This window comes from Colwellia sp. BRX10-1, from assembly GCF_014077545.1.
Taxonomy (GTDB): domain Bacteria; phylum Pseudomonadota; class Gammaproteobacteria; order Enterobacterales; family Alteromonadaceae; genus Colwellia_A.
On record NZ_JACGWC010000022.1, the window covers coordinates 1 to 57,671 of the forward strand.

Below are 57,671 nucleotides of genomic sequence, written 5' to 3' on the forward strand. Positions count from 1 at the left end.
CTTTTATTCTTATTGATTTTAAAAAACAAATAAATACTACCTATAAAAGGGCAAAGCAAAGCAATAATAAAAAACTTAATAGTTTCGAATGTATCGTATTCTTGTCTTTTAGATATCAAATAACCTAGCGGATAAATACTAACTAGTATTGTAATCACCCAAAAGAAAACACCAAAATATCTGGAGTTATCATTTGCATTTACTCCGCCAGTCACAGCAATAGAATACAAAATAATGGCTCCTAAAACTAACATCCAAGTAACTATCAAATTTTTCCATATTATCAAAATAATTCCCCTTTAATTAAGCTTACTAGTATCAACCTCTACTTCGATCTTTATTAAGCCAATATGCCCACCAACTTTCACCTTCCCGCTATTACCAACAGAAGTATTACCAGCATTTAGTGAATCTGTGGCTTTCGCACCTTCTATTTTGGTGGTCATTGTACCATTTTGAGGTTGAACCAGTGCCTCAGCCTTTCCAAGTTGTACTTTCACAGTCATTGAACCTGTAGAGTCACTAGCATTTAAACCTGCATCAGCACTAAACTCAATACCTTGAGCTGCTTTATCAGTAGTCATAACGCTTGATACAGCAACAGAGCCACCTGCGTCAAATGAACCAACTCCAGGAACATTTTGAGCTTTCACTTGTAAGCCCGCCCCCATACCTACTTTAACCGTTGTTGCATCTACTATCCCACTTTTAGGTATGCTTACACGTAGACCTTTAACATCTTGAACCATGCCTTGAGGGTTGTAAGAGCTACGACCGTCTGGATCTATATATTTATAAGGATTGTTATTAGCATATGCATAGCGGTTAAAACTATGTACATCACGGAACCCAACAGGATCATTCGAATAAAACCGACCGATAACTGGATCATAGTATCGTGCCTGCATATAACTTAGGCCAATATCAGTATCGAACTTATGTCCGGTATAACCTACATCATCACTTTGTGTTCCAATCGTTTCACCAAAAGGTTGATAGTGTAGAGTTTTTATAATCACTCCCGCTAAGTTACTAAATGCCGAGGGACTGCCTAAATAATCAGTATGAATGAATTCTACACTGGAATTTTTTGTAGCGACTAATTTACCACCTAAACGGTAGTAATCTTTGTTAACACCACCAACTTTTCTAAACATTAGCTGACCAGATAAGCTGTACATCGAATAACTTAAGCCTGAACCATCGTTTGTTTTCACTCTTCGGTTATGGCCATCATAAACATAAGTATTGCCACTTGCTTCGTCCATTTGACCGGCAACATTATACGAAAAGCTATCATGACCATTTGAAGTGACATTCCCTCTACTGTCGTAAAGAAAGTTATATGATTTACTTCCTGTGGTGTAATTTAAACGGTTTAAGCTGTCATAAGCATACCCAATCGATTTAGAACCTATTTTATAGTAGGTAATATTACCTTTGGTGTCGTAATTAACATCTCCTGTACCCGAGTAACTATCGGTGATCAGGTTTAACCTATCAAGCCCGTCATAGGTTGCTTTTAAGTCATAGGCATTATTTTTTTGGTCATCCCAGAACGTCAAATTATTATTTGAGTCGTAGGTCATGGCTTGTTTTATCGCATAAGTGCCACTTCTTGCATCATAGGTTGAAGCAAGTAAGCCAGCACTGTTTAGCGTAGCAGAATACATAAACCCATTGCCATAATTATGAGACTTAATAGCACCTAATGCATGATACTTAGCATTTGTTGCGTAATTACCCACTCGCAATTGTTGACTTAACGCATTATGCTTGACATTCATCACTTGCCCGCTGGGATAAGTGATTGAACTTTTATTACCTAAATTATCCGTTTGATAAGTTAAGGTGAAGGTATTCCCGTCTATAGATAAGCTTTCAGAGGCCAATCCCCCTAGACTATTGTATGAATAATGACTAGCAACACTGCCCGTATTAAGGGTAATTAACTGACCATTTCTATCATAATAAAAGCTTTTGTTTGCTCTATCATCCTCATATGTCTCAGAAATAGTATTTCCTCTGTACCCATAGAAGTAATTCGTTTTATTTGAACTACTTACTAAACTATCGCACGAGGTGGTGCTAGTGCTAATTGACGTTCCATAAGCTTTCCAGCTTAGCTGTCCGACACTATCAAATGAATAAGCTCTCGGGCCAACATCCTCTCTAACAACTTTACAAAGCTTTTGATAATCATCATAAACGCGGTATTCATGCTCTCCGCCTTGGCTAACGCTGCTAACATTACCGTAGATATTGTAGGCCATACTTGTACTAACACCAGCGGGTGAGCTAATTAAAATAGGCATTGATTGACTAGGTGATGCATAAGACAAATAAGTGGTTGTGGTAACATTGCCTTTATTATCATTAACTTCTACTTTGTCATTAACCAAATATCGATAAGATATTTGACCTGAAATGGCATTGTTATTAACCGTCTTTGGACGCCCTAATCCATCATAGCTGTAATTAACACCATAATAAGTAGACGCAGAACTTGTCTGCTGACTTTGAAAAGTTGGTTTATTTAAGTAGTTAAAGTTTGTTCTTACATACCTTGTTGTATTACTACTATCGCCGTTATCCCACTCTTTTACGGCCAATGGCCTCAATAGTCCATCATAAAAAGTCTGTTTACGGTAGTCACCTTGACTAACCGTTTGAACCGTCATACCTGAAACTGTTCCTGGAACGCCAATACCACCTGATGACTGTGAATATGAAATATTGGTATTTGACCATTCTTCGTCACAAGGGTCTATTAAGGTTAACCGCCCTAAAGTGTTATAGCTGTAGTTTTCACAGTTACCTTCAAAATCCGTTACTCGAGTAACCTGAGCATTGGCATTGACTATTCGATAACCATATTGAGAAACTGTACTGCGGCTCTTAGGCGTCTGAATAGTTCTAGGAATTCCACGATAATAATTTGAATATTTTACCCACTGATTATTGGCATTTCTTGTTATTTTATTAGGTAATCCATTTGATAAATAGGTGTAATTGGTATGCCAACGACCAAAAGAGTATTGGTTAGCGGGTTGTGATTTGTAGATCCCCGCAGCAGAGTGATAAGTCGTTTTTGCTACTTCTTCATAAATAGTACCGTTAAAGACATTTTTTTGATATGGCCGACCAATTAGCCAGTATGTTGGATCATTATTATAGGTGGTTTGAATATATTTATGTTTGTTGCCATTAGCATCATTGTATTGGTGTGCCTGCGTTGGGTTACCATAAATATCATATGAGGTGGTTAGGTGAGTAAAAACATCTTTACCACCTACTCTATAGTATTCTTTTACTTCAGAAGCAATTAACGCTCGGTTTGAATGAGCAACACCACTGCTTAACTCAAATCCCACATTACCAATATTTTGACGAGTAAATGTTTTCTTTGTTTGGAGCAGCATCGCGCCGTTTGTATCAAATTCTTCTACAGCGGCTAAGCTACCGTCTAAGTAACTGGAGTAATCACGGTTATGATAATATTTTGTTCGACTGTTATCTGGAGCTATTACTTGTGTCCATTTATAATCTTTATTATTGATATTGCTCGGTAATGTACCCTTTAATAACATACTACTTTGGATATTTTCATTAGCGGCAAAACCTGTGTTTTCAGAGTAATCATAATTCCATGTCATCTTGGACATTCCCGGTCCATCTAACACTTTTTCAATAATAGACATGGTTGCGTAGCATTGAGGCTGTATATAGGGGCCGTTATTACTGGTAGTGGTTACAAGCGTGTTACTTCTTCCTTGAACTTTTCCTTCAAATTGAAATGTGCCAGTTACACCATCAGGGTGTGTGATACTTGCAGTACTGTTTTTTGGTGTATAATTTATGGTGTATGCACAATCATCCATTTCGTCACCGTTCCTGGTACCAACAGTTGGTTTAGCATTTCTATATGGGCTTAAATCAAAAACCCAGCTTTTACCATCAGGTCGGGTAACAGAATCTAGCCCTTCAGTACTCCCATATGAATATGTCCAATGACGTCCGTTATAAGAAACTTTAGTAATATGATTTAGATGGGATCCCGTTCCATAAGTCATAAAAACTGTTCTGCCATCACTGGACGTTATTGAAGTTAGCTTGTTACCAGAATAATTATACTGAATCCAATTACCGAAACGATCTTCTACTTTTGAAGCCAACATAAAGGCTTGATACCGAGAAGTAACTTTATAATCTCTATAAATACCCTTAGAGGATATTAGTCTCATTTTGTCGAAAGTGTACTTAAGCCCATCGGGTGAGTGACCGATAAAACCTTCGCCATTGCCGCCTGAACGAGTAAAACAATCGAACTTCCAATTAGATTTTGTTTTTCTACCGTTTTTTTCAACTAACTTCTCTTGCCGACCGGGTAAAATAAGAGAGTCACCGTTCCAGTATTCATGAGATTCAAACACGTTACCATGATCAGAAATCCCGCCAGGGTTTAAGGAACCAGAGCATTCTTTGCCTATTCCCCATGAACCTGAATACCGAGAACCATTAAAAAGTAGTGTGGTATGAATCGCGGGAATTTCAAGTAACCAATCATCAAAAAAAGCTGAATTATAAGCAGTTAAACCAGCAGCTTCAGGATAGAACTTTCGAGCTATGACAATGTCGGGGCCAATCCCTTTAGCCACCAAATCAGTATGGCTAAATCCAATCGTGCCAGAGTTAAGGTCAATATGCTCGCCGAGTAAGTCGGTTGTATAAGGCGTAACAGAATCTTTTACAGACATACGCGCTAAGATATCTTCATTGGCAATACCATAAGCATCCCCACCACCAGGTTCGTCTCCGGGATCACCACCGCTAGGAGGAGCTAAAGCAGACATTTTTGTTGATGACTTGTGCGTTGTTGGTAAGTTTTGGCTAACAATTGCTGAAGTAATTTCCGCAGTCATTGCTTCATTGAATGGAATTTGTTTAGCAAATGCCATTATAGGTAAAATTAATGCTATCGTTAAATATCTCATAGAAATCCCTTATCTATTAATAATTACAACAATATTCAGTTACTTATTTTAATAACTTATAAATAAAAGTTAAAAGACAGCCAATAAATTAACCAGGTACACCCAAACTAATCTACTTTTTCGAACGCTGGTTAAAAGATTATTTCATTTTATTTAAAGCTGTAAATGCTTAAGTCTTCCAATTTCAAATAATGAAATATTCGCATAACTTTTTGTTTACTTGTTTGTATGGATATTAAGAGCTGTATATTATCCATACAAAAGTAAATTAAAAGTTAATATAACGTAAACATAAAATAAATATAGTTGCTAAATATCGCTAAAGCAATTTATGCGTAGACATTAATGAGAGAAAAGAAATAAAGTTATGCATGTGTATAAAGTTTTATAAAAGGCGTATTTATAAAATAATTTTATGTGTTTGATATCATGAGTTAATTAACAAAATGATGATGCTATTAAATAAATAATAGCGTGTAATAATAGGCATTTATTATGTTTTATATAAAAAAATCGCTAATTAACCCTAATAGATAGGCTTTAAGGGAGTTGTACCACTCATTAGCTGTTCACTTTGATTTAATAGCGTAGTGAATTAATAGCATCTGCTACTGTTAAGAAATATATTTTAGTGAGACAAAGCTCCGCCTTACTAAACTCATGAGCACGGATCAAATCTAAAACTTCCGCTATAATGACTGTTCGCCCTGTTTTAACTAGCACTCGTTGTTGTGATACACATTCTATTAAATAGCAAACACCCATAGAATCTATAACATAATCCTCATCGCTAAGAATTAAATCCTGACATTCTGAAATAAAATCTAGCGCAGAGGCTAAATATGTAAGCTCATCTTCGCCTTCTAACTTTAAAACACATGGCCAACAGATCATAAAAACTCTCTATAAATATAACGGAAAAAACAAGCCTGCTCAGTCAAGGTTTACTTACAAGCCATCTCTTTGAAGGCAACGGCCCCTGGGTTCATCACCTTCATGAAGCACAGTGTCGGTATGTAGAAACTTTGCCGCTTCTGCAGAATCTTTCACTTTAGAGGCACTGCGCGCTAGCATTTCTTCTTCAAACTCATTGAGTACACTTTCCCTTATGCCAGCATCTCGCCATTGAGATAATGGCCGACATCCTATCGATATGCCTCGTGCAAGCGACAACGCATCGAGAAGCGCTTGATTTGCTCCCTGTCCTTTGAATGGGCTCATCGGGTGAGCCGCATCACCAATGAGCGTCGATTGTTGCCCTTGCTGCAATAACTCAGCTTCGAGTAATGGCCGGTCATACACGGGATAACCAGAAACTTGAGCCACCAAGGTAGCAGCTAAAACTTGCGGTATAGGGTCATGCCACTGAGTTCTTCGACACGCTTCGTCTTTTAATGCCTGAGGACCTTTAGCGCTTAATGCCTTAGCTTCCGCTTCAGGCATCGGAAAACTCAGCTGCCACATCACAGAGTCAGACGCATAAGGCATCATATAAATACGTTCATTACCATTCGCCGTTTGAAAAACAGTCGCTGAGTCCAGCAGTGAACTTTTAAGTCCTTCGAGTGCCGCCAAAGGACAAATACCCAAAATAACAATACAGTCTAAGTAACGTAGAGGTGTTTTATCATCAGTTACCAGTAATTTTCGCACTGAACTGCGAATACCATCAGCGCCAACAACAAGATCGGCCTTGACGCTTTTCAATTCACCTTCGACCTGAAAACTCAAATCAACACCTCCCCCCAGCGACTCCTTATAACCTACTAATTGGTGACACCATTTTACTTGGTTGTCACCGACGAGTTGCTTAAGTAAAGCTAAACGCAAAGATTGGCGAGCGATATGAACATTGGTGCGTTTAACCGACGATTTCACCGCAGAGGGGTGCCACTTTCTGATCCCCCATTCACCAATAACTTTACCCGTGGTGGTATGAACAACATGCCTAGTTGAAATAACGCCTTGGGTTAACACAGAAATGCCAAGCCCTGCTATCGCTCTACTGGCTTGTTGTAATGTCAGTCCGTAACCCTGAGAGCGAGTATCAAAGCCACTGTCTCTTTCATAAAGTGTAAAAGGAATACCGCGGTGTAAACAAGCAACTGCTAGCGCAACACCGCCGATACCGCCGCCGATAATAGCAATATGTGGGTAGTTTTCTTTATCTGCGGTGGTAATATCTTTCGCCTGAACAAGGCCAGTTCCATTGCAATTTAAACAATCAAATAAATGTCCCTTAGGACGAATTGGAGGTGTACCTTCGCTTTGTTTTTGTTCAAATTCATCCAACTGACGCTGATACTGAAGTCGCATTTTTTTGCGTGGTCTTTTATTTTTTTGACCAAGCCCTTGGCACTGCTGACAAATGGTCCAATTAATTTCTTCGTTGTTCAACTTTATAAGTTCCTGTTTATTTGACCTGATTTTAACTTCACTTTTGCGGAAAAATTCGTGTTAACAACTCATGTTAGGGTTAAATGCAAAACGGTACATTTCACTAAGGCTATAACAATTTAATGGCTTACTATATCGTTGCAATTAATAATAGCAGTAATTATTTAGCCATAATTTTGCAAGAAAAACTGATGGGCTAGGATTTTAGACTGCTTTTTATCAAGAAGACATTCATTTGATGAAAACATTAACGCTATAGCGAAAAAACAGTGAATATATGGATTCGATATTCGATAAATACGCCACTTAACGTAGCGACTTGTAATCGAATAATATGTTACTTTTATTTTAGCGTTCAGCTGAGCATGTATAGTACCAACGCCAATGGTAGAGTAATTAATAGCCGATTAAATTAGCAGTCGATAGTGTTTATTCTTGCACAGTTTTACATGTTTTTTGAATGAGCATTGAAACCGACAACGCAATTAATAAGCCCATAAAAAAATAGATGGCGATTAAGTACTTCCCTAAATCAGATGCTTGTATTTCACCATTAACTAATACACATTCACCTTTGCTGTAATTGAAGCTACCACCATTATCTAAGCATTGATCAACCAAAAAGAAATCATTAACTAACCAAATAGCAACAAAACTAATGATGACACCGATAAACTGTGGGATAGAATTTTTTTTCATAAGTTCCTAAAGACATAACAGAAGGTCAAGTAACACGTCATTGTTGATAATAGTGTAATACAAAATGAGGCTCGATCGATAATTATCCCTGCTTCTTTATAGACTTATTTAATTTATCTTGCTTTAGGTATTGAATAAGTTCCAACAACATGTGCAACAGGATTTACATCACCTTCGGAGTATAAGGATACCTCTCCAACAATGAGTGACTTCCCTATCTTTAGTAAGGTACATTTACCAATAATATCTTTGCTTGAAGAGGGTTTTCTCAGAAAGTTAATGGTTAGGCTGGTGGTCACAGCAAGAGAAACGATGCCTATCTCCCCAAGAATAGCCACATATAGAGCACAATCGGCAACGGTCATTAACACGGGGCCAGATACAGTTCCACCTGGCCTTAATTCATCAAAACCTACGGTATGCCTTATTGTTGCTGATTGTTCTCCAACAGCTTCAACAATGCACTTGGCCTGTGGAAACTCTGTTCTCATAAAGTCTGTTACTTCTTGCTTAGTCGCCAAGATAGTTCTCCAAAAAACACTAAATTAAAGGCAAATAATACTGACTGTAAGATGTCTAAAAGCCACTACTTCAGACATGCTTCAAGCTGTTTCGCCCTTACTTTTGTAAGTTATTATGGTAGTAAAAATTAACAATTATCTTTAAACGATTCGATGAAGCGCACAAATTTTGTTATCTGAGGGATCACGTAAATAAGCGAGATAAATCTTACCTATCGTTCCATCTCTTACACCTGGAAGGTCTTCACACGCACGACCACCATTAGCAACACCCGCTGCGTGCCATGCATCAGCAATAGCGGTACTCTCAGCTGCGAAACCAATAGTAGAGCCATTACCATGACTAGCGGGCTTACCATCTATCGGCTTACTTAGTGCAAAAACTCCGTTTTTGGTAAAATAAAAACAACGACCTTTGGCGTCAATTACACCAGGCTCGTGGCCCATGGCACCAAGAATGGCATCATAAAAAACTTTTGATTGTGCGACATCATTTGCGCCGATCATTATATGACTGAACATTTTTTCTCCCTATTAATATTAATCAGGCCATTAAAGGCCAATGAACTTGTCGGCTATAATATTTATTTTTTAGCTAGCCAATTTAATAAGACAATTAAGTACTACCTTATCTTTTACTGACTTATAAAAAAAGCCTTTAGTGACGTATTATCGACACAAAAGGCTTTGTTATTATTACCTATGACCATCTTTCTTATTGGCCATATTAGCTATTCAAAAAACTAATAATATTTTATGTACTTACTAACGCCGCTGACTTAATAGGTAAATCTCGTACTCTAACTCCTGTTATCTGAAAAATAGCATTGGCGATAGCGGGCGCTATTGACACAACACCAGGCTCACCTAAGCCAACAGGAAACTCTTCGCTTTCAACAAATTCAATATCAAGCTCAGGCACATCATTCATTCTTAATGGAGTGTAAGTGTTTAAGTTAAGATTACTTACTTGACCATTTTCTATCGGACTTTGTTCGTGTAATGCTAAGCTTGTTCCCCATAGCATTGACCCTTGTACTTGAGCTAAAGCGCCATCAGGATGAATAATAACGCCGGCATCAGCAATCATAGTCAATTTCTTAACCGTGATTTTGCCAGAGCTAGGTTCGACATGTACTTGAGCGGCACAAGCCATCCAAGCCGGCATGGTACGTTCTTGTCCCGCACTTATCGCAACACCAATCGCTTCGTTTTTTCCTAACTTAACATTGGCGGTCTTTTCTTTTAGCCTAGTTAATACGTGAGCTAACCGCTTAGCACCACCAACACTTTCTGGTGCTTTACCCGCTTGCTTTCCTAAACCATCAAGCATGGATAAACGAAAGTCAATAGGATCCATTTTACTTTGATGCGCTATTTCATCAATAAATGATTCTAATCCCCAAACAATCCAACCCTGCCCTACGGATCTTAACCAACCAGGCAACATAGTTTGTTGTGCTAGGCTATTGTTAGCCACGCGCACACGATGGTTTTCCATGCTGTACCAATGATCTGCACCACTGGTGGAAAACATATCGACACGAATTTTTTTATCTAGACTTTCAGGCATAAACCCTGGCGCCATTGATAAGGTTGGCCAACCCGCAGCAAGTGCGTGTTGCATGCCGGTAAATTTATTTTTTTGATCAAATAACGCTTGAAACGAAACAACCGAAGGCGATCTTGGTTGGTCAAATCTAGAGTCATCTTCTCGGGTAAAGACCATTTTTACCGGTTTGCCAATAGCTTTAGCCGTTAATACAGCTGGAATCGCATAATCGCCAAATAAACGACGACCAAAGCCACCGCCTAAGTATTGCTGATGCATAACAACATTTTCATCTGAAACTTGTAGCGCTTTAGCGATCGCTGGCAAAGTTAACGACTGCCATTGATTACCGGTATAAACGTGCCACATACCATTTTTTTCTTCTACCGTTGCGTTAACTGGCTCTAAAGCAAAATGTAACGCGGTATGCGTGCGGTAAACAGCATTAATAGATTTATCTGCTTTAGCACTCGCCGCTGAAAAGTCGCCGTCATTAATAAACAACCCACCTTCGTTTTCATCAGCAACTAAACGCTCACCTTCTTTAATAATATCTTGCTCGCTAACTTTGGCTGTTTTACCCGCTTGATAGCTTACTTTTAACGCATCGCCGGCTTTAATCGCACCGTAATAAGTATCGGCCTCGACACTCACCCAGCCCTGAATGTTTTCACTTGGGTCTTGCAAAATATGATAGCCAAGATAACCTTTAACCTTTTTAGCCGCACTATCATCAACATTGGTGACCTTAGTGCCATAACGTGTTGGTGGAACAATAGGTCGAGCATAAACCATCCCTTCCAACTCAACATCAATACCATAAACCGCCGAGCCATTGGTTTTATCGGGAATATCGAGGGCTAAACTAGGCTTGCCGACTAATGTTCTTTTACTGGCTGGTTTTAAGGGTAAGGCATCAATTTCTTTTGGTGTAAAGACACGATTAAAGGTGCCCTGAGTGACAATTTCACCAAAACTTAACGATTGTTCTTGATAAATTACTGCACCATTTTCAACACGACATTGCTCTGCTGGGCAATTCAATATTTTTGCCGCGGCTTCTATTAGCGCAATACGACCGGCTGCCCCAGCCTGAGAAAGTGGCTTAAACGTTTGAAATACTGACCAAGAACCGCCCGTGACCATATAACCCCATTTAGGGTCAGTGTCTACATGAGTAATAGAGACTTTAGACCAATCTGCGCCTAACTCATCCGCCACAACACGTGCGAGTGCCGTACCAATATGTTGCCCCATTTCTGCCTTAGCAATATTAATGTTCACATCGCCCTGTGGGTTAATTTCAAACCATACAGTTGGCGAAAACAATTTATTTTTCAGGGTTTCTTGTGGGCTTTGCCCGATATTGGCGGCGCTAGCTAGGGGGGCGAAAGCCATTAATAATGTACTACTGACCGTACCAACTAAAAAACGACGGCGAGATAAGCTGACATTGTTTTTTGCATCTTTAATATTTTGCATTGTCATACGCCTTTATGATTGTTGGGTTGAAGAGCGTGGATCAAAAGTTTGTACATCGGCTGACATAACATCTGCAGCACTTTTAATGGCGCTTTGAATACGGATATACGCCATACAACGACATAAATTGCCGCTCATATGATCAACAATTTCTTGGTCACTTGGCGAAGTATTACTGGCTAGCAAAGTTGCGGCCTGCATAATTTGTCCAGATTGACAGTAGCCGCACTGAGGTACTTGTTCATCGATCCAGGTTTGCTGTAATGGATGATTGTTGTCTAAACCTTCAATCGTGGTGATATTTTTATTTGCGGCGGCTATTAATGGAAAAGAGCAGGTTCTGATCGCCGCACCATCGATATGTACAGTACAAGCACCACACATTCCAATACCACAGCCAAATTTTGTGCCTTTAAAGCCAAATTCATCACGGATAACCCATAATAAAGGCGTGTCTTCCTCTGCAGTAGAGGAAACATTTTTCCCATTTAACTTGAATGCAATCATAACTTTCTCTCCAAAACTGAGCTAAAAAATTATCAACTCATCTATTTATTAAGTACACCACTTATTAAAGTAGCTGATTTTTATTTCTGATTATCTCTGTATTAACAGATTGAATTATTTTCAACAGCGCAAACTTCTACCTTAAGATAAACTTTGAACAACTTATTGATAATTATATAATGATGCGTTTATTTATAGTTAACTTATGCCTAAAAAATCAAAAGTTTGAGCAATAATATTTATTACTACCTTCATAGGTTAGCACCTTAGGTTTATTTTTCCTCATTAAGGGAAAATATTAAACTAAGCTAAGCGTTCGCCATCAGAATTAGCGCTGTTTTCGACGGGACCGCTATCACCAAAAAGGTACAATAGTACAAAATTACTATTATTGTAGTCACTTAGTTTAAGAATGTCGCATACGATCGAACCCTATAACTGTACTATTGGGCTATTTCGGTACTATTGAGCTTTCGTGCGATGCTGCACAGTGATGTGGATCAATCCCACTTAACCCTTGGGATTATCGGTTGTATGAATGAGGCGGTTAAACGATTATCAATGGCGATGTGCATTAATGTTAAGCTAAGACGCTAACTTTTCAATAATGGTCAGCTGAGTGCTGATTAAAAACATGCATTAAGTGATGGGTGGCTTCTTTGCTGCTAACTGAACAAAATAGTATCGACCTAAGATCACCGTTAAAATACCACCAAGCACTAAAGCGGATGACTCAACCAAACGTAATGTAATCAGTTCATTGGCAAACACTATTCCGCCTGCAGCAGCAATAACAGGTACAAACAACTGCACAACAGCGGCTTGTGTAACAGAGAGTCCCCGCAGCGCTATATACCAAACAAAATAGCCTATGCCAGAAGCTATACCACCAGACAATACCGCAAGTAATATCCCCATTGGTGTTATATGAGCATCATTAAGTCCAAAAATTATCAGTATTAAAATAAAAGGAGATGTTCTCATAAAATTATAGGCGGTATCACTAAGTGGATTTTTAGATGTTCTGCCAGCAAGGGTATAAAGTCCCCAAGCAATACCTGAAACAGCCATAAGTATAAAGCCTTTAAATGATGGTGTTACTAGGCTAGGCACGATTAAATAAACAAAACCAGAAAATGCAATAATGAGTCCTACCCATTCAGTAAAATGAAGTTTATTACCTGAAATTACACTCGCCATAATCATCGTTATTTGTACTGCGCCAAATAAAATCAGTGCGCCTGTTCCTGTATCTAATGAGATATAGCCAAATGAAAAAGCGATAGCATAAATAAAGAGCATACCTGCCGCCAACCAACTGCCTTTAGATTTAGGTTTTGTTTCATTTGATTTACGTGTTAGTTGCAGCACAAGAATTAATATAATAATGCCCGAAAGAAGCCGTATAATAGTAAAACTGCTTGCGTCAATGGCATTATCACCTAATGCTAACCTACATAGCACAGAGTTTGCCGCAAACGCTAAAAGGGCAAAAATAGTACTCGCAATAATTTTTATAAAATTGATGTTCAAAAAAAATCCCACTTAAAAAACACTAGATTACTGACTTAGGTAATATCTTGGCTGCAATTAGCCAGTAAATCTCCCTTATACCATTGCGCACAAGGGAGCAGCCATTATAAAGTAACCGGATTATGTTTGTTTAGAAATTGAAGCACTTTTTCATGATATATAATTCGGTTGTCAGACTTATAAAAATTATGCCCTTCATTTTCAATTTCAAACCATTCGTACGACTTGTTATGCTTCTTTAATTGCTTAAGTAATACTTCTGCTTGCTCTAAAGGTGTTCTGTCATCCTTGGTGCCATGTACTAATAAAACGGGTGCTTTTAATAAATTAATCTTATGAATCGGTGAATGGGCTTTTTGGATGTTTTCTAGACCGACTCTTTTAATTAATACTTTCGCTACCTCAGGCTCTTCGTGATCAACCAATAATGGCAAGTCATAAACCCCTGATCGAGCAATAGTACACTTAAACAGATCAGGTTCAATAATGCTGCTTTGAATAGCACTATAACCGCCAAAACTTGCGCCCATGATGCAGAGACGGCTTTTATCTATATATTTTTTGTCGACCAAATAATTGATGCCATCTAAAATGTCATACTGAATTTTATCTCCCCATTGGCCAAAACCAGCGGCTTCAAATTTCCAACCTAAACCTGTTGAACCACGATAGTTAACCTGAACCACTGCATAGCCTCTCGAAGCTAATAATTGAACTTCTGGATTAAATCCCCAATAATCTCGAGCATGTGGGCCACCGTGAACTAAAACAACAGCAGGTACTGCGGCAGTAGTCGTTTTTGTTGGTAAGGTTATATATCCTTGAATGGGGGTGTTATCTCTTGCGTTAAATTTAAACGAGTATTGCGGATGTAATTTCTTAGTATCAATACCCTTCTTGCTATGTGCAACGTAACTCAACTTATTGGTTTCACGGTCAAATAAATACCATAAGGTCGGTTGAATGTCGCTCGAAAGAGAGATTAAGGCTTTGGTCTCAAATGTCTTATCCCAGCTAACGTTAATGTGATAACCGGCAAATTGTCCTAAGAAGTCCGAAAGTTTTTCAGCCATAGGATGCTTTTTATCTAAAATTTTATATTGCGGGTACTCGTCAAAGTAAGAGACGGCAAAAGGTCTACCTTGATTATCTAAGTAAAGCCAGTTGGTATCATAACCATCCACGGTATATAACGTCGATAATTGCTCAGTTTTTGGATTAAATAAACAAATAGAAATAGTATCGTTACCACAATAATCACTTACCACTAGTTGCTTTTGATCTTTATAAGTACTGATAATAGATAAGCTAGCGCTTGCATTTTTAGGTTTATAGTACAACCAAGACTCATCATCAAAATCATAACGCGCGATAGTAATATCATCATCTTCCGTGTTGCTGCTAAGCCATAACTCTTGGCTTTCATCGAAGTAATCTAGCTGAGTCGTTTGATGGTTTGCCTTGCTATCTTCAATTTTTGCTAACGTTTCTATTTGACCCTCATATATATTTAACTTAAAAACCCACATACCTTTATCATTATATTGTGACGTTGAAATAATGATATGTTCGGGGTCATCCTTTAACATGCTGATTATTTCAGGATGCGCCAAATGTTTTTCGTAATCGTGGTCTTTAGTGCCTTTTTTTATTTTTCCTCGACGAACAAGTGAACGGACACCAAAAATAAAGTCACCTTCATCTTCATCTATATTAATGCTATAAATTTCACCATAGTAGCCCTTCCTCTCTTGATTTCTTTTTTTACTGGCAAGAAAAACCAGTAATCTTTCATTATTTGCCCATCGGTATTGACCGACACTGTCTTTATTGGCAAAGGAAATTTGATTAATCGCTTTCATCGTATCAACAGCAACGATGATAAGAACAGGCGTCCCTTTTTGATCTTGGATCAAAGCAAGGTGTTTACCATCAGGAGATAAACTAACATCACGGTAATCGTCTTCCTCAAAGAGTGTATTAATATCGAGGTTTTTTACCGCTAGTTTGTTTTCTATATTTTTATTTTCCAACGCGATAGCCATGGAACAGTAACTGAAAAACATGAAAACTAAGGTCAGTATTTTTTTTGTTTGGGGATACACAGAACATCCTTTTATTATTATATTTCTGTTTATTATATCCTTGCGTTTTAATAAAGGGCAATATTTATTCGACAGTTTTACCATAGCCTTTATAGCTAACTTATTATAATAAAATGAGTTTTTATTAAGCATCCCTAACGCTTGCTTGGATAAAACGGTGAGGTAATAAATAGCAGAAAATCTTCTGGCTTTACCGACAAGCCAAGTAACAGTAACTCAAACGGTTAAAGCACAAAGTTATTGCATGAGCATGCCTCAATAAATGGCTTTTATTTAATTTTTCACCTACACTTTTGATGAACCAACTCAAATAATAATACGATTACTTTGTATTATTATTACTCTTCCATATTCCATTTAGTTGTTGGCGGTTGTCATGGATGAACAATCATATAAAGGAAGCCAACATGACTAAAAATCTAAAAGTAATATTATTTTATTTTGTACTATTAACCTTGTTCTTAATGTTAGGTTGGGTGTCAGTACCGGTAAGTGCAGAAGAAAAATCAGTAAAAAACATTGCTAATGTGTGGTTATTTGTACCAAAACCAGGACAAACAGCTAATTTTGAACAAGCGTTTATAGACCACATTGCCTATCGAAAATTAATGAAAGACCCACGAAGCTGGTCTGTTTATCAAGCTGATATGGGGGCAAATATGGATGCTTACATCGTTCGGTCTTGTTGCAATACTTGGTCAGAGCTTGATGATTACCGTCAGTGGAACATTCAAGCGAAAGCCTCTGAAAACTGGCGTAAAAATGTCAGCAAATATATTTCTCATTATGAACACCACCGCGCTGAAAATGATCTAAACAACAGTCATTGGCCAGCAGATGTTACTTATAAATATATCGGTGTTAATACCTATCAGCTGAAGTTAGGACACAGCGAAGCTTTAGAAAAAGATAAGAAAATCATCAGTGATGCGGCTAAAAAAGAAAATTGGCCATATAATTGGTTATGGTATGACAGAGTCAATGGCACACTTGAAATGAGTCTGGCTATTCCTTACATGACTTATGGAGCTATGGCGCCACCAGATATTAAGTTTAGTAAATTACTAGCTAAACATTTAGATAGTCCAAAGAAAGCTAAAAAAGTACTGCAAAGATGGTCATCACACTTTGATGAAATTTCTTATAACATTTACATATTACGTGAAGATTTATCGATGTAAGGTACCTGGTGACTAGGCGCCGAATGAAAGTGCGTATAGAGCGAATAAAAAAGCGTCTTTGGTAACAACTAAAGACGCTTTTTATTTTATAAAGACTATTTATTTCACTATATTAAAGCTTACTGTATTAGCGCTTACTGTATTAGAGCTTAATAACGGCCATCTTATCCTGAGACATATCATGCATAGTGTAAGCGATGCCTCCAGTATTATATCCTGAACTTTTGCGTCCAGCGAAAGGCATCCAATCAACCCTAAAGGCAGTATGGTCGTTGACCATTACAGCTGTAGCGTCTAATTCCTGTATCGCCTTCATCGCAACATCAAGATTTTTGGTAAACACCGATGCCTGAAAAGCATAGTCTAACGAATTAGCCTGAGCAATAGCCTGGTCAATGTCATCATAGCCATAAACACAAATGACTGGACCAAAAACTTCCATGTTTGAAACTTTTGCATCGACTGGCGGTTCAAGCAGTACTGTTGGCGCATAAGTAGTATCACCCAAGCGTTTACCGCCGGTAACAAGTGTTGCGCCACCAGCCACGGCTTCATTAACCCACTCTTCAACACGATCGACTTCTTTGGGACGAATTAATGGCCCACATTCGGTTGTTTCATCAATAGCGTTACCGACAACGAGCTTTTCAGCGCCATCAGCTAGCATTTTTGCAATGGCTTGAGCTTTATTTCGAGGCGCAAAAATACGTTGTACAGAAACACATACTTGCCCCGAATGATAAAAACCACCTTTAAGCAAACTCGGGATCATTGCTGCAATATCGGCACTTTCTTCGATAATAACCGGGGCAACGCCACCATGCTCTAATGCACAGCGTGTTCCTGGCGCTAATTTAGAACGTAACATCCAACCAATTTTGGCTGATCCAATAAAACTAAAAAAGGCGACGCGAGGGTCAGTGATCATTCTTTCAGACGTGGATGTCTCGCACGTAATAAAGCGACACCACTGAGGTGGTAATCCCGCTTCATGCATAATATCAACGAACACCTGACAAGATAATGGTGTATCTCGAGCCGGTTTAACTAACACCGGACAACCTGCAGCTATCGCAGGAGCTACTTGATGAACAATTAAATTTAATGGGTGATTAAAGGCTGAAACAGCAACCACAACTCCAATAGGCTCTTTACTGGTAAAAGCAATTCGCCCCGCTCCAGCTTCAGTTAAATCCATCGGTATTTGCTTACCTGTTAATGCCGATATTTCTTTTGCGCAAAGCTCTACACCATCGATAGCTCGAGTAACTTCTACACGAGCATCGACCAGCGGCTTTCCGCCTTCACTTGCGATGAGTAACGCTAATTCATCAGCTCGTTGTGAGATTAACACCGCCGCTTTTTTAAGAATACTTATCCGCTTAAAGGCAGGTAGCCATTGCTTACGATCTTTGAAGAGTTGCTGGGCAGTCTCTAAATATTCATCAATTTTATCCCACGTTACCGTTGGAACTGAACCTACATAAGTTTGGTCATAAGGGTTAACCACATCGAGTGTTTCAGCGGTACTATTTTTGTCTAAGTCGGCCATAATCTGCTCTTTATTAAGTTAAAAAATGCTTGCTGACAAGCGATATTAAGACAAAAGGTTTATATTAAACAAACCTTTGCTGCCAATTCATCAATCAATACCCTTTGATTCTCAGAGTAATCAACGGGTAGTTCAACAAGATGAACACCTCCCGCTGAGAATGCTTTTTCATAGGTAGCAATGATATCTTCAGCAGAGGTAACTCTGTGCCCTGTTGCGCCGTAACTTTCTGCGTATTTAACAAAATCAGGGTTATTAAATTCCAAGCCCCAATCTGCAAAGCCAGAGCTGGCTTGCTTCCAACGGATCATTCCATAAGAGTTATCATTTAACACGGTGATCACTAGGTTCAAGCCTAAACGAATTGCTGTTTCTAATTCTTGTGAATTCATCATAAAACCGCCATCCCCACATATTGCCATCACACGTCGGTCAGGGTTTAACATTGCTGCCATCATACCTGATGGCAAACCAGCGCCCATTGTAGCGAGGGCATTATCGAGTAATACCGTATTAGGTTGATAAGCTTTATAATTACGGGCAAACCAAAGTTTGTACATACCGTTATCTAAGGCGATGATATCTTTTTCACCCATGACTTTTCGAATGTCTGCAACAAAGCGCTGAGGAATAATAGGAAAGCGATTATCGTCAGCTCCTTCTTCAAGATGCTCATCTATGGCGAGTTTTACCTTATCAAAATAACTTCTATCAAACTTTACTTCTCCTGCTAACTTATCTTTTAAAGCAGTCACAGACGCCGCGAGATCACCAATAATTTCTGATTGAGGAAAATATACTTGATCAACTATCGCAGATTTATAGTTAACATGAATAACTTTTTTACCCCCTTGCTCCATAAAAAACGGCGGTTTTTCAATAACATCATGTCCAATATTAATAATTAAATCTGCACGCTCAATCGCACAATGTAAATAATCACCCGATGATAACGCTGCAGTGCCTAAAAAGAGACTTGAGCGTTCGTCAACAACGCCTTTTCCCATTTGAGTGTCAAAAAAGGGAATACGTGTTGTGTGAACAAGATCACACATTGCCTCTCGAACATTTTGACGATTCGCGCCCGCTCCAATAAGTATTAACGGCATTTTAGCGGCCTTTATTAACGTAACCGCTTCCTCGAGTGCCACCTCATTAGGACCTGCATAATGACGTTTATGGGGTGTCATAATCCCTGCCGTACAATCTTCAGCAGCAATATCTTCAGGCAACTCTAATAATACAGCACCGGGGCGTTCTTCTTCACTGAGACGGAAAGCTTCGCGCACTAATGACGGAATCGTATTGCCATGGACAATTTGTTTAGACATTTTGCAAATGGGGTCAAACAAGCCAACTACATCAATAATTTGGAACTGGCCCTGCTTAGATTTCTTAATTGGTTTTTGTCCGGTGATCATAATTAAGGGCATGCCACCTAAGTGAGCATAGGCCGCAGGTGTAGCTAAATTTGTTGCTCCTGGGCCTAATGTTGCCAAACAAACGCCCGCTTTATTAGTCAAGCGTCCATAAGTTGCCGCCATAAATCCTGCGCCTTGTTCATGGCGAGTTAACACTAATTTTATCGACGACTTGCGAAGGGACTCGAGCATATCGAGGTTTTCTTCGCCGGGAACAGCAAAGATATGATCGACCCCTTCGGCTTCTAATGCTTGCACAAATAAATCGGATGCTTTTATTTTGTCATTTTCGTTCATAATTTTCCCTCATTAGTTTGTACACAATGCTTTATAAAACTTTACCCAACTACCCTACCATCAAAGAGACTTAAAAGTACGGGCGCTATTTTAAAACGCCATAACCTCGATGAATATTAGGGTGATTGCTAAACTATTTTTATCGCCACTATTTTATCGATGACGATCGCCATAAATAAAACAGCGTTGGTAAAACCAGTAATGTTAAAATAACCGCGCTCAACATACCGCCAACCATAGGTGCGGCAATACGACTCATCACTTCAGAGCCCGTACCTGTGCCATATAAAATAGGGAGTAAACCAACAATAATAGCAGCAGCAGTCATCATAACAGGACGAACACGCATCCCAGCGCCATGTAAAACAGCCTGTAGTACATCTTCTTTTTTAGTGATGATACCTTCTAAGCGGTGTTCACTTAGCATCGATTGGTAAGCCTGATTGAGGTACACCAACATAATAACCCCAATCTCTACAGCAACACCGGCTAACGCAATAAAACCAACGCCAACAGCAACTGAGAAGTTAAAGCCTTCTAAGTACATTAACCAAATGCTTCCTACCATCGCAAAGGGTAAAGTTCCCATAATCATCGCCACTTCAATAACGTTCCTAAAATTCAGATAGAGTAAAATAATAATAATAAATAAAGTTAATGGCACCACATAAGTCAGCTTAGCTTTAGCACGTTGCATATATTCATATTGTCCAGCCCAAGTAATAGAGTAGCCAGCAGGCAAGATTAATTTATCAGCAATCACTTGTTGCGCCGCTTCAACGTAGGTTCCGACATCAACGCCATCAATATCAACAAAAGCCCAGCCATTGAGTCGGGCATTTTCAGATTTAATGCCCGGAGGTCCATTTTCTACGATGATATTGGCAACATCACCTAACGAAATACGTTGTCCGTTTGGCGTCACTATAGGCAGTGAAGATAATTGTTCAGGCGAATCACGATAATCTTGTAGATAGCGTAAATTAACGGGATATCGCTCTAAACCTTCTACCGTTTTAGTAACATTCATTCCACCAATAGCCGTTGCTACCACTTGTTGAATTTCTGCGATATTTAGGCCATAACGAGCAGCTTTTTCTCGCTGGATATCTATTTTAATATAACGGCCACCGGCAACTCGCTCTGAATAAACGGACGCTGTGCCGGGAACATCGGCTAAAATGACTTCTATTTGCTGACCTATTTCTTGAATAACGTCCAGTTGTGGCCCCGCTATTTTTATGCCTACCGGTGTCTTAATACCGGTTGCCAACATATCAATACGCGTTTTAATAGGCATAACCCAAGCGTTGGTTACTCCGGGTAGTTTGACTAACGCATCAAGTTCTTTCTTTAAGCTCTCTGTGGTTACGCCCTCTCGCCATTGGTCATGAGGTTTTAACTGAATAAAAGTCTCTATCATAGTCAGTGGCGCAGGATCTGTTGCGGTTTCAGCTCGACCAACTTTACCAAACACGGTTTGTACTTCGGGGACGGTTTTAATCAATTTGTCGGTTTGTTGAAGAAGTTGACGAGCTTGACCAATAGAAATCCCTGGATAGGTTGTCGGCATATACATCAAGTCACCTTCATCAAGTGGTGGAATAAATTCGCTACCAATTTTATCCAATGGATATATGCCAATAGCCAACACAGCTAATGCCGCAACTAAAGTGATTTTTGGAAAATGTAAAACCTTCTTCAAGGCTGGCATATAAATAAAGGTCAGAAATCTATTAACCGGATTTTTATGCTCTGCTAACACTTTACCGCGAATAAAATAACCCATAAGTACCGGAACTAAGGTAATAGCTAACGCCGCAGAAGCCGCCATAGCATAGGTTTTAGTAAAAGCGAGTGGAGCAAACATTCGTCCTTCTTGTGCTTCTAAAGTAAATACCGGCACAAAACTGACGGTAATAATTAATAAGCTAAAAAATAATGCCGGCCCAACTTCACTGGCTGATTCTGTGACGATTTGCCAGCGATTTTCTTTTGTTAAGGGTGTTTTTTCCATATGCTTATGCATATTCTCTATCATGACAATTGCGCCATCAATCATCGCACCAATAGCAATAGCAATACCGCCCAACGACATAATATTCGCGTTAAGCCCTTGCAAGTGCATAATGATAAAAGCGGTTAATATACCTACCGGTAAACTAATAATTGCCACTAAAGAAGAGCGAACATGAAACAAGAAGATAATACACACTAATGCGACTACGCCAAATTCTTCGAGCAACTTGTAGGCTAAATTATCTACTGCGCGTTCAATTAAGGCAGAGCGGTCATATACAGGCACTATCTCAACGCCTTCGGGCAAACCTTTCTTAAGTTTTTCCAGTTTATCTTTAACACGATTAATGACTTGCTGTGCGTTTTCGCCAAAACGCATCACCACAATACCACCAACAACTTCACCTTCGCCGTTCAACTCAGCAACACCACGACGCATTTGCGGACCTGTGCCAATATCGGCAACATCTTTTAATAACAGCGGTGTTCCCTTCTCGTTAACCCCTAGCGGAATGTTTTCTAAATCACTGACACTTTTAATATAACCTGTTGTCCTGATCATATACTCAGCTTCTGCCATCTCAACAACTGATGCACCTATTTCCTGATTACCTTGTTTAATGGCCTGTTGTATATGAGAGAGAGGTATACCAAAAGCACGCAGTTTTTCTGGGTTAATTTGTACTTGATATTGTTTAACCATGCCACCAATAGCAGAAACTTCCGAAACGCCAGGCACGGTTTGTAACTCAAATTTTAAGAACCAATCTTGTAAACTCCGTAATTGGCTTAAATCATGTTGACCAGTTTTATCGGTTAGGGCATACAAATATACCCAGCCGACGCCTGTAGCATCGGGACCCAATTGAGGGCGAGCATCACTGGGTAAGTTTGGGGCAACTTGACTTAAATACTCAAGAACTCTTGAACGTGCCCAGTAAAGATCGGTATCTTCATCAAAAATAACGTAAACATAAGAGTCACCAAAAAATGAATAGCCTCTTACCGTAACTGCGCCGGGCACGGACAACATCGCTGTAGTAATGGGATAAGTAACTTGGTCTTCAACAACTTGTGGCGCTTGACCCGGGTAACTTGTTTTTATGATGACTTGCACATCAGATAAATCTGGTAGTGCATCAATAGGCGTTTTGCTGACAGAATATAAACCAGCAGCCACCAGTAATAATGTAGCAAGTAAGACAAAAAACCGATTACCAACAGACCATCGAATAATAGCAGTGATCATCATTATTTCCTTTCGTCGTTAGTCATGTTATTTATATCGACACCAGGTGCCGACATTGCCATAGCACTAACAATAATAAAATTACCCGCGCGAATTTCAAAGGTAAACATCACATAGGCATTGATTGAAAATAAGGTCATATCAACCTCTTCATCGACAATAAAATCGACTCTATCTGCTTCTCGATCCCATTTTACAATGGCTTCGCGGTCGATAGTCACCATTCGATGATTTGCCATGGTCGAAATAACGGTACCATTGACTGTTGCAGAGGAAACGCTCTCTTTGATAACGTTATCATCGCTATCACTCATCGTCATCGCTATTGAGTCATTTGAGTCATTTGAGTCAGACGTTGTTTGTTCCAGCTGATAATGCATACGTTTAAAGTCAGAAGATTTACTCGATTCAGAATCCAATAAGAATTGTGCCGAGCTCACCACTTTATCGCTATCAGTAAGGCCGGTTAGTATTTCAACACTGTCACTGCCATAACGCCCAACAGAAACCTCAACTGACTTAAAACTGCCTTCTCCTAATGCCAAAACAACTCTGTCTTGATTACCCGTTCGAATTAACGCTTCTTTAGGAATAATGAGTGTTCGTTTATCACTTGTTGTATCTATGGCAATTTCTGCAAACATATTAGGCTTAAAGTCACCCGCTTCATTATTAAAACGTAAACGTACTTTCACAGTACGTGTTTTAGCATCAAGTATTGGGTAAATATAGTCCACTTGTCCCTGCCATTTTTGACCCGGTAAATAATCAAGTGTCATGGTAACGGGTAACCCGGTTTTAACTAGACTTGCTTGCCTTTCAAACACCTCAGCCTCAACCCAAACTTCCGATAAATTAGCTACCGACATTAATGTTGTACCTGGCTTTACAAAAAAACCTTCACGGATATTTAGACTTTCAACAACACCAGTTTGTGGTGAATAAAAAGTTATTTTTTGCTGTACTTTTCGCGTTTTTTTTAGTTCTTTAATCGCTAGTTTAGGTAACTGTAGTGCTGATAATCTATTTTCTGCCGCATTAATTAATCGATTATTTTTTCTCTCTAATGCCAGCAGTAGCTCTTCTTGGGCATTAACTAACTCAGGAGAATAAATATCATATAATGGCTGATTTTTTTTAACTGGATCTCCAACCGCTTTCACATAGAGCTTCTCAATCCACCCTTGTACACGAGGGTGAATATGAACAAGCTTATCTTCGTTATACGTAACATAACCAACGGTATTAATTTGGCTATTGAGCTTTTTATATTGAACATTTACCGTGCGTACGCCTAAATTATTAACAACATCAGGTGAAATACGAATGGTGCCGGGACCTTCATCGGGTCCTTTGCCACCGTCATCGTAAACGGGTACTAAATCCATGCCCATCGGTGATTTACCCGGTTTATCTTTGATATAATTGGCATCCATTGGTGCGACCCAATAAAGTGGCACTTTCTCTTTAGACGTAACATCCGATACTGAGTTACTGCCCGAAGTGATAAGTTTAGTGAGAGCAACAGTCAGCATCCCACCAATAATAATGCCAAGAACTAATGGTTTAGCGGATTTTGTTGAGGTAGATGTGCTCATTGTTTTTCTCCCGAAATAATCGTATTTCGTCTACTTTTGTCTAAAGCCAGTTTGCTATTTTTGTTTTGTATAGCGACAGAATTGGCACCGCCAATAAAAAGATAATTAAGCTCAAGCCTTATCTTCTGCTCTTCTACATTAAGTGTTAGCTCGTCGATTTCAGCGTTTAGCACGGCAATACGTGAGCGAACAACTTCTGAAAAGTCGCCATCATCATTGGTATAAGCAGTCAAAGAGGCTTCTGCTTGGTCATGTATTTGTGGTAATAATTTATTTTTATATAAATTTTGTCTGTCGTTTAAGCGCAATAGTCTTCCTTTGGCGCTCGAGTAAGCACCTAGCAGTTGTCTTAGTAATAGTAACTTTTCGGTTTTCACCGCTTCTGCTTGAGATATCGCCGATTGAACTTCTTTGTCTTGTCGGTTATCAGTAAAAAGGGGGATGTCAAAAGTTACGCCTATAGAGAATAAATCGGCGCGACTTCCTCCCATAGCATCATCGCCACGATAGCCATAACTTGCATTTACACCCCATTCAGTTTTATATTTTTGCTGCGCCAAATTTATCCCTGTTTTGGTCGCAGTCACCTTCTTATCGACAGCAATAACCGCCGGGTGATTTGAAAAATATGGCAGCAACTCTCCTGGTGTAAGCCAATTTTCTTTCAAAACTAAGTGACTATTCATTAACTCTATTTGCGGTAATTGATGACTGACTACAATATTATGTGAAGAAAAGTCAGTTAGTAATGACGTTTCATCTATTGTACTACCCGTCTTATAAAATGTGTTTAGCCAGGGTAAAAGCATGCCTTCATAGTGATTTTTCTGCTGTGCTAATTTATCTAACCTGTCTTCTAAATAGGTTAATTCTAATTGCGCACGAACAATATCTTGTTGACGAGTTTTACCTAAAGCCGATGAATAGCTTGCAGTTGCTACATCGGCTAACTGTTCAAATAACGATCTGTTTTTTTCAATTAAGACAATACTTTGCTGAACTCGATAGGTGTCCAACCATAAACTTCCTACGGTAACCGCAACCTTTGATTCTCTGTCTTTACGTTGATAGGGAAACGCTTCACTTTCAATTTTTAGTTGTTGGCTTTTAATCGCTAAACTGTCGCCACGTGGAAACATTTGTGAAATAGCTACTTTAATTTGCGTCATACCTTCTTGACCAAAGTCAAAACCGTTAGTCGGTAAATTTGCCAAGCCAATTGACATTTTAGGATCAGGTAAGGTACTAGCAGCTGAGCTCATCGATTCAAGAGCGTTTTGTTGATGAACATTCCCCGTTAACCAAGGATCATTTTTTTGAGCGACCTTGACTGCCTTTATAAAAGACAATGGTGGCGGGCTCTTAACCATTTTAACATCAGAGGCACTGGCAGAAATAACAATCAAAGCAAGCAGCCCTGCACTGTATTTTAAGTAAAACTTACTATTGATGTTGTGATTATTCATCAGCATATTCCTTAATGGAACACCGTTTGTCAGAACCCATGTTAACGGTCGCGTCACAGTAGCAAGTGCAGGCACTTTATTATCTGAGCCAACAGCAAAGTCTGCCATTAATTTTGGTGTGAATTTTTTTGAAAACATAACCCCTCCAAGAGGGATATCAATTAATATTTTTGATTAATTAGGTTTTTTATCAGTGATAAGTTGTTATAACAACACAATATCAAAAGAGCCTAATACAAGAGTAATGATATAAATGGTCCAAAATTTGGAGGCATTTATCCTGTATTTAGCTTAATATTGGTGGGCGGTACAAAGATGCTGGTTGTTGGCTTAAAGCCAAACTAGAAGAAGAAAAGATCTTAGCTGAAAAATTAGCGACAGGTCCGTTACCTGCAACACCTTTGATAAATGCGATAACCATAGAGCAACCGCCAGCAGAGCATTTACATGAAGACGTACAACAATCTTCTTTTGTATTTTCTGACTGCTCAGTTGAGTCACTAGCCATAATGTGGTCGCTGTGATCCATCATAGACATATCTTGTGGCTGCGCATTCATTACCTTCATACCTATCATTTGATAAGCCATACTAGTAGACGCCATTGCCTGACCAACAAAGGCCAAACATACGAACAATACTATTAATGTTTTAGGGAAAAGAAATCTCAAAGTAGCCAACAAAATATTATGATAATAATAAATGATTACATAACTGTTTTTTTTATTCAATAAAAAATATTAATCACTACTTTTCATCGGTGTTGATTACGGTGATTATTTTAAGTAACTTTTAAGAATAGAAATAACATCTTCTACTTCTGCTAATCGTTGCTCTTTTGTCATATCCTCCGCACCTAAATGCTCTCGTAAATGAGCTTCTAGCACTTCTTTCATCAAACCATTAACCGCACCTTTTATTGCAGCAACCTGTTGCAAAACAGCCATGCAATCGGGCTCTCCTTCTAAAGCAGTCTCTAGAGCAACTGATTGGCCTTTTATTCGTCTAACACGACTAAGCAGCTTTTTATTTCCGGCGGCAGTATGTGACATAAATTTCCTTTACTTGAATTGTAGTATACTAGGGTATAGTATATTCCAAAAAATATATTGATGCTATGACTAACTGCATTAAGCAACCGATGGAGATATTTAATGAAAAAAGATAGTGGTATTCAGTGGGAACACTCGCACGATTTTGGTATTGACAGTAAGCTTCATGAAAATAAAGTAAAAATTGTTTTCTGGCTAACAACCATCATTATGGTACTTGAGATTGCTGCTGGTACATGGTCTGGTTCTATGGCTCTGCTTGCTGATGGTTGGCATATGGGCACTCATTCTGCCGCTTTTCTTATTGCTATTTTTGCTTACTCTTATGCTAAAAAGCATGCCAGTAATAAAGACTTTAGTTTTGGAACAGGCAAAGTAAACTCTTTAGGTGGTTTTGCCAGTGCAATTGCATTAGCGATTGTCGCATTGATGATGATAATTGAATCTGCTCAGCGATTGTCAGCCCCGCTATCAATTCATTTTAACGAAGCAATCGTTGTTGCGATTATAGGGTTACTGGTGAATGTTGCCTCTGTTTTCATCTTACATGATGATCACCATCACCACCATGACCACAACCATGACCACAACCACGAGCACCAGCACGACCATACGATGAAAGCCGCCTACTTTCATGTACTAGCGGACACCCTCACCTCTTTATTAGCGATTGTTGCCTTATTGGTGGGTAAATATATTGGTTTATTATGGATGGATCCACTCATGGGGATTGTCGGTGCCATCGTTATCTTGCGTTGGTCTTATGGATTAATTAAAGAATCAAGTGAAGTACTGCTTGATAAATCGATAAATAAATCAACCATGGATGAAATTTCAGCGGTATTAAGTGAAAAAAATAGCGTGATCAACGATATTCATGTTTGGAAAATAGCAAGCGCACACCAAGCAGCAATTCTTAAAGTAACCTCTGCCGAGCCTTTAGATTCAAACGAATATGAACGTATTTTAAAAGGATTTTTACCACAGTTATCACACATATCTATTGAAATACGCCATGATCAAAGTGAATGCATGACCTAACTTGAAGCGATAAACATCGGTAATTTTATGACTTGATGATGTAATAGCGGTTAAAGTAGAAATTTACTTTTACGATGTTTTTCATCCTTAAAATTAAAATGCAGCCACATTAGCAGCCCCAAAAGGGTTGCTAATGTGAGATAAGCTTTATAACCATTGCCCATAGCATTGACAGCATATGGTTAATATCTAGCTATTAATTGATTATTAAATTTTAGCGCTAACCGCTAATGTTAATTCATTCAACAGTGCTTGCTCGTTAACAACATGAATTAAAGGAACTAGGGTATTGAATGACGTTGGTAAACATTTTACCGTGCAAGTTTGCAGCTCGGCATTGTACAAAATATAATCCCAGTAGAACTGATGAGTCACTGCAATATGCTCGATGCCATCATCATTTTCTGTGTTAGACAACCGCTCTTCTTTTGTTTGGCTCGCTTTACTCAGTAATGCTTTTATTGAAGGTCGTTTTTCAACTTGCTCTTCATTTAAAAGCAGCGTTAGCAAACTAACATTACGTTTAGTGTTTAAGACATTAAACCTTTCGGTTTTTTTAAACCAAACGAGTGCTTTTTCAAGATCTTGCTCCATGTGTAAACCATACATCATATTATAAGCAAGTTGATACATTGCACCAGGCTCACCATCTCTGGCTGCTCGGATCAGTAACTTATTGGCTAAAGGTATATTTATTTCACGCCCATGACCTCTATAATTCATGATTGCCATCGCTAAGTTTGCCAAAGACGAACCTTCTCTAGCATATGTCTTAAAAAAGTTATATTCCATTTTGCAATCGCGCTCACAATAACTATAGTTTATTGCTGATTCCGCATTGGCATTAAATAAAAAACAACCAATTAAAAATCCCGCTAATAGTTTGATACTTTTCATATTATTCCTTCATATAAAGTAAAAAAAGTTTTATAGAACCAGACTTAACTCATGGTTAAAATCTGAATAAATTTAATATAACAATATAACAATATAACAATGGTATTTATAAATTAATTTAATTAACGACTTTTGCGTAGTAGCCATAAATAATTTAAGTGTCTGCTAGAAAATATTTTAAGCAACTATCGAGTTCTATATGGGCCTTAGTTGCCACAATTATTTTGATACCTGTAATTGCTCGCCCGGCGGTAAAAAGGTACTTATTGCACCTAAACAATTAGCGTCTTTAAATTGGCAAGATAAAACGGTAACCTGTAGTCTTAATGTAGAGCAAATAAACTTATTCGCACAGTATCAGAGAGAAAAATTGAATGATGCTAATTACCTAAAGCGGTTAAGGCAAAACTAATATTTGAGAAATAACCCTATTCAATAGACTCTTTTCGACCTTTCTCTATGATTAATGTGCGTGATACTTAAAAGGCTAACTAAATGCAAAAAAAAGACGATAAAACAACAGTTAATAAAAAGCATATAACTGCCTGTTTATACGGTAATGAAACAGCTAAATCATTAGCCAACTTCACTATTAGCGATTTAAAAATGCCACGCGCTTTCCTTTGGGCATTAGGCACAATCAAGAGCGCATCTGCACAAGCGAACCAAGAACTGGGTCTACTTGATGCTGATAAATCTGCAGCAATTCAATTGGCTGCCAAAGAAGTTGCGGATGGTTTCCACGATAATCAGTTTCCCGTTGATGTCTTCCAGACAGGGTCGGGAACCAGCACGAATATGAACGCAAATGAAGTGATTGCTTCATTAGTTAAGTTAAAAAGTAATCAAACCATAAACGTTCACCCTAATGATCATGTAAATATGGGACAAAGTTCTAACGATGTGATCCCCTCTTGTATCCACTTAAGTGCAGCAAAACTTATCGCTGAGCAGTTATTACCCTCGCTAGAACACTTACGTAACACCTTAGACAACAAAGCCGGTCAGCATCATGACACCATAAAAACAGGCCGTACTCATTTAATGGATGCAATGCCATTAAGTTTTGCTCAGGAAATAAGTGGTTGGAGTGCTCAAGTGAGTTATGCCTATGACCAGCTACAAAATAACTTACCAAGTTTATACAAGCTTGCCATTGGCGGCACAGCTGTAGGTACTGGAGTTAATACACACCCAGATTTTGCCACTATTGTCACTCGTACCTTAACCGAGAACACCGGTTTAACCTTCATGCCTGCCGATAATTATTTTCGGGCAATTAGTGCACAAGACACAGCGGTATGCATTAGCGGTATTCTTAAAACCACCGCGGTTAGTTTAAGTAAAATCAGCAATGATATTCGCTGGCTAAGCAGTGGACCATTAAATGGATTAAATGAAATTCGATTACCTGAACTACAAAAAGGTAGCAGTATTATGCCAGGGAAAGTCAACCCAGTGATCCCTGAAGCGGTTTTAATGGCTTGCACACAAGTCATCGGCAATGACACAACCATTACGTTGTCAGGACAATCTGGCAACTTCCAACTTAATACCATGCTACCTTTAATCGCTCATACGTTAGTGCAAAGTATTCAACTACTCAGCTCAAGCGCTAACGCACTTGCTGATAAAGTTATCAAAGATATAAGCGTGAATCATGACGAAATTAAGCAAAATTTAGCAAAAAATCCAATTTTAGTAACCGCGTTAACTGAATTGATCGGCTATGAAAAAAGTGCTGAGATTGCTAAAAAAGCATACCTAGAAAAAAGAACAGTAATAGATGTCGCTATCGAACTAACTAATATTAGTGAAGCAGAGCTTATGGCAAGATTAGATCCTAAACAGCTAATTGGTGGTGTTAATAAAAGCCAATAACCGGTAGCTTTCCCAATAAAGAAAACTTTCCCCGTGATCTTTTTAGAGGTGATCACGGAGTTCTAACTCATCGATTAGTCGTTATTTAAGATGATATACCAAGCTTACTAACTCGTTAATCGTTCATTATTGAAATGGGTTAACTCAATGTTATTTTCAGTAAGAAAACTAAAAATCAAAAACAGTAAACATATTTCAATATCTGCCAATAATTAACCAGATATTACTGTAGGCTAAATTTAATCGGAAAATATAATTTAATTAATTTTATAAATAATCGAGTTAGCTAATCAACCTGGCTCAGCAGGCTTACTCAGTAAAGTGAAGGTATACACATAACCATAAATAGCGGTAATGATTATACTAGGTGTAACCGTTAACCATAAATTAGGCGTTTGGTTAATAAAGTTAACACCAATGGCAATGCTAGATTGAATCGCTATAGGTAAAAGTGGTGCTAACAAAGTACCTGGTATAGCGTTATTACTTAAATATTTAGCCGAGCGGTCTAAGGCATTTCTGAAGGTTCTAAAAATGGCGATGTTTTGTTTTGTTTTAGAAAACACTGTACAGATGATAGGCACAACAAATATTAATGAAAGATAACTTTGCCCAAATTTCGACACTGATTTTTCTAATATAAAAGTAAATAAAACAGTAATCGTGCCGCTTAATGTTCCTTGCACAATTGCCGATCTTAACACTAGTGATTGATCTTCACTGACTAAACCATTCGCCCAATATGACCAAGCAAAATAAAAACAAAATGAGATCCCCGCCGAAAGAATCAGTCTTACTCTAGATGACATATAAAGTTGCCTTACCTGCGCTTTAGTTAATTTTCCATACTACCGCTATAATGATGCCCTCGCGATAAATATTTATTTTCAACGACGTTGTTGCTTGATATTTTATTAACATTTGACCTGACAAAATTTAAAAGCTTCACGGCCATCTCGGCTTTTTAGAAAAGCCTTAGAGTCATCGACTAATGAAAATAAATCGATAAATGCCAGCTTAGCTGACAGTATAATCAAACTCTAATCTTTAAATGTTAAAAATTCACAAATCCATCTCTGTATAATAATGGCTGATTATTCTTACCATATTAGCCAAAATTATCATTGAAATCAGCCTGACGAATTTTTGCACTAATATGTTCATAAAAAGATGATATGATAAGTTAAATTAATTTAACATAGCGAAGATTAGTAATGCGGATAAAATTAACTCAAGACCTAGTATGTGGCAATGACACTTTTTTAACGGGTGAAGAATACGAGGCAGTATTGATATTACCCCGTTCAACTACCGTAGAATTTATAGCTGACTCAGGTAAGAAAGTCAGAGCATTTAACTATGAATATACGACAGTAGCCTCTGCAACTGAAATATAGCAAGGTGAGTGCGATCACAGCCGTTTAACAGATCAATAAACGCTGAGAATCACAAAGTGAGTTAACTTAAGTTATATCAATTGATAGTAACCGCTTTCAAAACACTCAATAAACGTAGTGAACGACCCAGCAGCGTCACTACGTTTTTAAAAATATAACAGCCTATATAGCTTTAATCATCTGCACCGTTTCAGGTTTAAAACCTAACGTTTGGTAGAAGTCGTTTGCTTTTTTATTATTAGCGAAAACTTCCAGATGCAGTAACCTGCACCCTAAATTTTTAGACCATTTCTCAGCAAACCCAATTAAAATCTTACCAACACCTAAACCCTGTGACTCAGGTGAAACAGCCAACAAAGGTATTGTTCCACACATCTCACCAGATATACTGTCTTTATGGGTTCTAACATGAATGAACCCCAAAGAAACATCACTTATTTCAGCGATAAAGGTAACGTTGGCTTGTGATGATTCAGCAAGCATTTCAGCAATATAATCAAATTGCATTTTTTGAATAACATCGTCAGAATGCCAAGATAACTGAGCAACGTCAGCTAAAATAGGTGAAAGTTTAAAAATAAACGAATGATCACTGAATTTTGCTTCCCTAATGACTAGTTCGTTATCCATAAACACTCTACATTCACACTTAAATATCAATTAAATATTAGCCGTTTAAAACGGCTAATATCACGTAACAATAGCCTACTATTTTAGCTGTTTTTATTTATTGGGGATTTTACATTATGCCCTAAAGCATTAATATCAACGCCTTGTTCAGACAGAATTTTCTCAAATAACGGCAGTAAAGCCCCTAGATTTTCTTCCAGTGTATCGCGTAAAGTGTCAACAACAACTTGAGTGCCACGTTCTATCTCTATGTTAATATTTTCGCCAACAGTCTTAGCCTCAAACACTGTCATCCTTCGAGTCTCAGGAATTAACCAAACTTCAAACCACTGCTCTGTCTTATTCACTTGAGAAATGGTTAAACTAGCTCCGTTTAAGGCAATGTAGCCCTTTGGAAAGACATAGCGCTTCCATTCTTTTGACAAACCTAAACGGATACAATAATTGTCTTCTATGTGAGTAATGTTGACAATAGGGGTTTTAAAGTCCACATGCCCCGACAGAGGATGACCACCAATTTCAGCACCCTCTTTAGCTGCTCGCTCTACATTGACACAAGTATTTTTTCCATATTCGCTGAGGGTCGTTATTAAAAGGCTTTGTAGCATTACATCAAACTTGACCCTAACTTCAGACACTATTTCAGTAACCGTCAAACATACTCCGTCGACAGAAACACTTGCTCCTATTTCTAGATCAGTGCAAAAACCTTTGTTGAAATCAATAACAAAAGTTCTGATACCCTTTTCATCTGTAATATCGATAATTTTAGCTATCGATTGAATTATTCCTGTAAACATAAATATCTCTTCTTTAATTAGGCAACACGACTTAATACTCATACATTGTTAAGCAGTGAAAAAAATGAACGTTGTTGTCGGATAAGCTATGCCAATCAGTTTGTTGTTATCACTTAAGGATATCAAATTGTGTTGAAGCATTGAATGGTTAGAAGTTTCGATCTGCATATTTAATTAAAAACATCAAAAACTATACTTTATTTTTCGCTGTGACCAAATAATAAATCAAATAAGATAGGGTCAATACGGTAGGAATTTTCAAGATTTTCCCTAGCCATCTCTCGTTCTTCTTTAGTTGCATCAGGTTAACCAAACGATTCATAGTAATCGCCAGCTTTGGCATTATTATGAGCTCTTTTATTTAATGCTGAACTGGAGAAACGACCGGTGAGTAAAAAGAAAACGATAAAAATAAAGACGCTGCAATAACACTTATCAGTAAACACAAGTTATATAAGCTAAAATAGTTGGCTAAAATTTGAAAAAAATAGCAAAGCCAACCTTATTTAATGACTTCAAGTATGAAGCTATCAGGTGTTATTTATCGTCATTTTCAGAGACAACTTGCTCGTCTTCTGACGGTACCTCCTCCACAGCTGATTTTTTCAAACGTTTTTCTTCCTTTTTTTTCTTTTTAGCTATTTCTTTCTGACGTTTTTCGAAAGAGTAATTTTGCTTAGCCACTCGTATTCTCCTCTGGGTATCTTAAATTTCTAGCATGAATAATACGGCATCCCCGGAATAATTGCGCCCTTGATTACGATTATAATAGATAAAATTAAGGGATAATGCTTTTATTTCATCTGTCGTATCAGGCTATTAGGCCTTTTTTATGATACCAACAACAAATATCAATATAACCGCCCCCGCAGTCGCCGTAACAATTGTACCAATGACTCCGCCAGCAGATATACCAAGTAAGCCAAAGACAAAGCCACCAACCACTGCGCCTATAATGCCAACAACGATATTACCGAGTAAGCCAAAGCCAGCCCCTTTCATTAACCTTCCCGCTAACCATCCGGCTAAAGCACCGATAGCTAAAAATATCACCAATTCTGTTAAATCCATAAATTCACCTCTGCTATTAAGTCTTTTTCAATGCGCGACAATCTGTCACATTACAATCGTAAAATATAAGTTGGCTATATCTACAGTAAACAACACTAGTCAACTGTTTGTTAATTTAAAATACACCAAGCGTTATAATTAATTTTTCATCTTTTACTTCCAATGATTTCAATACTGCTTTGGCTAATTTGTGTTTTACATTATCATCTTTAAATTTATAAACTGGATAAACGGCCATCACTTTTGAAAGCATGGCCTGCGCAATATTTTGTATTTTTGGAGTGAAATTTTTAGGAACTTTATCAATGGCTAAACTAATAATTGTAGGGTTTTTAAAATAAAACTCACCTTTTTTAGGCTCATAATCTAATGTGCCTTTAATCATTACTTCACCGCTACCCTTAATTCCACCGGGAGCACTAGCGTCAATATTTGCACGAATACCTATTTCATCACTTTCTTTTAGTAAATCTATTATAGGATTTGATAGGGTAACAGTGACAAAATATTTCTTTTTTTCGATTGGCATAAAAGCTGATATTTTTTCTTGTATCTCTTGTTCTGTGATTTCCTGTGTGTAATCTAACGCAACAGCAAACTGACTCAGTAGCGATAAAAAAACAAACATAATGCTTCGAAACATAACTTTTCCTTAAAAAACAACAACACTTTAAACAAAATATCAGCTAGCTAAAAATAAACGACACCGTAATAAATGCCAACTATTATTTTCGTCTAAATCATATATTAAATATTATGCTCTTCTTCGTGTAAAACAAAACTCACCAATTTATGTACAATAGGAGATATAATTAAAATAGTTGGAAAGGCAAAGATAAAAGCGAAACTCCACGCTTTTAACCATATAGGAACAATATTCGTCACCATACCTACGTTAAACACACTAATAACAAAAGACATTACACAGGACATAAGTAACGCCATAAAAAAAGAAAATACAACTTTGTGATATTTACGTGAAATCATCTTAAATACTCATAGATTGTTCTAAGACTCAGTGTTTTGCTGAGATTAAAAAGAAAATTTTTATGTCTGTTAACTTTGCGCTAAATAACCCCGTTCATTTATTAGCTTCGCCGGTAATTTAATTATTTATAAAATATCTATCAGGGAAAGAACCTAAGGTTGCCATTATTTAAACAGCTTATTGTATTTTTTTACAAGTAGACATATCTTTTGAAAGTTCTGTTATATATAAACCATTTTTACCGTGAAAGCGGTACACCATTATTACCCCCAAATTGATAAAACTTTCTAACGCTTTATTCGCACATAATGTACCTATCAACACTTTCTCAATAATTGGTTCAAAAGCCTTTACATCAAGTTGATCAGCACTGTAATTTATCATAGTGTTATTATAGATAATGAAATTTTTGAATGTTGCTGCGTAATCAAGTCTTGTTTCTTCATCAATTATTTGAGCACCTTTAGCGTTAATTTTAGTAACTGCCTTAGTTAACTCTTGCGATAAAGATCGCTCTAATGGGGTCTGTTCAGCATGACACAACAACGATGTCATTAAAGCGATAGGTAATATAATTTTTATTAAATCCATAAAGGTAATTTCCTTAAAAATCCCCAGATTAAAGGGATAAATTATTTTATTAAAATATATAGCACAACTCACCGTAACAAATTTAGTCGTTGCACTATAAAGCGCTGGTTTTACCTAAAATATCAACTGCAATTAAAGCAATAAATCTAACGAGTATACTCAAAACTCAGCAGGCCATCATTCATTGCAACTTCCCTAAAACCATTAGAAATCAACACTTTTTTAGACGCTTTATTTTCGGGTGCAGTATGAGCAATAATACTATTGGTTTCTTCGAAGGAGCAGGCATGAGAAATGAGCAGGTTAACAATTTCTGTTGCATAGCCACGACATTGCCAACTAGGTAGCACAGAATAGCCAATCTCAACTATTCCATTACTATCTGGGGGACCAAAATATCCACCTGATCCCACGAGAGTTCTTTCTCCTGAAACGGCAATATTTATAGCATACCAGCCATACCAACCTTCAGCTAATTTACCGCCTTTTTCGAAACAAGAAAGAAAAAACTCCATTGCATCTCGGTCATATTCACCGCTAGGCCAATCGCTTGAAACAGACGCATTTAATTTTTCAGAAAGTAACAAAGGTGTTTCAAGTTCAATGTGAAGATGAGCGGCTGATGATGATATTAATTCGATGCGTTTTGAATTTAAATTTTTAATGATTTTTATTTACTCTATCGATTACGTTTTTTAACACTTATCCATCAAAGACTATTTCAGCTTCTGCTTCAACTTAATAAAAACCACTTAAGCATTTGATAAACAGTCAATTAAAGCCTTTTGTTTGTTTGGAATGAATCAAAAAACAGCCCTCTTAATACTCATTCTCAATGACTTATATCGCAAAATCACTCAGAAATAAAATAATAACCTTTAAATAAAGCGGGACGAAATGCAAAACCACTTAATGCTCTTAGTGGTGTATAAGATATTATATTGCCGGTTGAGACAAAGCTTGAAACAACTCTTAACTGACCGTTTTCAAATTTAAATTTTAGCTGCTCATCGAGCGCGTAAAATCGACTGCTAACACCGCAATTAAAAGTGATGGCAGGTTCAAATTTATGGGTCAGCGTATCCATTTCGTTTATGGGTAATAGCTTACTCATAAGCATGCCATCAATATTAACCGCATACTTATTCAAAAAATCCTCTGCCGCAGTGCAAGACAAAGAAAAGCTTAATAGTATAAATGATAGTGTTTTCATTCGATCTCCCTATCGTTCTTTGTCGCTAAAGTTGCGGTCTTTAATAGACGGGCCCTCAACTGTAATTTATCCGTTTGATTCACTTGTTTTAAAGTCTTTATAATACAGTAAAAGCAAAGGTTAATTTACAATCGATATATTTAAGCATGCGATTGACTATCACAGGTATATCAAAGCATTTAGTACCTGAATCCGAGCTAACCGATACAAATATATCACAGTCTTCAATATTAACTCTTTGTCGGACATAATAGTCACTAATGTCGTCGAAGTTAGTGTCTGTTAAGGGTACACAAACAACATAAACATTATTTTCAACATTTTTATCGCACAATGAGCCTAGTATCTCTCGCTCGAGTGTAAAGGCTTGCATCTTATCTAATCGATTGAACCTGAAGCTTATTGAAGCCCTAGTCTTTGAATTTTCCACCAAACTCTCTATTTTGTATAACGCCAAATAATCAGCGAAGTAATGTAAACTAAATAATACAACGAAGTTAAATAACGTCGCCAGTGCTATGAAGTGATAGTAAACGGGTTAAGTATTCTAGACCTGTAAATGACCTAAATTTCTTTTTTCATTACGCCTGCGAACTCAAGACCACCTTCAAGTTCACGAAAATCTACGTTAACCAGTTCCCAACCAGCACTGCCAAGTGTATTGAGATAACTTTCAACATCTTCTCGTTTTCTCCCTTTAAACAGTCCTGCTGTCTCAACATCTCTGGTATCTACTATTTTATATTTGTACTGTTTCATCAATTTTATCCTCAAAATAATTCAATAATGCCGCCCTCAAACTTAACTAAGGAGGTTTATTACCCGCCCTTAAATTGTTGCTTATAAATTCTATATTTTATTTAAAGATACGCCATCCCTTAAAACTGATTGCCATTGGGTAAGTTGATTTAATTTATAGCTTCTCTCGATAATATTTGTGTCTCTATCAAGCTTTACTACATAAGGAACAGCACGCCCTTCGTTTCCAAAATAACGTTTCTGCAAGGCCATTGTGCCCTCACTAGCAATCCACACTTTACCCGTAAAACCAGTTTTAATTAACATGCGGTTAATTTCATCAATATCTTCATCCAAGGCAACAGCTAATAAATTAATGGGTAATTGCTTATTAGCGGTCACTTTCTCTAGCGTCATTAAAGATTTGTAGCAAGGAGTGCACCACGAAGCAAAAAAATAAATAACGGTATCGTTCCCCTTAAGTTCATCAAAAGAATGACGACTTCCTTGAAGGTCTATTAAATCTATTCTTTGAATGGGCTTGTTTACAACAGATGTAAAAGATGGCGATAAAAAGCCCAGGTAGTTTGCCCCAGCAAAGCCAATAAAAAATAATATAGGTAAAGAAATTAACATCCATTTTTTCAACGTCGTACTCCAATGTTTATTTAGCGCTGCTTAACTAGTCTTATTTGTCATCAGCCTGATAAGTGAATAAACCAATGAGTGCTTCACTCACGAAAATAACACCATACTGAATAACAACAACAAACATAAATCCAATACCTGCTTGAGCAGAAGGCGTTATGCCAAATAATAATACTCCGCATAATAGTGAAACAATAACGCCAGCTATCGCCCTACACCCTATTAACAAAGGGCTACTATAAGCGGCTCTATTTGCAAGCAAAAATACCAGCAGGTAAGGGAGCAAAATAAAAATAGCTTCCCAAAAACCAAACCCCCAATATTTATAAGTAACCGCTATTAAACTAATTACCGATAAGGCTTTACTATATTTATAAAGATTCAATTTAATCATTTGCATTCCTTTGCTCATCCGCTCTCACTAGAGAGTAATATTATCATTGGCAAAATGCCAAATTAGTAGCACAGCTATTTGCGTTGTTACCTGCCCTATTTAATTTATTATCGTTAAGTTTAACTAGTTTACTTTAGGTTTTCTCAAGAATACTGTTAAGTTCAGCCCTTAAACGTATTAGAGAGTCTAAGTGATTGTTTGAGGATTTTACCCCTCCATATTCAGCTTGTCTAGATTGAGAAAATTTAACAATATTTAAGGCCATGTCTATTTTCTCAACTAAAGCAGCACCCTCTTCAGGTATCGGTTTGATCCACTGTAATGAAGTTGATAGATCTTCAGTCCCTTTTTTAGATAATAATTTTATTAATTCACACGCGTTCATATAATACCTTTACTGATTATGCCCATTTATAGGCAATTAATATCTAGCTAAAATATTGAGGAGATTATAATAACTATTTTTTGTTTAACTAAGCCTATAAGTCCCAAACCAACAAAAGTTAATAAAAGACCTATTGCTGTGATCAGATACACACATTTTCCCTTGGCAACCAACAGTCAATTCGCTGTTAAGTATACCTTTTAGCTAAAGATTAACGTTAAAGCAATAATGAGCATAGTAAGCCCAACAATAAATTCTAGCACTTGCCATGACTTTGGTTGTTGAAATAGCGGGGCTAAAAATCTTGCTCCATAACCCAAACTAAAAAAGAAAGTGAATGAAGCTGAAATTGCCCCTAAGGTAAATTCAATTTGCTTTCCCTCATATTGTGTTGAAATGCTCCCTAAAAGCACCATAGTATCGAGGTAAACATGAGGATTTAACCATGTAAAAGCAAGACAGATGGCAATCGTTTTTAAGACTGAATGCTGTACTTTAGCTTCTGGTGTTAAGACATGACGTTGACTGAATGCTGACTTAAAACTCAGTGCAGAATAAACAAGAAGAAACAAAGCACCGCCATAACGGGCATACGTTTCAATAAAAGGATACTCATTTACAATAGCGCCAAACCCTGCAACACCCAATGAAATTAAAATAGCGTCAGAAATAGCACAAATAGTACAAATTAATAAAACATGTTGTTTTTTAATTCCCTGCTTCAAAACAAAAGCATTCTGAGAACCTATTGCAAGGATAAGAGAGAGGCTAAGAAAAAATCCTGCGAAAAAAGTTGTCATATAAATTATCTTTTCTGGTTGAATAAAAATCAAACACTACGATTAACCCTTTATACAGGGGGCAATAAAATAGCTTTTGTTAGCAGCTAAGTAAACTTTAAAGTTTACGAATGCCGCTGTGCGGCTATTAGGCACATAGCGTGTTGAGATACTTGCTTTAACCCGAAGGCTTTGTTCTTGTATAGATTAAATATTTTTTTCAGATAGCACTCATTGTAAAATCATTTTCATGATGTGAGTTTATTTTCATGTAAAACTTGCTGAATATACGGCCACTTTTTCTTAGTGTATTCATCCCTATCGTCTTTATAAGTAATGGCTAATTCTTGTTTTAAATTTGCGTATCCGTTAGCGATAACTGAGTTTGAACGTAATAAATTTCTGAACCTTAAACGTTCATTCCAGAGTGGGCTTTCAAACGGCACCAAATGTAAGTGATGTGTGCGAAATTCATCTGAAGGTTTGCAAAACCAATGCATAACTTCAGGCTTATAAGGCCAATATTTATAACCGTTTTGGACAAGCGCTATAATAGCAGGTTGAGCGAGTTCCAAAGACTTAACGCCAAACATTATATCTATTATCGGTTTAGCAATCATGCCCGGAACAGCAGTACTACCTACATGTTCAACAGAACCATAAAGCCAATCACCTGCAACAGCTATTAGGCGTTTTTTTTCTGCTGCAAATTTATCATCCCAAGATGGATTATACGCTTCAAGAACGATTGCGGCTTGACTGATATTTTGTAGTTCCTTTGTCATTAAACCTCACCAAGTGCGAAATCACAGTCGATTATTATATTAAGTGCAGTGAAAAAATTGGGGTTAAATGTTATCAATTATGCGATTGGTTATCTTCCATTACAAACCATTTTCTACCATGGTTTTAATTTTGATCGCCTTGACGAAATGATCTAATCTGTGAGTCTGTATCCACCATGTTGCAACTTCCATAAGTAGTTCAGGTGTTTCATTTTTATTAGCAAAAAAGGCATAAAATGATAGTCCAACGTTGTCACCATTACTCGCTATTTTTTTATTACAAACGTCGATAATTTTTAATCGTAACTCTGCTTTCATTGTTTACTCATCGCCTTTAAATTTACCATTAACCCACAGATCTATAAGGTATATTAACGGCTTTATCTTTTATAAACATCAATCTATGCAAATGCCTGATGAGTCAGTTAACGTTTCTATTTTAGATTCAATTAACAGAAACTATACAAAGCACTTAAGATTAATTTGAGTGATTTTAGTGACTTGACCACGGCATTGTTAAGTCTTTATCTCTTGAAGATGGTTATATAAATGCATGACATGTGCTATTTCATACTCCGCTTTCGATAGCTCACCGTAGGCAAAATGTGGCGCAAGAATCCCCTGATAACGGCTAAAGTTGAGCAGAGATTGTTTTAAACGAATGAGTGCGTGTGTTGAGTCTAGATGTTTAATAATAATTGGAGCACTTGGAATAGGCTCTCCTAAGTTATGTGTCATCTTACCCTTAGATGCAAAAATCGAGAATGCGAGTTGACCAACCGTACTCTTAAATAAATTCGATTTATGTTCTGGAAATTCAGACATTGAAAACTCTACACTTTGTGCGCAATGGCTAAATATTTGATATGGGTTCCATTCGCCTTGGTGGATAAGACTTTCATCAGATAAATCATCTAGCTTTTTTAAAGCCATCTCTACGGTAAGGCTATTTTTATTGCCCTCTTTAATCAGGGTAAATGCGCCGGCACCTACTCCTAAAATAACTCCGCCACCTACCAGTGAAGCTTTAACAAACTGTCTACGTTTCATTTCAAATCCTTAAAAACTATTCTCCCAATAGGAGGCTAAGTTTAGTGAACTAAAGGTTATTGACCGTCCTAGACAAAAAAGCACAGCTAAAATTTGCCCGACTTGAATGACTTATGTTGGCACTGTTATAAGAGTTATTATTTAAATCGACCTTAAAGTAAAAACATTAAGTATCGTTCGACTTTCTCTCTTGTTCCATTTTAGCCATTCTAATATTTAATTCTATAAGAGACTTTTGAATATCCATTAACACAGGATTAGATTTAGAATGGTTCCTTATTTCTTCTTCACGAAAGCCGAGTCTGGAATCAAGGTAACCAATAATCAACGACAACAAAACGAAAGTGAACAATATAATAGGCACTGCAATCATTGGACTTGTAAAGACAAATTCAGTGACAAAATTATCACCTAGTGATTTAATAAACACGAAAATTATCAGGAGGAATTGTACATATCCAATATACATTTTCGACCTATCTATGTAGACCTTCCATCGAATCAAAGTTTTTTTGTTAAGTCGTGAAATCAAGTAAACTCCTAGGGGTATGACGCCACATTAAGCGTCAGAATATCAGGTAAAGTATTAGGACGAAGCAAACGATATTTCTTTGCAAGGATATGTGAATACCCCTTACTGAGAAATTATTGATACCGCATCACCCTGGCATTTTGGGCTGCCCAGCAATTATTAATAAGATCTACAGGTGAAGTCCAGCAAACATAATCCCATTTTACTGCGCTAAAGTTACCACAAAAAAGAACTCAAACAAGCAGGAAATCATTTAATTAGCACCGTGAGTAAATATAACCTCCGCTAAGCGACTAAGCGCAGTTTACTAGCGCTAGCAAAAGGCTACTTTAGCTTTAATTAGCTAGTGTGATTTTCTTGTGAGATAAAGTTTTTTTCCATAATGTCTATAATAACAGCCTCTGACAGTTCATTTAGTGCGTATTCAGCCGACGAATAAATATCACCTTCTTTGCTACCCAATGCTATTTCTATAGTATCAGGCTTCTCATCATGGATGAGTACAACGATCTTCTTGTTCTGGGCTATGCAATCAATGGTAATCGCATCAGCTTTCATGCCTTGGTTACGTAGGTTTTTATCCATTATGCCCATCAATGTATCAACATTATCAAATTGGTTGTAGAACGAGTCATTCGCCTTAGCGACAATCTCTGATACCTTTTTTAGTGTACTTTTCATTTTATTAACCTCAACAAAGATAATATAAATACCCTACCCAAGAATAAGTAATTATTAGCTATATTTATAAGAAATGGCGCGAATCAAATGTGAACGCTCATTGTAAACGTGTTGAATACCGATTAACCCTCTAATTTAATAAGATATTTATGCCTATTAAAATCAAAGTGACACCACCCAAGAATTCAGCCTTACTTTCTAACCAAGTACCCGTTTTAGCGCCAATTAACACGCCCAACCAACTGAAGAAAAAAGTCATGCTACCAATAATAAAGCAAGCGACGAATGGATTTACAGCTAAAATGGTAAAAGTAAAGCCAGCTGCCATGGCATCAATACTGGTAGCGATGGCAAGTATTAGCATAACGCGATGAGTTACTTTTACAATATCATCTTCTATGCCTTCAGAAAAAGATTCATAAATCATTTTAACACCTATGAGCAAAAGCAATAAAAAGGCTAGCCATGTAGCATAAGACTCCATCCAACCTAGTATTCCTCGTCCTCCAAGATAACCCAATAAAGGCATCACCCCTTGAAATAGCCCAAAATATACTGCTGACATTAATGCCAAAGGTGTAACCTTGCTATTGTGTTTTGCCCCTAAGCCAATTGATACTGCAAAAGCGTCCATACTCAATGCCACAGCTAAAATTAATACTTCATTCATTAAGCAATTCGACCGTTAAATAAAAAAACATAAAAAAACCAACACCAAATTAAAAGTAAATTACAGATAAAGGAATGTTGACTAGAATAAAAGATACACTGTTTTGTTGGTTGTTATAGAGTTCAAGGTCCGAGCCTTAAAACGATAGTTGTAAAAAAGCCACCTAATCGACTAATTAGACCAATAAAACCTGCTAGGTATCTTACTAAGCACTCATTTCACCATCTAGCGTAGAGAGAATAAATGCTAAGGTTATTATAGATCTGATGGCTGCCCTAAGTCACATTTTTTACACTTTAATAGGTGGCCTAACAACGAATCGCGTCCCTTTTCTGTTATTACCCAAGGGCGACTTATAAAAGGAGGGTTATGTCTGACATGCTGAAAGTGACCACATTTTAATTCAGCGACCCAATCATCTTCTTCATCTTTATGATAACCGACAATAGATTGATTCATTAATACCTATCACAATTTGTTTAGAGGTGAAAAATAATCGTTAAATAACAGAGTAAAAAACAACGACCAAGGACTCATCCAAGTTTTAAATATAATATCAAATAAATTTTATTTGCTTAGTATATCTAAAGCTAAAATTCCCCACATAAATAATACCGCTAAAAAATTTATATTAAATACACTGCCTCTCAGGCGAATGTTTGTTGAAACTATCTGAACAATACTATGCACCACACGTCCGATAACAAACATCCAAGCAGCCCATAAATATGCGCTTTGATATAAATCGGGCCGCGCAATTAAAATGATACAGATAACATAAAATAATACCGGCCATTCAAATTGATTTGAAAGATTAGCGCTAGTGCTTTTCTCTAAGTTAAAAAAGGGATGACAATCATCTGGATTTTCAACAGTACCCCAAATATTTGGAGCACGTATTATTGTTAGTAATACATACAGAATGACTACCCATAAAACATAAGATAATAATGGTGCAAATAAAGCGTATTCATTGATAACTTTCATATTTTAAAATTCACCTAGCGCCTTCTAAAAGACTAATAATGCTTAGCTAAAATATCGAGGAATAAAAAAGCCAATGGTTTGTTATATATAAAAAATAAAATTTTACGTTATTTTTTTGCGGCTACCGGCTTAGAAAAGAAAACAAAAGGGATCGCAAATGGACCAACAAGCAGTGCTGCTAGCACCCATAATGTTTTATTAGCATTACGGTATTTAGCTACATAAAAACACAAAACCATACTGATTAAACTTATAATAAATAAGATGACCATTATTATTTACTCCAATCTATAAATAAAGACACTAAAATTAAACAGACGATTATAGAGACAAATAATGTTCCATTAAAAAGCAAATTATTGATGGTAAAATAGTCGATGAAGGAGTAAATAGCTAACGGTTATTTTTATACTTGGTATTTTATTATATTTTAATTGTTTAGATAAGCCACTAACACAATGGATAGCACATAAAAGGATATTCCTACCAGACAGATTAAATTGATTTTTTTAGACTTTATCTTCTTAAAAGAAGCAAAATCATGAAATTCTATTTTAAACTGACCCAAGGTCAGTATTTTTAGAATCAAGCCGCCAGTCGTATAAAAAATAAATCCAAATATAGTCTCAATTAATAACCAAACAAATATATCTATAACGAAACTCATACAACTTACTCCTAAAAAAAATATTCTATTAGTTACTGATTTTTCATGGTATGTCTGGCAAAAAACAAAAAAACAACGTTTATCTGTCAATAATGTAGCTTACTTATTGATGACATATTCTTTAACATCAAATGATTCAACTAACGAAAACATCTTACTATTTAAGCCTAAGTCACAAAAATCATCTAATGCTATTTGGTCTTGCCATTTTTCAAATATGTTAACTTGGTTAGATTCAATGGGAACATGCTCTTTTTAGCATAACTTGTTAGGCCGTCACCTGACAAAAATATACTTTTGTTCGAAATTAATAAGCGTTTAAACATGTCTAGTAATTATCAAAACACACCAAGAGTAACAAATGAATACCAAAAAATTCACCGCTATATTTTTAATTGGCATTTTTTCTAGTATTGCCTTTATTGTAATCCAACCTTTATTTGGAATGCTTACGTTAACTTCGAGACACGCATCAGCATATATAAACGTAGGTAATTATAATGAAACTACCGCCATTGCATTATCATGGCTTGTGCATATTAGCGTGTCTGTGTTCTATACGTTTATTGCTAGCCTTATTTATAACTTTAACGCTTCATATCTAGTAAGTGTTGCGCAAGTAATAATTTTAGGATGGCTAACAACACTTTCAGCAACCCCTGCCAATGAATGGGTTGTAAAACTGATAACTACAGGACAATTTACATCAATTACGTCTTTATCTGAGTTGAACACTGAAATTGGCCCTAAATTGTGGCTTCATATTTTATTTTTTGCATTCGTATTAACCGGACTGGGACTTTCTAGATTAATCAGTTCACCCAAAACATCCGTTTAAACAACTTATAAGCTCACTGCATATGAAGCTTGAATTAATTTTTCAGCTTCTTTAATAGTCAAGTTTGATGATTTACAAATGACATAACCATTAACTTGAGAGATGATATATTTAGGGGGAAGGTCTCTGGGAATATGTTCAAACTCTCTTTCTACAAGCTCAATTGCGGTAAAACCAGCGGTACCACATAACTGCGTAGCTCTACGATTAAAGATTTTATGAGCAGCCTTATGGTCACTCCATGGGGCAAAATTTGTTTTTGCTACAATAGAATAAAGTCCTTTCTGAAGCTTATTGTCAGAAAATCCACCACCTAAGGCATTTGGCCCATTATTTAAATTATGATTGGACACAGTACAACCACTTAACAAAAAGACTAATACAACACACTTTGAAATTTCCAATATCATTCCTTTAATATATAACGCCCTATAACAAGCAAAAATTAATTAGCTAAAATGCTCAGCGACCTCAGAAAAGCGAGCTATGTTGCATTTATACGAATGCTAGAATAATTAATAACCCAACCTTCACTCAAAAAAACATTACAATTAAACTGCTTTTAAGGGTAACTTAAATAAGGTGTACAAATTATTTTTTAGATCCACAGACAATAAAGGCGATATAATATTAAGTATGGAACCGCTTAAGTGATCCGATAAAATAGAGTCGTGGATCATTTTTAGTCTTAAAAATTTGAGCACGTTTAGCGTTTTTATACTGCCATGTTTTATTATTACTTTGCGTGAAAGCGCTTTCCATAGTTATTAAGTCATCTGAGTGAGCTAAAAAATAGTTAATCCCCCATTTGAAAGACTTATTATATGCCCCTCAAATCACACCACCGGCTTTCAAAATAATAGCCGTTACTGCGAGCAAAAACGCCCCTGAATATACCATTTTCCCAGAATATGCGGCTTTGTCCCAATTCATAGCACAATAAACTAATGAAAGAGGAAAGCACAAAAATACAGACCAACCAAATAAGTGCTGTTTATTTCCCAGAGCTACAATAGCAGCAAAAATCGAACCTATAACCAATAGCATTAACCCTATGGACCCAGTTAATAACGCCACTACTATAATGTTTTGAACCATACTTAACTCATACCTGTATTTACGATAAAAATGGAGAAATAATACCACGTTAAGAGCTAAATCTGTTAGGTACAAACAACAGCCAACTTTTATTTAGTGTTGCATTAATGCCTTGTAATGTAACTATGCTAGATTGATGAAAAATAACTAATAGCTAACTCTATTGCCTTCTTGGTAATTACCGATTAGGAGGAGGCATCCACAAAGCTAATCCTGTGTATACAATAACAATGATCCCTCCAGTCAATAGTGCGGTGAGTAAAAAAGCGATTCTAACTTTATAGGGATTAACCCCCTGATATGCAGCTATTCCACCAGCAACTCCTGCTAGTATGTTTTTTTCTGATTTAGGAAGCTTACCAAAATCCATTTTTATACTCCTAGTTATATAACGCCAAGCTAAGTGGCGATAAATTGTTGGCCAAAATAAGCGGGGCACAAGAACGGCCAACTGTTTTTTATCTGTGTTTAATAGCTTATGTTGTTACAAGCCGAAAAATATCCAGTGACTTTTAAACCTTTCCTTAAGGTTTGAATCCGTTTGTATTACCGAAGAAATTTGAGAACACTCAAATGTTAATTCAGATTGCCCTTTAATAGCTGCAATTATATTAGGGTAAATCACCAGTACATTTTCTATTACAACCGAATTTAATAATTTAATATTAACAATTGAAGCATCCTGCTTGACCTCTTTGAAGGGACCATCCCTTTCGATTATTTGTATGGGTATTTCAAATTTAGCCAACGCCTAACCTTCCTTTACAACATAACGCCCCATTAAGAGCCAACTGTTATTAATCCTGCTTGAATGCCTTATATGGACCATTTTTGATCGACTTTATCTGCTTTCTTTCGGCCTCAGTTAATACATTATACCAGCGAGGATAGGACCAACCATAACCCCATCTAAATGACGTAGGAAAATATGGGCTTCCTCCCACTCGCACACCTGCTAACATTAGCTTGGCAATTTGTGGCTCGCCAGTTTTTGAAACACACTGATGAAGTTCTTTATCTGCAACCAACCTCTCTTCATAAGTTCCACCTTGCCAATAAGCATAATCGTGAGCAGTGCAGCAAGATAACCATAGCTCTTTATGATCAAATGTACCGTCAGGGAAAGTACTGCACCCATCTGATGTGAAAGGTTTAATATTTTCAGCTTTAACTGTCACTGAAAAAAGTAGGAGGATGAAAACAAAAACTATACGCATACACTTTCCATGATTAACACAAACGCCTAATTAACAGGCAAAAAATTGGTTGGCTAAAATAGCGATGATGGAACAAATAGCCAAGTGTTTTTTGTCCGACTTGGGTGGCTTAGGTATTTAGAACACCCAACCTGCAACTATTGATAAATCTTTTACATCATGGCTAAAAGAACCACTTACATCATTGACAGCATAGCTTTCATTTACAGATAATAGTGAGTACTCAATGCCAAGATATAAATCTTCTGAAAACTTATATTCTGCGCCTAATGAATAATATAAATCATTTCCACTTCCATCACTAACTGGTGGAGGGCTAAAATTTGTAAGTTTTTTTGGCGTATAGTTTTTATATGACCAGTGAGCAAGTCCAACCCGAGCATTAACAGTAAAGTTAGTGACTAACTCTACTTCACCTTTTATTCCAAACCTAATAGATTCAATTTCAATAGGTATAATTGCTTCTGCGGTATAGTCATGCTCAGAACCTAAACAGCAATCTCCGCCAGAAGGTGTACCTGTGATCGAAGTAGGATAATAAACTGTAAATTCATTAACCACACTTCCATGATCATGTTTAGCAAGTTCAATTGAAACATTATCGAAAAATTTAACACCGAATCTAAACCCAAATGAACTATCATTCAAAGTTGCAGAATAGCTCTCATTTGAAAAATTTGGATTTAAGAACGATTTAATTTCATGTTGGGATTTACCGATAAGTATTTCTGATACGAAAACTGTTTCCCCTAAAGCAAATAACGGGAATAAAGTTAAAATCATCCCAATAATATTTTTTTTCATTTACATCCTTTAAAATAAATACAAACTCTGAACTAGAGAAATATTTAACGCCCTACTAACAGGCAAAAATTGTTTGCTAAAATGTTGAGGAACGAACAACAGCCAGCTGTTATTTGAACGTCTTATTATGCTACTGGTTCTGAAACCTCTACAGTTTGATTTTTAAGCTTATGATAACTAAATGTTCCTCTTACCCCACCAATGAGGATCACAATAAATAAAATCGCTAAGAAAGGTACTGACGGGTTAGTTATAAACATATTAACTTGTTCGATAATATAAAAAATTAAACCAAACGTTGCTGCGAATCGGCTTAGTTTCCAAATACCAAATGCAATAAGTATAAAAATAAATGAATCGACAAATGCCCAAGCATCAATTCCTAAAATTGGATCGTTATACATACCATATAAGGCAAATGCGGCTGTAACTGTAGCAACAAATAATGCTACGAACATAGAACCTTTGGTAGCAGCTTTGGCAGACTCTATTGTTGATACATCAGGCCAGTAGAAATTATCTTTTTTAGTATCACTCATGCTTAAATACTCCTTGCAGCATAACGCCTCGATAAGAGGCAAAAAATTGGTTGGCTAAAATGTTGAACACAGTGAAAATAGTCAACTGTATTTTTTCGTTTGAACCGCTTGTTATGTTTTGACTAAACAGATGTTTCGTACGCTTTCGATAACCATTCGATAACTTCACTGTCAACGTCAGAGATATTATTTAGTTGTATTCTATGGGTACACATAGTGCCAAATGGTCCTGATGCTTCTAACCGCCCTTGCACCTCGACGTCTTTAAGTTTTAAACCCAAGTCTATTCTTGTTTTAGTTGCCGGCTTAATTAAAGCAAACTGTTTTTTTCTGATGAAACTTACACTTCCTTTTTTCGGTGTAATTACAACATCTTCACCAAAGTTTTTGATTACTAAGAAAAGCATTTCATAAATAGGCTTAAGCGATTCTTTACCACTATATTGATTTAAAACTAAATCTTCAGGAGGATTAGTTCTTTCTTTAGATAAAGTGACAATTGTATTTGCAAACCCATGTGTTACACCATGCTCTGTTTTTAAAAATTTCACAGCCATTAAATGCTTTTCAAAATTCTCTTTGTCCAAGATTTGAAACCATTCTTCTAATTTTTTACCTGTTTTTTCAGGCATATTTTCAATCATTTTTTGCAGCGATTTATCCATATACTCCACCTTTTTATTCAAAAAATAACGCCCCATGTAAGAGGCAAATAATTGTTGGCTAAAATAAGCAACGAAGCAGCAAATAGCCAGCTGTTATTATCCTGCTAGAATAGCTTGTTAGCGCTATACCTTATAATTCCATCCGCATTTATTTTTAGCTTCCTTGGCATTCTTTGCGCCACTAACCATAAAATCCAATTGTATGGATGTCAATACAGGTGTTTTATCAACATTTACTTCTGTTGCTGACCATCTCCAGCTTTTGAGAGACGCAGCAGCATGGTAATCAAATACACCTTTAGGATAAGATTCCTTTACTTTGTAGCCACTGGTTTTACCATCTTTGTTTATACCGACAATAAGATCAACACAACCAGATAAACCTTTCCTTGCTGCTTCTATTGGGTATTTAGGGTCTAGCCTCTTTTCAACTATCCAATACTCTTTAACTAATTCTCTTTGTTCTTTTAAAGATATATCCTTATATTCAATTAAGGATTCATCGACAACTTGAACAGTATCATTAGACGCACATGCACCTAAAAATAAACTTATTATTGTAATTGAAACGGCATTTCTCATTGCTAACTCCTTATAGCTTTATCGCCCTAACTACAGGCAAAAAATTGTTTGTTAAAATACTGAAAAACGAAAAACAGCAAACTGCTTTTTGTCGTTTAAAAGTCTTGTTAGTTTTTGTTACCACATTTTATTTGTTTTTCACCAAAGTGATAAACATTATTTACCGCTACGTATACACTTGAGACAACTGCTGATGTCGGCATAGTTATTATAGATAAAAACTCATCATTCCATTCATAAAAGCTAGTGTCGCCCTTCATTAGATTAACAACTTTAAGAGTCTTTTTATCTGTAGACAAACCACATTGATATTTTTGAGAATGATCCACTTCAGGAACAACAACACATCCTGTGAAGATCAGTGTACAGATAATAATTATTACTTTGTTTAACATCAAATTATCCTTTTTAACAAATGGAGATAATACACGCTCTACGAAAACTAACGCTTTGCTAAGCGGCTAAAAAATGGCTGGCTATAATAGCGAGTAACGAACACAGCCCGCTGTTTTATCGGTCTTGAGTTGCTCATTAGCTGTATGCTAGTTCATTAGAAAGGTATAATAAATGGTTCTCTTACAAATTGAACCAAAAAGTAAATAACAATACCAATTGCTGGAAATAATCTTCTTATTAATAAAGCAGTTTGGGGAACCACATTTGAGAACATAGGTACGATCCCTGAAAGTACAGAAAATAGCAAAGTAAGAAAAAGTAGAATTATAACTAAGAAACTTTGTTCTACATTGAAGATTAGAACCGAAAAAAATAGAATAAGAAAAAACCATCCTAATAATTCAAGAGTTGATGTAAGTTTAAAAAATTTGATAATAGGCTCCTTACCTAAAAGCTTCATAGTACAGCTGGTGCCCCATTAAGAGGCAAATGATAGTTGGCTGCAATGTTGAACGAAGCGGAACCTAGCCAACTGTTAAAATCACTGTTTGAATGGCTGTTGTTAGAGATCATTTTTCAACGACATTGCGACTTTTCGAATACCATGAGCTGGTGTCCACTGTTTAAACTCAACAAAGCCATATTTCTTGTATAAATTAATTGCTGGATCATTGGCAACGGCAGTTTCTACAATTGCTTCTGTAAATTCAAATAAGTCGAGAATATAACTAATCAATTGACCTGCGATCCCTTTTTTAAAATACTTTGGATCAACGGTTAAACTATCTATTTCTAATTGATTACCCTTTACAACAACCTCTATGACTCCTGCGATGCATCCATTTTCATAAAAACCATAAAACAGTGTTTCTGAATTCTTTATATCTTTAATGCTTCGTGATAGTGGTGGAAAATTAGAAGCATTAATAAGCTGAGCTTCAACTTTATAAGAGTTTTGAAAAACTTTAAAAATTTTATTACCAACGTCTTCATTAGAATTATCAAGTTTGTTTATCATAGTATGCCTAGGCTCAAAATCTGCATTGCTCTCTAACGCCACGTTAAGCGGCAAATAATAGTGGGTTAAAATAATCGACGAAGCAGTAAAAGCCAACTGTTTTTTGTCCTTTTGAGTGACTTGTTAACTTCCGTATTCATGACTGTAGCAACATCGTATGAAAAATTATACCGTCTGTATTTTGTTGAGCCGAATCAAGGCGGAAACCGAAACGCTCATAAACAGGAATAGCCATAGTTGAAGACTTTACCCAGTAATTCCCATTACCTCCTTGAGCTATACAGATTTCATTTGCTGCTGACCACAATTGTTTAGCGATATTTAACTTTCTAGAGTTAGGGTCAACAAAAAGCTGACTTAACTTTTCTTTTTTGAAAATTGCTATTATTCCGACAATTTTGTATTCCTTGACAAAACATAACATCAAATATTTTTTATTTTGGATGCGTTCTTTTATAGCTTTCAATTCAAGGCTTTCTTTAAAGTGTACAATACCTTCTTTATTAAAGTCAGAGTTGGTTTGTGGTTCTGCGGCGCTCAGAATTAGAGATCGAATTCCTACGGCATCATTGATTGTAGCTTTTCGTATACTCATTCTATCCCTAGGAAGTTAACGCAACGTTAGCTGAAAAAAAATTGTTGCCTAAAATTGTAACGGAGTGAAACAGCCAACTGTCTTTTGTCCGTTTGTACGCCTTATAGCTATAAGTTTGTATCAAGCTTGAGTAACTCACCTGATAATACATTAAAAGTATAATAGAACGTATCATTATCAGTCGCCGTATAAAGTAAAACCACATCATTACTAATCACCTGATAACCATCGATATTATCGATGACAGATTTTAACTTAGTACCGTCATATTCAGAAACCAATAACTCTTTATTGTCATCTTGGTTTAGAAATCCATCTTTATTCGTATCTTGTCTTACGACAGAATAGATGTTTTTACTTAAGATGTTTCGGTATTCTGTTTCCCTTGATTGGGTGGGTGAGAAATCTACGATTAGTGCGTTATTCTCGAATAACAAATTATTCTTTTCACCAGCTTTAGTAAACATCAAATTAACTGCATTACTGCTTAAACTCAAAGACGATGAAACAATCATCATGTCAGCATTTGCACTATAAGATTGTTCTTCCACTATCTGGTCCGAGGTTATTTCTAGAATATGCACATCTTTAATTTGACCTACATATCTTTTTTCTAATTTAGGTTTTTGATCTTTTTGTAGTGCATCATTATGATCAATAACTTGTACTTTTGGTTCGGAATAATCCTTTCTTAAAAGATCACTAATTATGTTTTTACCAATTACAATAATTACAATTATCGCTGCGATAAATAGCAATATCTTATTGGATTTCTCAATAAAATTCATGATGCGAGTTCCCAAGTGTGATTCCTTATAGTTAACGCCACGTTAAGCGGCAAAAAATTGTTGGTTAAAATAATCGACGAAGCAGTAAAAGCCAACTGTTTTTTGTCCTTTTGAGTGACTTTTTAGATACCCAATACACTAACTATCCAGTCATAGTAGTTAGATATCCTAACTTGATAAGCTGTAGTGCCATACAAACCACCTTTAAAAGTAGATATATCGCCATTCCCCAATTGCCAACTTGATAAACCTACGAGAAATGGAGCGCCTTGTTGAAATATAATGGAAGCCCCTCCGCTATCTCCAGAGCCATGTATACCTTCAAGTGGTAATGCATTTGCAGGTTCGTTGAATTTAAATGCGATCCAATTACCTTCTGAGTTTTCAACAATATTTTGAAACTGGTTCATTACACGCAATGATTTCGTATCAATATCTTCACCGGTTAATCCATTTCCTGTTGCGCCCTTACCATAAACTGTAATTTTTTTACCTTTTTCACTTTTACCCTTGTATATATTGACTGGTTTAACACCGCTAACTTTTGAAGTTAATTTGATTAACGCAATATCACTTCTAGATTTGAAAAAAAGCATTAAAGGCGCTAAATCACCTTTAAGTAAATTTTTATTAGGTTCAGAGTACTCTGGGTGTATATGAACGCTTTCAATTTCATAAGCTTTTGAACCAACTATTAAATCTTTACCAACATAATCATAAAAAATGGTGTGTGCTACGGTCACAACCCATTGTGTATCTATTAATACACCATGTCCTTCATGAGGCATATCTATTAGGTATTCAGGCATTTTATCAATGACATAATTTTCAGGAGGAACATCATGTCTCTTCACTACAGCATTGCTACATGTAGAAAAGAAAATAATGGATAAGATAAATAAAACTTTCATATTACGTCCATGTTCATTGATGGGTAGCTAACGCCTCATTAAGAGGCAATAAAATAGTTGGTTAAAATAAGCGAGGCACGAGCAAAAACCAACTGTTTTTTGTCCGTTTGAACGTTTGAGCAGCTTGTTAGCTGCAATTTAACTCTTACTATTTAACTGTGAAAGCAAATACAGCCAAAGCTTTTTATCATCGAATACTTGCAACAGGGTATTATTGGTATAAATAATACCCATATGTGTAATCTGTGGCCCTTCAGAGTTGGTAAACTCCATACTCCATGATGATGCAGAATAACCTTCGCCATGAACAATACTCAATCTTTTACTACTGACACCATCAGAGAATACTTTACCTCTAAAGGACTCCTCACAATAATCCAGACACAAACGCTTATCCTTTAAATATAATGAAGACACAAGTAATTGATCAACGTATTTCATGTACTTAGGATGTTCTTTGAAAGTAGGAATAATAATATATTCTGATGATATTTTTAATTGAATATCGTTAAATTCAATGCAAACATCATTTTTGCAATGTTCTTCAGCTTTCAAAGCGTTGCATATAATCAGTGATAATAAAAATACGATAACTAAAGTTATATTGGAAATAATACTCAACAGTGCCTCCTTGCAGTTAACGCCCTATTAAGAGCCAACTGTTATTTGTCCGGCTTGAATGGCTTATATGCCGACGTTCAACTAAACAGCTCGATAACTAAACGTACTGAGTGATTTAATATCACAAAAACACCAAGATACATTAGAATTTTAGGCGATTTTGGATATTTAGTTTTCATCCAAATCATGGCTGGTGATTTTTCTGACTGCTTAAGGTAGCCACTAAAGAATGCTACCCCATATAACGAAATTAGAATTACTAATAAATGATCAAGTATTGAGTAGATGTTCAAAACATTCCTTAGGCATATAACGCTTAATTAACAGGCAAATGATAGTTGGCTAAAATGTTCAGGAACGAAAACAGCCAACTGTTTTTTTTCCTTTTGAATGACTTCTTATAGGGCAATTAAACGCATGAAATTTAGCGACTTAGCACCTCAATAACATCGTCATTTAATATATGCTCCTTACCTTTGAAAACATCTAATATTCCAGGTGCAGACTTACTATTACCAATTACACTAACATAGCAACGATAAATATATTTACCATTAGAAAAAGAATAGTGATGATTACCACCACTACCTTCAAAAACCATTTTTCCATTTTCTAAAATTAAATCAGGTTTATCTCTAGTTTTTTTATCGATACTCCATGACGAATAGCGATAATTGTAATCCCCAAGATCATCAATTCGAATATGAAATTTAGATGTTTTCCACTCTAATATTGGTTTTTTATAAACTCTGAGGCTTAGATGCAAAGTTTGTTTTTGTTTTTCAATCAAACTTGCTTTGATCTCTTTTTCTTTTGAAGATTGATATGTTATCGCTCTTATTTTATTTTTGGAATCTAGCCAAAGTTTACCGCTAGAAAACATTACCCCTCTCCAGCCCATCATGCTCCAATCTTTGTCTAGATCAGAGTTAGCTATTAGCTCGATAAATTTTTTATCAAACACTTCATCAAAGCGATTTACTAACTCTGCTTCATTTTTAATGGCAGGTATTGGAAATTCACGCCCTAATGGATAAGAAATAAAAGTTGCAATAGCTTTCTTATCCTGTTGCTTGAAAGCACTTTTAATCAAGGAAATATCCTCGTGGTATTTTTTATCAACAGCAAACGAAGTTGATGTAAATAGAAT

At 36.7% G+C, this 57,671-nt stretch carries 64 protein-coding genes (1 of these 64 running past the window's edge); 5 read left to right on the forward strand and 59 right to left on the reverse strand.

Going from position 1 to position 57,671, the window contains the following annotated elements:
• The 11 genes from H4J75_RS19985 to H4J75_RS20435 form a co-directional block, all read right to left on the reverse strand.
• The coding region (locus H4J75_RS19985; RefSeq protein ID WP_220465332.1) for a hypothetical protein at positions 1-287 on the reverse strand (287 nt) is incomplete at its 3' end.
• A gap of 12 nt (positions 288-299) precedes the next feature.
• A complete protein-coding gene (locus tag H4J75_RS20260) occupies positions 300-4,994 on the reverse strand; it encodes an RHS repeat domain-containing protein (RefSeq protein WP_182222611.1) in 4,695 nt (1,564 codons plus the stop codon).
• 579 nt (positions 4,995-5,573) lie between these two features.
• Positions 5,574-5,888: a DUF4144 family protein gene (locus H4J75_RS15235; protein ID WP_182215936.1), complete on the reverse strand. Its 315-nt coding sequence runs from the start codon at positions 5,886-5,888 to the stop codon at positions 5,574-5,576.
• A gap of 54 nt (positions 5,889-5,942) precedes the next feature.
• On the reverse strand, positions 5,943-7,391 hold the full coding sequence (locus H4J75_RS15240; RefSeq protein ID WP_220465333.1) for an NAD(P)/FAD-dependent oxidoreductase: 1,449 nt from the start codon (positions 7,389-7,391) through the stop codon (positions 5,943-5,945).
• 429 nt (positions 7,392-7,820) lie between these two features.
• On the reverse strand, positions 7,821-8,090 hold the full coding sequence (locus H4J75_RS15245) for a hypothetical protein (protein ID WP_182222612.1): 270 nt from the start codon (positions 8,088-8,090) through the stop codon (positions 7,821-7,823).
• A gap of 113 nt (positions 8,091-8,203) precedes the next feature.
• On the reverse strand, positions 8,204-8,614 hold the full coding sequence (locus H4J75_RS15250; protein WP_182222644.1) for a PaaI family thioesterase: 411 nt from the start codon (positions 8,612-8,614) through the stop codon (positions 8,204-8,206).
• A 138-nt stretch (positions 8,615-8,752) separates the two neighbouring features.
• On the reverse strand, positions 8,753-9,133 hold the full coding sequence (locus tag H4J75_RS15255) for a VOC family protein (RefSeq protein ID WP_070376776.1): 381 nt from the start codon (positions 9,131-9,133) through the stop codon (positions 8,753-8,755).
• A gap of 232 nt (positions 9,134-9,365) precedes the next feature.
• The gene (locus H4J75_RS15260; RefSeq protein ID WP_182222613.1) at positions 9,366-11,651 is read right to left on the reverse strand and encodes a xanthine dehydrogenase family protein molybdopterin-binding subunit; all 2,286 of its coding nucleotides are present in this window, start codon (positions 11,649-11,651) and stop codon (positions 9,366-9,368) included.
• A gap of 6 nt (positions 11,652-11,657) precedes the next feature.
• The gene (locus H4J75_RS15265; RefSeq protein ID WP_070376774.1) at positions 11,658-12,152 is read right to left on the reverse strand and encodes a (2Fe-2S)-binding protein; all 495 of its coding nucleotides are present in this window, start codon (positions 12,150-12,152) and stop codon (positions 11,658-11,660) included.
• Positions 12,153-12,791: 639 nt separating this feature from the next.
• Entirely contained in the window at positions 12,792-13,685 is an 894-nt protein-coding gene (locus H4J75_RS15270; RefSeq protein ID WP_182222614.1) for a DMT family transporter, read from the reverse strand.
• A gap of 104 nt (positions 13,686-13,789) precedes the next feature.
• Entirely contained in the window at positions 13,790-15,790 is a 2,001-nt protein-coding gene (locus tag H4J75_RS20435) for a prolyl oligopeptidase family serine peptidase (RefSeq protein ID WP_182222615.1), read from the reverse strand.
• Positions 15,791-16,197: 407 nt separating this feature from the next.
• Between H4J75_RS20435 and H4J75_RS15280 the strand changes: the two genes are divergently transcribed.
• The gene (locus H4J75_RS15280; RefSeq protein ID WP_182222616.1) at positions 16,198-16,971 is read left to right on the forward strand and encodes a hypothetical protein; all 774 of its coding nucleotides are present in this window, start codon (positions 16,198-16,200) and stop codon (positions 16,969-16,971) included.
• Positions 16,972-17,113: 142 nt separating this feature from the next.
• Here the strand turns inward: H4J75_RS15280 and H4J75_RS15285 are convergent, their stop codons facing one another.
• The 7 genes from H4J75_RS15285 to H4J75_RS15315 form a co-directional block, all read right to left on the reverse strand.
• A complete protein-coding gene (locus H4J75_RS15285) occupies positions 17,114-18,523 on the reverse strand; it encodes an aldehyde dehydrogenase family protein (protein WP_182222617.1) in 1,410 nt (469 codons plus the stop codon).
• A 59-nt stretch (positions 18,524-18,582) separates the two neighbouring features.
• Entirely contained in the window at positions 18,583-20,223 is a 1,641-nt protein-coding gene (locus tag H4J75_RS15290) for an acetolactate synthase large subunit (RefSeq protein ID WP_404842712.1), read from the reverse strand.
• Positions 20,224-20,389: 166 nt separating this feature from the next.
• Positions 20,390-23,509, reverse strand: a complete 3,120-nt coding sequence (locus H4J75_RS15295; protein WP_182222645.1) for an efflux RND transporter permease subunit — start codon at positions 23,507-23,509, stop codon at positions 20,390-20,392.
• 2 nt (positions 23,510-23,511) lie between these two features.
• Positions 23,512-25,107, reverse strand: coding sequence for an efflux RND transporter periplasmic adaptor subunit (locus H4J75_RS15300; protein WP_182222619.1), 1,596 nt, complete (start codon positions 25,105-25,107; stop codon positions 23,512-23,514).
• Complete coding sequence (locus H4J75_RS15305; RefSeq protein ID WP_182222646.1) at positions 25,104-26,573, reverse strand: TolC family protein; 1,470 nt, start codon at positions 26,571-26,573, stop codon at positions 25,104-25,106. Before H4J75_RS15305 ends, H4J75_RS15300 begins: the two co-directional genes overlap by 4 nt.
• Positions 26,574-26,859: 286 nt before the next feature.
• Positions 26,860-27,303, reverse strand: coding sequence for a CopL family metal-binding regulatory protein (locus tag H4J75_RS15310; RefSeq protein ID WP_310733792.1), 444 nt, complete (start codon positions 27,301-27,303; stop codon positions 26,860-26,862).
• Positions 27,304-27,348: 45 nt separating this feature from the next.
• A complete protein-coding gene (locus H4J75_RS15315; RefSeq protein WP_182215912.1) occupies positions 27,349-27,624 on the reverse strand; it encodes a metal/formaldehyde-sensitive transcriptional repressor in 276 nt (91 codons plus the stop codon).
• A 102-nt stretch (positions 27,625-27,726) separates the two neighbouring features.
• Between H4J75_RS15315 and dmeF the strand changes: the two genes are divergently transcribed.
• A complete protein-coding gene (dmeF, locus tag H4J75_RS15320; protein WP_182222621.1) occupies positions 27,727-28,665 on the forward strand; it encodes a CDF family Co(II)/Ni(II) efflux transporter DmeF in 939 nt (312 codons plus the stop codon).
• Positions 28,666-28,872: 207 nt separating this feature from the next.
• Here the strand turns inward: dmeF and H4J75_RS15325 are convergent, their stop codons facing one another.
• A complete protein-coding gene (locus H4J75_RS15325; protein WP_182215909.1) occupies positions 28,873-29,562 on the reverse strand; it encodes a tetratricopeptide repeat protein in 690 nt (229 codons plus the stop codon).
• A 495-nt stretch (positions 29,563-30,057) separates the two neighbouring features.
• Here H4J75_RS15325 and H4J75_RS15330 point away from each other — a divergent pair, with 495 nt between their 5' ends.
• A complete protein-coding gene (locus tag H4J75_RS15330) occupies positions 30,058-31,443 on the forward strand; it encodes a lyase family protein (protein ID WP_182222622.1) in 1,386 nt (461 codons plus the stop codon).
• Between the two features lie 290 nt (positions 31,444-31,733).
• On the opposite strand, the gene H4J75_RS15335 is transcribed toward H4J75_RS15330, so the two are convergent.
• Positions 31,734-32,252: a hypothetical protein gene (locus tag H4J75_RS15335; protein WP_182222623.1), complete on the reverse strand. Its 519-nt coding sequence runs from the start codon at positions 32,250-32,252 to the stop codon at positions 31,734-31,736.
• 405 nt (positions 32,253-32,657) lie between these two features.
• Here H4J75_RS15335 and H4J75_RS15340 point away from each other — a divergent pair, with 405 nt between their 5' ends.
• Positions 32,658-32,840, forward strand: coding sequence for a hypothetical protein (locus H4J75_RS15340; RefSeq protein ID WP_182215904.1), 183 nt, complete (start codon positions 32,658-32,660; stop codon positions 32,838-32,840).
• A gap of 162 nt (positions 32,841-33,002) precedes the next feature.
• Here the strand turns inward: H4J75_RS15340 and H4J75_RS15345 are convergent, their stop codons facing one another.
• From H4J75_RS15345 to H4J75_RS15460, 23 genes are all read right to left on the reverse strand, one after another.
• Positions 33,003-33,470, reverse strand: coding sequence for an N-acetyltransferase (locus H4J75_RS15345; RefSeq protein WP_182222624.1), 468 nt, complete (start codon positions 33,468-33,470; stop codon positions 33,003-33,005).
• Positions 33,471-33,553: 83 nt separating this feature from the next.
• Positions 33,554-34,270, reverse strand: coding sequence for a riboflavin synthase subunit alpha (locus H4J75_RS15350; RefSeq protein WP_182215900.1), 717 nt, complete (start codon positions 34,268-34,270; stop codon positions 33,554-33,556).
• Positions 34,271-34,807: 537 nt separating this feature from the next.
• Entirely contained in the window at positions 34,808-34,954 is a 147-nt protein-coding gene (locus H4J75_RS15355; protein ID WP_182215898.1) for a hypothetical protein, read from the reverse strand.
• 135 nt (positions 34,955-35,089) lie between these two features.
• The gene (locus tag H4J75_RS15360; RefSeq protein ID WP_070376763.1) at positions 35,090-35,341 is read right to left on the reverse strand and encodes a GlsB/YeaQ/YmgE family stress response membrane protein; all 252 of its coding nucleotides are present in this window, start codon (positions 35,339-35,341) and stop codon (positions 35,090-35,092) included.
• Between the two features lie 115 nt (positions 35,342-35,456).
• A complete protein-coding gene (locus tag H4J75_RS15365; protein WP_182222625.1) occupies positions 35,457-35,984 on the reverse strand; it encodes a DUF1439 domain-containing protein in 528 nt (175 codons plus the stop codon).
• A gap of 104 nt (positions 35,985-36,088) precedes the next feature.
• The gene (locus H4J75_RS15370) at positions 36,089-36,328 is read right to left on the reverse strand and encodes a DUF2798 domain-containing protein (RefSeq protein WP_182215894.1); all 240 of its coding nucleotides are present in this window, start codon (positions 36,326-36,328) and stop codon (positions 36,089-36,091) included.
• Between the two features lie 178 nt (positions 36,329-36,506).
• Entirely contained in the window at positions 36,507-36,920 is a 414-nt protein-coding gene (locus tag H4J75_RS15375; RefSeq protein ID WP_182222626.1) for a hypothetical protein, read from the reverse strand.
• Positions 36,921-37,066: 146 nt separating this feature from the next.
• Complete coding sequence (locus tag H4J75_RS15380; protein ID WP_220465335.1) at positions 37,067-37,507, reverse strand: GNAT family N-acetyltransferase; 441 nt, start codon at positions 37,505-37,507, stop codon at positions 37,067-37,069.
• Between the two features lie 266 nt (positions 37,508-37,773).
• Positions 37,774-38,133: a hypothetical protein gene (locus tag H4J75_RS15385; RefSeq protein ID WP_182222627.1), complete on the reverse strand. Its 360-nt coding sequence runs from the start codon at positions 38,131-38,133 to the stop codon at positions 37,774-37,776.
• 97 nt (positions 38,134-38,230) lie between these two features.
• Positions 38,231-38,506 (reverse strand): hypothetical protein, encoded by a 276-nt coding sequence (locus tag H4J75_RS15390; protein ID WP_182222628.1) that lies wholly within the window; start codon positions 38,504-38,506, stop codon positions 38,231-38,233.
• Positions 38,507-38,697: 191 nt separating this feature from the next.
• Complete coding sequence (locus H4J75_RS15395) at positions 38,698-38,892, reverse strand: DUF4177 domain-containing protein (RefSeq protein WP_070376757.1); 195 nt, start codon at positions 38,890-38,892, stop codon at positions 38,698-38,700.
• Positions 38,893-38,982: 90 nt separating this feature from the next.
• A complete protein-coding gene (locus tag H4J75_RS15400) occupies positions 38,983-39,519 on the reverse strand; it encodes a TlpA disulfide reductase family protein (protein ID WP_182215886.1) in 537 nt (178 codons plus the stop codon).
• 40 nt (positions 39,520-39,559) lie between these two features.
• On the reverse strand, positions 39,560-39,913 hold the full coding sequence (locus tag H4J75_RS15405) for a hypothetical protein (protein ID WP_182222629.1): 354 nt from the start codon (positions 39,911-39,913) through the stop codon (positions 39,560-39,562).
• Between the two features lie 133 nt (positions 39,914-40,046).
• The gene (locus H4J75_RS15410) at positions 40,047-40,298 is read right to left on the reverse strand and encodes a hypothetical protein (RefSeq protein ID WP_182222630.1); all 252 of its coding nucleotides are present in this window, start codon (positions 40,296-40,298) and stop codon (positions 40,047-40,049) included.
• A gap of 200 nt (positions 40,299-40,498) precedes the next feature.
• On the reverse strand, positions 40,499-41,098 hold the full coding sequence (locus H4J75_RS15415) for a LysE/ArgO family amino acid transporter (protein ID WP_182218751.1): 600 nt from the start codon (positions 41,096-41,098) through the stop codon (positions 40,499-40,501).
• 227 nt (positions 41,099-41,325) lie between these two features.
• Entirely contained in the window at positions 41,326-41,862 is a 537-nt protein-coding gene (locus tag H4J75_RS15420; RefSeq protein ID WP_182222631.1) for a GrpB family protein, read from the reverse strand.
• A gap of 99 nt (positions 41,863-41,961) precedes the next feature.
• Positions 41,962-42,180 carry a DUF6500 family protein gene (locus H4J75_RS15425; protein WP_070376751.1) on the reverse strand — a complete coding sequence of 73 codons (219 nt, stop codon included), beginning with the start codon at positions 42,178-42,180 and terminating at the stop codon, positions 41,962-41,964.
• Positions 42,181-42,378: 198 nt separating this feature from the next.
• The gene (locus tag H4J75_RS15430) at positions 42,379-42,912 is read right to left on the reverse strand and encodes a DUF1569 domain-containing protein (RefSeq protein ID WP_182218415.1); all 534 of its coding nucleotides are present in this window, start codon (positions 42,910-42,912) and stop codon (positions 42,379-42,381) included.
• Positions 42,913-43,783: 871 nt separating this feature from the next.
• Positions 43,784-44,125: a hypothetical protein gene (locus H4J75_RS15440; protein ID WP_070376748.1), complete on the reverse strand. Its 342-nt coding sequence runs from the start codon at positions 44,123-44,125 to the stop codon at positions 43,784-43,786.
• 130 nt (positions 44,126-44,255) lie between these two features.
• Positions 44,256-44,795 (reverse strand): manganese efflux pump MntP family protein, encoded by a 540-nt coding sequence (locus tag H4J75_RS15445; protein ID WP_070376747.1) that lies wholly within the window; start codon positions 44,793-44,795, stop codon positions 44,256-44,258.
• 255 nt (positions 44,796-45,050) lie between these two features.
• Complete coding sequence (locus H4J75_RS15450) at positions 45,051-45,254, reverse strand: DUF3565 domain-containing protein (protein ID WP_182218411.1); 204 nt, start codon at positions 45,252-45,254, stop codon at positions 45,051-45,053.
• Positions 45,255-45,362: 108 nt separating this feature from the next.
• On the reverse strand, positions 45,363-45,782 hold the full coding sequence (locus tag H4J75_RS15455) for an MAPEG family protein (RefSeq protein WP_182218410.1): 420 nt from the start codon (positions 45,780-45,782) through the stop codon (positions 45,363-45,365).
• A 107-nt stretch (positions 45,783-45,889) separates the two neighbouring features.
• Entirely contained in the window at positions 45,890-46,054 is a 165-nt protein-coding gene (locus H4J75_RS15460) for a hypothetical protein (RefSeq protein WP_182222632.1), read from the reverse strand.
• Positions 46,055-46,810: 756 nt separating this feature from the next.
• Between H4J75_RS15460 and H4J75_RS15465 the strand changes: the two genes are divergently transcribed.
• Positions 46,811-47,287, forward strand: coding sequence for a hypothetical protein (locus H4J75_RS15465; protein WP_182222633.1), 477 nt, complete (start codon positions 46,811-46,813; stop codon positions 47,285-47,287).
• A gap of 5 nt (positions 47,288-47,292) precedes the next feature.
• Here H4J75_RS15465 and H4J75_RS15470 read toward each other — a convergent pair whose 3' ends face one another.
• The 16 genes from H4J75_RS15470 to H4J75_RS15545 all read right to left on the reverse strand — a co-directional run.
• A complete protein-coding gene (locus H4J75_RS15470) occupies positions 47,293-47,691 on the reverse strand; it encodes a hypothetical protein (protein WP_182218404.1) in 399 nt (132 codons plus the stop codon).
• Between the two features lie 427 nt (positions 47,692-48,118).
• Positions 48,119-48,385, reverse strand: coding sequence for a hypothetical protein (locus H4J75_RS15475; RefSeq protein WP_182218402.1), 267 nt, complete (start codon positions 48,383-48,385; stop codon positions 48,119-48,121).
• A 178-nt stretch (positions 48,386-48,563) separates the two neighbouring features.
• Positions 48,564-48,755, reverse strand: coding sequence for a PspC domain-containing protein (locus H4J75_RS15480; RefSeq protein WP_182218401.1), 192 nt, complete (start codon positions 48,753-48,755; stop codon positions 48,564-48,566).
• 114 nt (positions 48,756-48,869) lie between these two features.
• Positions 48,870-49,133: a hypothetical protein gene (locus H4J75_RS15485; RefSeq protein ID WP_182218399.1), complete on the reverse strand. Its 264-nt coding sequence runs from the start codon at positions 49,131-49,133 to the stop codon at positions 48,870-48,872.
• A gap of 49 nt (positions 49,134-49,182) precedes the next feature.
• Positions 49,183-49,602, reverse strand: coding sequence for a hypothetical protein (locus tag H4J75_RS15490; RefSeq protein WP_182222634.1), 420 nt, complete (start codon positions 49,600-49,602; stop codon positions 49,183-49,185).
• A 117-nt stretch (positions 49,603-49,719) separates the two neighbouring features.
• Entirely contained in the window at positions 49,720-50,406 is a 687-nt protein-coding gene (locus H4J75_RS15495; RefSeq protein WP_182218395.1) for an outer membrane beta-barrel protein, read from the reverse strand.
• 125 nt (positions 50,407-50,531) lie between these two features.
• Positions 50,532-50,945 carry a hypothetical protein gene (locus tag H4J75_RS15500; protein WP_182218394.1) on the reverse strand — a complete coding sequence of 138 codons (414 nt, stop codon included), beginning with the start codon at positions 50,943-50,945 and terminating at the stop codon, positions 50,532-50,534.
• Positions 50,946-51,067: 122 nt separating this feature from the next.
• Positions 51,068-51,610, reverse strand: a complete 543-nt coding sequence (locus H4J75_RS15505; RefSeq protein ID WP_182218392.1) for a DUF4287 domain-containing protein — start codon at positions 51,608-51,610, stop codon at positions 51,068-51,070.
• A gap of 123 nt (positions 51,611-51,733) precedes the next feature.
• Positions 51,734-52,192, reverse strand: a complete 459-nt coding sequence (locus tag H4J75_RS15510; protein ID WP_182218390.1) for an energy transducer TonB — start codon at positions 52,190-52,192, stop codon at positions 51,734-51,736.
• Between the two features lie 107 nt (positions 52,193-52,299).
• A complete protein-coding gene (locus H4J75_RS15515; RefSeq protein ID WP_182222635.1) occupies positions 52,300-52,587 on the reverse strand; it encodes a hypothetical protein in 288 nt (95 codons plus the stop codon).
• Between the two features lie 563 nt (positions 52,588-53,150).
• Entirely contained in the window at positions 53,151-53,606 is a 456-nt protein-coding gene (locus tag H4J75_RS15520; RefSeq protein WP_182222648.1) for a GNAT family N-acetyltransferase, read from the reverse strand.
• Between the two features lie 136 nt (positions 53,607-53,742).
• Complete coding sequence (locus H4J75_RS15525) at positions 53,743-54,201, reverse strand: GNAT family N-acetyltransferase (protein WP_182218386.1); 459 nt, start codon at positions 54,199-54,201, stop codon at positions 53,743-53,745.
• Positions 54,202-54,308: 107 nt separating this feature from the next.
• Complete coding sequence (locus H4J75_RS15530; RefSeq protein WP_259364961.1) at positions 54,309-55,004, reverse strand: hypothetical protein; 696 nt, start codon at positions 55,002-55,004, stop codon at positions 54,309-54,311.
• Positions 55,005-55,111: 107 nt separating this feature from the next.
• Positions 55,112-55,900 carry a trypsin-like serine protease gene (locus H4J75_RS15535; protein ID WP_182218384.1) on the reverse strand — a complete coding sequence of 263 codons (789 nt, stop codon included), beginning with the start codon at positions 55,898-55,900 and terminating at the stop codon, positions 55,112-55,114.
• A gap of 138 nt (positions 55,901-56,038) precedes the next feature.
• Positions 56,039-56,521 (reverse strand): hypothetical protein, encoded by a 483-nt coding sequence (locus tag H4J75_RS15540; RefSeq protein ID WP_182222636.1) that lies wholly within the window; start codon positions 56,519-56,521, stop codon positions 56,039-56,041.
• 424 nt (positions 56,522-56,945) lie between these two features.
• Positions 56,946-57,671, reverse strand: the 3' portion of a protein-coding gene (locus H4J75_RS15545; RefSeq protein ID WP_182222637.1) for a hypothetical protein. The gene runs 36 nt beyond the window's last position; only the last 726 of its 762 coding nucleotides appear in the window; its start codon lies off the right edge, out of view — the gene reads right to left on this strand; its stop codon occupies positions 56,946-56,948.

Excerpts from the sequence above, each read along its gene's own strand:
- H4J75_RS15245 (WP_182222612.1), bottom strand. The coding sequence starts at position 8,090 with ATGAAAAAAAATTCTATCCCACAGTTTATCGGTGTCATCATTAGTTTT.
- H4J75_RS15515 (WP_182222635.1), bottom strand. The coding sequence starts at position 52,587 with ATGTTAAACAAAGTAATAATTATTATCTGTACACTGATCTTCACAGGA.
- H4J75_RS15420 (WP_182222631.1), bottom strand. The coding sequence starts at position 41,862 with ATGACAAAGGAACTACAAAATATCAGTCAAGCCGCAATCGTTCTTGAA.
- H4J75_RS15405 (WP_182222629.1), bottom strand. The coding sequence starts at position 39,913 with ATGATTAAATTGAATCTTTATAAATATAGTAAAGCCTTATCGGTAATT.
- H4J75_RS15315 (WP_182215912.1), bottom strand. The coding sequence starts at position 27,624 with ATGTCACATACTGCCGCCGGAAATAAAAAGCTGCTTAGTCGTGTTAGA.
- H4J75_RS15255 (WP_070376776.1), bottom strand. The coding sequence starts at position 9,133 with ATGTTCAGTCATATAATGATCGGCGCAAATGATGTCGCACAATCAAAA.
- H4J75_RS15415 (WP_182218751.1), bottom strand. The coding sequence starts at position 41,098 with ATGACAACTTTTTTCGCAGGATTTTTTCTTAGCCTCTCTCTTATCCTT.
- H4J75_RS15425 (WP_070376751.1), bottom strand. The coding sequence starts at position 42,180 with ATGAAAGCAGAGTTACGATTAAAAATTATCGACGTTTGTAATAAAAAA.
- H4J75_RS15260 (WP_182222613.1), bottom strand. The coding sequence starts at position 11,651 with ATGACAATGCAAAATATTAAAGATGCAAAAAACAATGTCAGCTTATCT.
- H4J75_RS15450 (WP_182218411.1), bottom strand. The coding sequence starts at position 45,254 with ATGAATCAATCTATTGTCGGTTATCATAAAGATGAAGAAGATGATTGG.
- H4J75_RS15410 (WP_182222630.1), bottom strand. The coding sequence starts at position 40,298 with ATGAACGCGTGTGAATTAATAAAATTATTATCTAAAAAAGGGACTGAA.
- H4J75_RS15490 (WP_182222634.1), bottom strand. The coding sequence starts at position 49,602 with ATGCGTATAGTTTTTGTTTTCATCCTCCTACTTTTTTCAGTGACAGTT.
- H4J75_RS15480 (WP_182218401.1), bottom strand. The coding sequence starts at position 48,755 with ATGGATTTTGGTAAGCTTCCTAAATCAGAAAAAAACATACTAGCAGGA.
- H4J75_RS15350 (WP_182215900.1), bottom strand. The coding sequence starts at position 34,270 with ATGTTTACAGGAATAATTCAATCGATAGCTAAAATTATCGATATTACA.
- H4J75_RS15280 (WP_182222616.1), top strand. The coding sequence starts at position 16,198 with ATGACTAAAAATCTAAAAGTAATATTATTTTATTTTGTACTATTAACC.
- H4J75_RS15385 (WP_182222627.1), bottom strand. The coding sequence starts at position 38,133 with ATGAAAACACTATCATTTATACTATTAAGCTTTTCTTTGTCTTGCACT.
- H4J75_RS15295 (WP_182222645.1), bottom strand. The coding sequence starts at position 23,509 with ATGATCACTGCTATTATTCGATGGTCTGTTGGTAATCGGTTTTTTGTC.
- H4J75_RS20260 (WP_182222611.1), bottom strand. The coding sequence starts at position 4,994 with ATGAGATATTTAACGATAGCATTAATTTTACCTATAATGGCATTTGCT.
- H4J75_RS15520 (WP_182222648.1), bottom strand. The coding sequence starts at position 53,606 with ATGATAAACAAACTTGATAATTCTAATGAAGACGTTGGTAATAAAATT.
- H4J75_RS15265 (WP_070376774.1), bottom strand. The coding sequence starts at position 12,152 with ATGATTGCATTCAAGTTAAATGGGAAAAATGTTTCCTCTACTGCAGAG.
- H4J75_RS15495 (WP_182218395.1), bottom strand. The coding sequence starts at position 50,406 with ATGAAAAAAAATATTATTGGGATGATTTTAACTTTATTCCCGTTATTT.
- H4J75_RS15535 (WP_182218384.1), bottom strand. The coding sequence starts at position 55,900 with ATGAAAGTTTTATTTATCTTATCCATTATTTTCTTTTCTACATGTAGC.
- H4J75_RS15395 (WP_070376757.1), bottom strand. The coding sequence starts at position 38,892 with ATGAAACAGTACAAATATAAAATAGTAGATACCAGAGATGTTGAGACA.
- H4J75_RS15440 (WP_070376748.1), bottom strand. The coding sequence starts at position 44,125 with ATGAAAAGTACACTAAAAAAGGTATCAGAGATTGTCGCTAAGGCGAAT.
- H4J75_RS15510 (WP_182218390.1), bottom strand. The coding sequence starts at position 52,192 with ATGAGAAATGCCGTTTCAATTACAATAATAAGTTTATTTTTAGGTGCA.
- H4J75_RS15430 (WP_182218415.1), bottom strand. The coding sequence starts at position 42,912 with ATGAAACGTAGACAGTTTGTTAAAGCTTCACTGGTAGGTGGCGGAGTT.
- H4J75_RS15305 (WP_182222646.1), bottom strand. The coding sequence starts at position 26,573 with ATGAATAATCACAACATCAATAGTAAGTTTTACTTAAAATACAGTGCA.
- H4J75_RS15370 (WP_182215894.1), bottom strand. The coding sequence starts at position 36,328 with ATGATTTCACGTAAATATCACAAAGTTGTATTTTCTTTTTTTATGGCG.
- H4J75_RS15235 (WP_182215936.1), bottom strand. The coding sequence starts at position 5,888 with ATGATCTGTTGGCCATGTGTTTTAAAGTTAGAAGGCGAAGATGAGCTT.
- H4J75_RS15505 (WP_182218392.1), bottom strand. The coding sequence starts at position 51,610 with ATGGATAAATCGCTGCAAAAAATGATTGAAAATATGCCTGAAAAAACA.
- H4J75_RS15325 (WP_182215909.1), bottom strand. The coding sequence starts at position 29,562 with ATGAAAAGTATCAAACTATTAGCGGGATTTTTAATTGGTTGTTTTTTA.
- H4J75_RS15460 (WP_182222632.1), bottom strand. The coding sequence starts at position 46,054 with ATGGTCATCTTATTTATTATAAGTTTAATCAGTATGGTTTTGTGTTTT.
- H4J75_RS15330 (WP_182222622.1), top strand. The coding sequence starts at position 30,058 with ATGCAAAAAAAAGACGATAAAACAACAGTTAATAAAAAGCATATAACT.
- H4J75_RS15365 (WP_182222625.1), bottom strand. The coding sequence starts at position 35,984 with ATGTTTCGAAGCATTATGTTTGTTTTTTTATCGCTACTGAGTCAGTTT.
- H4J75_RS15455 (WP_182218410.1), bottom strand. The coding sequence starts at position 45,782 with ATGAAAGTTATCAATGAATACGCTTTATTTGCACCATTATTATCTTAT.
- dmeF (WP_182222621.1), top strand. The coding sequence starts at position 27,727 with ATGAAAAAAGATAGTGGTATTCAGTGGGAACACTCGCACGATTTTGGT.
- H4J75_RS15475 (WP_182218402.1), bottom strand. The coding sequence starts at position 48,385 with ATGGTTCAAAACATTATAGTAGTGGCGTTATTAACTGGGTCCATAGGG.
- H4J75_RS15390 (WP_182222628.1), bottom strand. The coding sequence starts at position 38,506 with ATGCAAGCCTTTACACTCGAGCGAGAGATACTAGGCTCATTGTGCGAT.
- H4J75_RS15340 (WP_182215904.1), top strand. The coding sequence starts at position 32,658 with ATGCGGATAAAATTAACTCAAGACCTAGTATGTGGCAATGACACTTTT.
- H4J75_RS15300 (WP_182222619.1), bottom strand. The coding sequence starts at position 25,107 with ATGAGCACATCTACCTCAACAAAATCCGCTAAACCATTAGTTCTTGGC.
- H4J75_RS15445 (WP_070376747.1), bottom strand. The coding sequence starts at position 44,795 with ATGAATGAAGTATTAATTTTAGCTGTGGCATTGAGTATGGACGCTTTT.
- H4J75_RS15360 (WP_070376763.1), bottom strand. The coding sequence starts at position 35,341 with ATGGATTTAACAGAATTGGTGATATTTTTAGCTATCGGTGCTTTAGCC.
- H4J75_RS15345 (WP_182222624.1), bottom strand. The coding sequence starts at position 33,470 with ATGGATAACGAACTAGTCATTAGGGAAGCAAAATTCAGTGATCATTCG.
- H4J75_RS15500 (WP_182218394.1), bottom strand. The coding sequence starts at position 50,945 with ATGAGTGATACTAAAAAAGATAATTTCTACTGGCCTGATGTATCAACA.
- H4J75_RS15285 (WP_182222617.1), bottom strand. The coding sequence starts at position 18,523 with ATGGCCGACTTAGACAAAAATAGTACCGCTGAAACACTCGATGTGGTT.
- H4J75_RS15525 (WP_182218386.1), bottom strand. The coding sequence starts at position 54,201 with ATGAGTATACGAAAAGCTACAATCAATGATGCCGTAGGAATTCGATCT.
- H4J75_RS15335 (WP_182222623.1), bottom strand. The coding sequence starts at position 32,252 with ATGTCATCTAGAGTAAGACTGATTCTTTCGGCGGGGATCTCATTTTGT.
- H4J75_RS15465 (WP_182222633.1), top strand. The coding sequence starts at position 46,811 with ATGAATACCAAAAAATTCACCGCTATATTTTTAATTGGCATTTTTTCT.
- H4J75_RS15375 (WP_182222626.1), bottom strand. The coding sequence starts at position 36,920 with ATGGATTTAATAAAAATTATATTACCTATCGCTTTAATGACATCGTTG.